The sequence below is a fragment of the Flaviaestuariibacter terrae genome (assembly GCF_054777635.1).
On record NZ_BAAHAL010000006.1, the window covers coordinates 114,037 to 169,191 of the forward strand.

53 protein-coding genes, 1 tRNA gene and 1 riboswitch (2 of these 55 cut by a window edge) are annotated in these 55,155 nt (G+C 58.8%); of the genes, 27 read left to right on the top strand and 27 right to left on the bottom strand.

The genetic code is table 11. The annotated features are described in order from the left end of the window. On the bottom strand, positions 1–1,499 hold the 5' portion of the coding sequence (locus tag ACYU7Z_RS01195) for a beta propeller repeat protein (protein ID WP_460566798.1). 1,084 nt of this gene lie to the left of the window's left edge; the window shows 1,499 of its 2,583 coding nt (coding positions 1–1,499); it begins with the start codon at positions 1,497–1,499; its stop codon lies off the left edge, out of view. A 13-nt stretch (positions 1,500–1,512) separates the two neighbouring features. Here ACYU7Z_RS01195 and ACYU7Z_RS01200 point away from each other — a divergent pair, with 13 nt between their 5' ends. Then, on the top strand, positions 1,513–2,289 hold the full coding sequence (locus ACYU7Z_RS01200) for a toxin-antitoxin system YwqK family antitoxin (RefSeq protein WP_460566800.1): 777 nt from the start codon (positions 1,513–1,515) through the stop codon (positions 2,287–2,289). Positions 2,290–2,411: 122 nt separating this feature from the next. Here the strand turns inward: ACYU7Z_RS01200 and ACYU7Z_RS01205 are convergent, their stop codons facing one another. Both ACYU7Z_RS01205 and ACYU7Z_RS01210 read right to left on the bottom strand, forming a co-directional pair. Next, complete coding sequence (locus ACYU7Z_RS01205; protein ID WP_460566802.1) at positions 2,412–3,230, bottom strand: alpha/beta hydrolase; 819 nt, start codon at positions 3,228–3,230, stop codon at positions 2,412–2,414. Positions 3,231–3,250: 20 nt separating this feature from the next. After that, the gene (locus ACYU7Z_RS01210) at positions 3,251–4,546 is read right to left on the bottom strand and encodes an aminopeptidase P N-terminal domain-containing protein (RefSeq protein ID WP_460566804.1); all 1,296 of its coding nucleotides are present in this window, start codon (positions 4,544–4,546) and stop codon (positions 3,251–3,253) included. Positions 4,547–4,676: 130 nt separating this feature from the next. Here ACYU7Z_RS01210 and ACYU7Z_RS01215 point away from each other — a divergent pair, with 130 nt between their 5' ends. Genes ACYU7Z_RS01215 through ACYU7Z_RS01225 form a run of 3 tightly spaced genes read left to right on the top strand, consistent with a single transcriptional unit; the run spans position 4,677 to position 6,923 of the window. Next, entirely contained in the window at positions 4,677–5,573 is an 897-nt protein-coding gene (locus tag ACYU7Z_RS01215; RefSeq protein ID WP_460566806.1) for an ABC transporter ATP-binding protein, read from the top strand. A gap of 19 nt (positions 5,574–5,592) precedes the next feature. Then, positions 5,593–6,399: an ABC transporter permease subunit gene (locus tag ACYU7Z_RS01220; RefSeq protein ID WP_460566808.1), complete on the top strand. Its 807-nt coding sequence runs from the start codon at positions 5,593–5,595 to the stop codon at positions 6,397–6,399. Next, positions 6,396–6,923, top strand: a complete 528-nt coding sequence (locus ACYU7Z_RS01225; RefSeq protein ID WP_460566810.1) for a hypothetical protein — start codon at positions 6,396–6,398, stop codon at positions 6,921–6,923. The genes ACYU7Z_RS01220 and ACYU7Z_RS01225 overlap by 4 nt, the downstream gene beginning before the upstream one ends. Before the next feature lie 185 nt (positions 6,924–7,108). Here the strand turns inward: ACYU7Z_RS01225 and ACYU7Z_RS01230 are convergent, their stop codons facing one another. Both ACYU7Z_RS01230 and ACYU7Z_RS01235 read right to left on the bottom strand, forming a co-directional pair. Further along, the gene (locus tag ACYU7Z_RS01230; RefSeq protein ID WP_460566812.1) at positions 7,109–9,490 is read right to left on the bottom strand and encodes a M1 family metallopeptidase; all 2,382 of its coding nucleotides are present in this window, start codon (positions 9,488–9,490) and stop codon (positions 7,109–7,111) included. A 24-nt stretch (positions 9,491–9,514) separates the two neighbouring features. Next, entirely contained in the window at positions 9,515–10,090 is a 576-nt protein-coding gene (locus ACYU7Z_RS01235) for a HupE/UreJ family protein (protein ID WP_460566814.1), read from the bottom strand. Between the two features lie 84 nt (positions 10,091–10,174). Between ACYU7Z_RS01235 and ACYU7Z_RS01240 the strand changes: the two genes are divergently transcribed. After that, positions 10,175–10,660 carry a DUF6702 family protein gene (locus ACYU7Z_RS01240; RefSeq protein ID WP_460566816.1) on the top strand — a complete coding sequence of 162 codons (486 nt, stop codon included), beginning with the start codon at positions 10,175–10,177 and terminating at the stop codon, positions 10,658–10,660. Here ACYU7Z_RS01240 and ACYU7Z_RS01245 read toward each other — a convergent pair. After that, on the bottom strand, positions 10,657–11,955 hold the full coding sequence (locus ACYU7Z_RS01245; protein ID WP_460566818.1) for a hemolysin family protein: 1,299 nt from the start codon (positions 11,953–11,955) through the stop codon (positions 10,657–10,659). The two genes, ACYU7Z_RS01240 and ACYU7Z_RS01245, sit on opposite strands and share 4 nt — an antisense overlap. 177 nt (positions 11,956–12,132) lie before the next feature. Between ACYU7Z_RS01245 and ACYU7Z_RS01250 the strand changes: the two genes are divergently transcribed. Beyond that, positions 12,133–14,103 carry an LTA synthase family protein gene (locus ACYU7Z_RS01250; protein ID WP_460566820.1) on the top strand — a complete coding sequence of 657 codons (1,971 nt, stop codon included), beginning with the start codon at positions 12,133–12,135 and terminating at the stop codon, positions 14,101–14,103. A 59-nt stretch (positions 14,104–14,162) separates the two neighbouring features. Here ACYU7Z_RS01250 and ACYU7Z_RS01255 read toward each other — a convergent pair whose 3' ends face one another. After that, positions 14,163–14,567, bottom strand: a complete 405-nt coding sequence (locus ACYU7Z_RS01255) for an endonuclease domain-containing protein (protein WP_460566822.1) — start codon at positions 14,565–14,567, stop codon at positions 14,163–14,165. A 161-nt stretch (positions 14,568–14,728) separates the two neighbouring features. Between ACYU7Z_RS01255 and ACYU7Z_RS01260 the strand changes: the two genes are divergently transcribed. From ACYU7Z_RS01260 to ACYU7Z_RS01285, 6 genes are all read left to right on the top strand, one after another. Next, on the top strand, positions 14,729–15,169 hold the full coding sequence (locus tag ACYU7Z_RS01260; RefSeq protein WP_460566824.1) for a nucleoside deaminase: 441 nt from the start codon (positions 14,729–14,731) through the stop codon (positions 15,167–15,169). 69 nt (positions 15,170–15,238) lie between these two features. After that, a complete protein-coding gene (locus ACYU7Z_RS01265; protein ID WP_460566826.1) occupies positions 15,239–16,924 on the top strand; it encodes a PAS domain-containing sensor histidine kinase in 1,686 nt (561 codons plus the stop codon). Positions 16,925–17,058: 134 nt separating this feature from the next. Continuing rightward, the gene (locus ACYU7Z_RS01270; protein ID WP_460566828.1) at positions 17,059–17,661 is read left to right on the top strand and encodes a superoxide dismutase; all 603 of its coding nucleotides are present in this window, start codon (positions 17,059–17,061) and stop codon (positions 17,659–17,661) included. Between the two features lie 119 nt (positions 17,662–17,780). Further along, positions 17,781–18,362 carry a Crp/Fnr family transcriptional regulator gene (locus ACYU7Z_RS01275; RefSeq protein WP_460566830.1) on the top strand — a complete coding sequence of 194 codons (582 nt, stop codon included), beginning with the start codon at positions 17,781–17,783 and terminating at the stop codon, positions 18,360–18,362. Between the two features lie 72 nt (positions 18,363–18,434). Beyond that, entirely contained in the window at positions 18,435–19,325 is an 891-nt protein-coding gene (locus tag ACYU7Z_RS01280) for an AraC family transcriptional regulator (protein WP_460566832.1), read from the top strand. Positions 19,326–19,330: 5 nt separating this feature from the next. Continuing rightward, positions 19,331–19,792 carry a DUF983 domain-containing protein gene (locus tag ACYU7Z_RS01285; RefSeq protein WP_460566834.1) on the top strand — a complete coding sequence of 154 codons (462 nt, stop codon included), beginning with the start codon at positions 19,331–19,333 and terminating at the stop codon, positions 19,790–19,792. 174 nt (positions 19,793–19,966) lie between these two features. Here the strand turns inward: ACYU7Z_RS01285 and yidD are convergent, their stop codons facing one another. From yidD to ACYU7Z_RS01320, 7 genes are all read right to left on the bottom strand, one after another. Further along, positions 19,967–20,197, bottom strand: coding sequence for a membrane protein insertion efficiency factor YidD (gene yidD, locus ACYU7Z_RS01290; RefSeq protein ID WP_460566836.1), 231 nt, complete (start codon positions 20,195–20,197; stop codon positions 19,967–19,969). After that, a complete protein-coding gene (gene rnpA / locus ACYU7Z_RS01295) occupies positions 20,181–20,576 on the bottom strand; it encodes a ribonuclease P protein component (protein ID WP_460566838.1) in 396 nt (131 codons plus the stop codon). The genes yidD and rnpA overlap by 17 nt, the downstream gene beginning before the upstream one ends. Before the next feature lie 138 nt (positions 20,577–20,714). After that, positions 20,715–20,870, bottom strand: coding sequence for a 50S ribosomal protein L34 (gene rpmH, locus ACYU7Z_RS01300; RefSeq protein WP_146788998.1), 156 nt, complete (start codon positions 20,868–20,870; stop codon positions 20,715–20,717). Positions 20,871–21,060: 190 nt separating this feature from the next. Further along, the gene (gene ypfJ, locus ACYU7Z_RS01305; RefSeq protein WP_460566841.1) at positions 21,061–21,909 is read right to left on the bottom strand and encodes a KPN_02809 family neutral zinc metallopeptidase; all 849 of its coding nucleotides are present in this window, start codon (positions 21,907–21,909) and stop codon (positions 21,061–21,063) included. A 178-nt stretch (positions 21,910–22,087) separates the two neighbouring features. Continuing rightward, positions 22,088–23,578, bottom strand: a complete 1,491-nt coding sequence (gene zwf / locus ACYU7Z_RS01310; RefSeq protein ID WP_460566843.1) for a glucose-6-phosphate dehydrogenase — start codon at positions 23,576–23,578, stop codon at positions 22,088–22,090. Between the two features lie 90 nt (positions 23,579–23,668). Continuing rightward, the gene (gene gndA / locus ACYU7Z_RS01315; RefSeq protein ID WP_460566845.1) at positions 23,669–25,075 is read right to left on the bottom strand and encodes an NADP(+)-dependent, decarboxylating phosphogluconate dehydrogenase; all 1,407 of its coding nucleotides are present in this window, start codon (positions 25,073–25,075) and stop codon (positions 23,669–23,671) included. 193 nt (positions 25,076–25,268) lie between these two features. After that, positions 25,269–25,730, bottom strand: a complete 462-nt coding sequence (locus ACYU7Z_RS01320) for a c-type cytochrome (protein ID WP_460566847.1) — start codon at positions 25,728–25,730, stop codon at positions 25,269–25,271. Between the two features lie 106 nt (positions 25,731–25,836). Between ACYU7Z_RS01320 and ACYU7Z_RS01325 the strand changes: the two genes are divergently transcribed. From ACYU7Z_RS01325 to ACYU7Z_RS01335, 3 genes are all read left to right on the top strand, one after another. Then, positions 25,837–26,181: a carboxymuconolactone decarboxylase family protein gene (locus ACYU7Z_RS01325; RefSeq protein WP_460566849.1), complete on the top strand. Its 345-nt coding sequence runs from the start codon at positions 25,837–25,839 to the stop codon at positions 26,179–26,181. A 111-nt stretch (positions 26,182–26,292) separates the two neighbouring features. Beyond that, positions 26,293–26,658 (top strand): four helix bundle protein, encoded by a 366-nt coding sequence (locus tag ACYU7Z_RS01330; protein WP_460566851.1) that lies wholly within the window; start codon positions 26,293–26,295, stop codon positions 26,656–26,658. A gap of 51 nt (positions 26,659–26,709) precedes the next feature. After that, complete coding sequence (locus ACYU7Z_RS01335; RefSeq protein WP_460566853.1) at positions 26,710–27,741, top strand: 2-oxoacid:ferredoxin oxidoreductase subunit beta; 1,032 nt, start codon at positions 26,710–26,712, stop codon at positions 27,739–27,741. A gap of 161 nt (positions 27,742–27,902) precedes the next feature. Here the strand turns inward: ACYU7Z_RS01335 and ACYU7Z_RS01340 are convergent, their stop codons facing one another. Further along, positions 27,903–28,934: a phenylalanine--tRNA ligase subunit alpha gene (locus ACYU7Z_RS01340; protein WP_460566855.1), complete on the bottom strand. Its 1,032-nt coding sequence runs from the start codon at positions 28,932–28,934 to the stop codon at positions 27,903–27,905. 58 nt (positions 28,935–28,992) lie between these two features. Continuing rightward, a complete protein-coding gene (locus ACYU7Z_RS01345; protein WP_460566858.1) occupies positions 28,993–31,140 on the bottom strand; it encodes a TonB-dependent receptor plug domain-containing protein in 2,148 nt (715 codons plus the stop codon). A gap of 63 nt (positions 31,141–31,203) precedes the next feature. Between ACYU7Z_RS01345 and ACYU7Z_RS01350 the strand changes: the two genes are divergently transcribed. Next, entirely contained in the window at positions 31,204–32,337 is a 1,134-nt protein-coding gene (locus ACYU7Z_RS01350; protein WP_460566860.1) for an arginase family protein, read from the top strand. A gap of 160 nt (positions 32,338–32,497) precedes the next feature. On the opposite strand, the gene mscL is transcribed toward ACYU7Z_RS01350, so the two are convergent. The 4 genes from mscL to ACYU7Z_RS01370 all read right to left on the bottom strand — a co-directional run bounded on the left by mscL (position 32,498) and on the right by ACYU7Z_RS01370 (position 37,935). Continuing rightward, the gene (mscL, locus tag ACYU7Z_RS01355; RefSeq protein ID WP_460566862.1) at positions 32,498–32,884 is read right to left on the bottom strand and encodes a large conductance mechanosensitive channel protein MscL; all 387 of its coding nucleotides are present in this window, start codon (positions 32,882–32,884) and stop codon (positions 32,498–32,500) included. 144 nt (positions 32,885–33,028) lie between these two features. Next, positions 33,029–35,062, bottom strand: coding sequence for a M13 family metallopeptidase (locus ACYU7Z_RS01360; protein WP_460566864.1), 2,034 nt, complete (start codon positions 35,060–35,062; stop codon positions 33,029–33,031). Between the two features lie 218 nt (positions 35,063–35,280). After that, the gene (locus ACYU7Z_RS01365; RefSeq protein WP_460566866.1) at positions 35,281–36,798 is read right to left on the bottom strand and encodes a trypsin-like peptidase domain-containing protein; all 1,518 of its coding nucleotides are present in this window, start codon (positions 36,796–36,798) and stop codon (positions 35,281–35,283) included. A gap of 138 nt (positions 36,799–36,936) precedes the next feature. Next, positions 36,937–37,935, bottom strand: a complete 999-nt coding sequence (locus tag ACYU7Z_RS01370) for an aldehyde dehydrogenase family protein (protein WP_460566868.1) — start codon at positions 37,933–37,935, stop codon at positions 36,937–36,939. 54 nt (positions 37,936–37,989) lie between these two features. Between ACYU7Z_RS01370 and ACYU7Z_RS01375 the strand changes: the two genes are divergently transcribed. The 4 genes from ACYU7Z_RS01375 to ACYU7Z_RS01390 all read left to right on the top strand — a co-directional run bounded on the left by ACYU7Z_RS01375 (position 37,990) and on the right by ACYU7Z_RS01390 (position 40,664). Continuing rightward, positions 37,990–38,337 (top strand): 4Fe-4S dicluster domain-containing protein, encoded by a 348-nt coding sequence (locus ACYU7Z_RS01375; RefSeq protein ID WP_460566870.1) that lies wholly within the window; start codon positions 37,990–37,992, stop codon positions 38,335–38,337. A 139-nt stretch (positions 38,338–38,476) separates the two neighbouring features. Then, complete coding sequence (locus ACYU7Z_RS01380) at positions 38,477–39,460, top strand: D-alanine--D-alanine ligase family protein (RefSeq protein ID WP_460566872.1); 984 nt, start codon at positions 38,477–38,479, stop codon at positions 39,458–39,460. A 38-nt stretch (positions 39,461–39,498) separates the two neighbouring features. Then, positions 39,499–40,338, top strand: coding sequence for a PASTA domain-containing protein (locus ACYU7Z_RS01385; RefSeq protein WP_460566874.1), 840 nt, complete (start codon positions 39,499–39,501; stop codon positions 40,336–40,338). A gap of 8 nt (positions 40,339–40,346) precedes the next feature. Beyond that, on the top strand, positions 40,347–40,664 hold the full coding sequence (locus ACYU7Z_RS01390) for a rhodanese-like domain-containing protein (protein WP_460566876.1): 318 nt from the start codon (positions 40,347–40,349) through the stop codon (positions 40,662–40,664). 140 nt (positions 40,665–40,804) lie between these two features. On the opposite strand, the gene ACYU7Z_RS01395 is transcribed toward ACYU7Z_RS01390, so the two are convergent. Beyond that, positions 40,805–43,042, bottom strand: coding sequence for a TonB-dependent receptor (locus ACYU7Z_RS01395; protein ID WP_460566878.1), 2,238 nt, complete (start codon positions 43,040–43,042; stop codon positions 40,805–40,807). Between the two features lie 55 nt (positions 43,043–43,097). Then, positions 43,098–43,204, bottom strand: a riboswitch (TPP riboswitch). Between the two features lie 84 nt (positions 43,205–43,288). On the opposite strand from ACYU7Z_RS01395, the gene ACYU7Z_RS01400 reads away from it, so the two are divergent. Both ACYU7Z_RS01400 and ACYU7Z_RS01405 read left to right on the top strand, forming a co-directional pair. Further along, positions 43,289–44,005, top strand: coding sequence for a head GIN domain-containing protein (locus ACYU7Z_RS01400; protein ID WP_460566880.1), 717 nt, complete (start codon positions 43,289–43,291; stop codon positions 44,003–44,005). Positions 44,006–44,167: 162 nt separating this feature from the next. After that, a tRNA-Met gene (locus tag ACYU7Z_RS01405) sits at positions 44,168–44,239 on the top strand. A gap of 301 nt (positions 44,240–44,540) precedes the next feature. Here ACYU7Z_RS01405 and ACYU7Z_RS01410 read toward each other — a convergent pair. Further along, a complete protein-coding gene (locus tag ACYU7Z_RS01410) occupies positions 44,541–45,314 on the bottom strand; it encodes a ZIP family metal transporter (protein ID WP_460566882.1) in 774 nt (257 codons plus the stop codon). 192 nt (positions 45,315–45,506) lie between these two features. On the opposite strand from ACYU7Z_RS01410, the gene ACYU7Z_RS01415 reads away from it, so the two are divergent. Then, a complete protein-coding gene (locus ACYU7Z_RS01415; protein ID WP_460566884.1) occupies positions 45,507–46,658 on the top strand; it encodes a zinc-dependent alcohol dehydrogenase in 1,152 nt (383 codons plus the stop codon). A gap of 110 nt (positions 46,659–46,768) precedes the next feature. After that, entirely contained in the window at positions 46,769–47,296 is a 528-nt protein-coding gene (locus ACYU7Z_RS01420; RefSeq protein ID WP_460566886.1) for a hypothetical protein, read from the top strand. A 239-nt stretch (positions 47,297–47,535) separates the two neighbouring features. Here ACYU7Z_RS01420 and ACYU7Z_RS01425 read toward each other — a convergent pair whose 3' ends face one another. The 3 genes from ACYU7Z_RS01425 to ACYU7Z_RS01435 form a co-directional block, all read right to left on the bottom strand. Next, on the bottom strand, positions 47,536–47,658 hold the full coding sequence (locus ACYU7Z_RS01425) for a hypothetical protein (RefSeq protein WP_460566888.1): 123 nt from the start codon (positions 47,656–47,658) through the stop codon (positions 47,536–47,538). Between the two features lie 11 nt (positions 47,659–47,669). Further along, entirely contained in the window at positions 47,670–48,722 is a 1,053-nt protein-coding gene (locus tag ACYU7Z_RS01430) for a tetratricopeptide repeat protein (RefSeq protein WP_460566890.1), read from the bottom strand. A gap of 72 nt (positions 48,723–48,794) precedes the next feature. Beyond that, positions 48,795–49,283 carry a GNAT family protein gene (locus ACYU7Z_RS01435; protein WP_460566891.1) on the bottom strand — a complete coding sequence of 163 codons (489 nt, stop codon included), beginning with the start codon at positions 49,281–49,283 and terminating at the stop codon, positions 48,795–48,797. A gap of 127 nt (positions 49,284–49,410) precedes the next feature. Between ACYU7Z_RS01435 and era the strand changes: the two genes are divergently transcribed. The 3 genes from era to ACYU7Z_RS01450 all read left to right on the top strand — a co-directional run bounded on the left by era (position 49,411) and on the right by ACYU7Z_RS01450 (position 51,980). Continuing rightward, positions 49,411–50,280 carry a GTPase Era gene (era, locus tag ACYU7Z_RS01440; RefSeq protein ID WP_460566893.1) on the top strand — a complete coding sequence of 290 codons (870 nt, stop codon included), beginning with the start codon at positions 49,411–49,413 and terminating at the stop codon, positions 50,278–50,280. Positions 50,281–50,356: 76 nt separating this feature from the next. Further along, the gene (der, locus tag ACYU7Z_RS01445) at positions 50,357–51,664 is read left to right on the top strand and encodes a ribosome biogenesis GTPase Der (RefSeq protein WP_460566895.1); all 1,308 of its coding nucleotides are present in this window, start codon (positions 50,357–50,359) and stop codon (positions 51,662–51,664) included. Positions 51,665–51,752: 88 nt separating this feature from the next. Further along, complete coding sequence (locus ACYU7Z_RS01450; RefSeq protein ID WP_460566897.1) at positions 51,753–51,980, top strand: hypothetical protein; 228 nt, start codon at positions 51,753–51,755, stop codon at positions 51,978–51,980. Between the two features lie 70 nt (positions 51,981–52,050). Here the strand turns inward: ACYU7Z_RS01450 and ACYU7Z_RS01455 are convergent, their stop codons facing one another. Both ACYU7Z_RS01455 and glmS read right to left on the bottom strand, forming a co-directional pair. Further along, entirely contained in the window at positions 52,051–54,261 is a 2,211-nt protein-coding gene (locus ACYU7Z_RS01455) for a DUF4954 family protein (protein WP_460566899.1), read from the bottom strand. Between the two features lie 121 nt (positions 54,262–54,382). Beyond that, positions 54,383–55,155 carry the 3' end of a glutamine--fructose-6-phosphate aminotransferase gene (gene glmS / locus ACYU7Z_RS01460; protein ID WP_460566901.1) on the bottom strand. Its footprint extends 1,063 nt past the window's final position, so 773 of the gene's 1,836 nt are visible here — the last part of the coding sequence; the start codon falls outside the window, past its right edge; the stop codon is at positions 54,383–54,385.

Genomic DNA, 55,155 nt, shown 5'->3' on the forward strand with positions numbered 1-55,155 from the left:
ACCGAGTAGAACTGGCCAACGGCGGGGGTGTTGGCGCTGAACCAGTGGGCGCCGTTGTCGTACGTGATGTTGAGCCCGCCGTCGTTGGCGTCGAAGATGTGCTCGCTGCGCCGCGGGTCGATCCAGAGGGTATGGTGGTCGCCATGTACATTGTCTTTGTCCATGACGCGGAACGTGCGGCCGCTATCCGTCGATTGCTGCAGCGTAAAGCCCGGGAGGTACACGTTGCGGTCGTTGTCGGGGGCCACGAAGATCCTGCCGAAGTAGTAGCCGTAGCTGCTGTACATACGCGGCAGGGGCTTGCTGTTCATCTTCCGCCAGCTTCGTCCCGCATCGTCGCTGCGGTACACTTCCGCGCCGACCGGGGTTGTTTCAAAACCGGTATTTACGTAGAGGAAGTCGTAGAGCGCGCGGGCGCCCAGCTTTCCGGTTGCCACCTGCTCCTTTACCTCGCGGGCCGTATAGCGCTTGATGAGGCCATTGCGCTTCAGGAAGGTATCGAGCTTGCGCTCATCGAGACGGGCAAAGTCCTCGGCCGAAATGTTCTTGAAATCGCGGAGGTAGTACCGCGTGGTGTCGCCCAGCGTCGTGTCCTTGCAGGCAGTCTGGTTGTCGACGACGACGTAGACCGTTGCCGGGTTCTTTGCGTACACAGACACACCCATCCGGCCTACGGCAGCACCCGTGGGCAGGCCTGATCCTTCGGTAGAAATACGGGTCCAGTGCTCGCCGCCGTCGCTGCTCTTGTAAAGGCCGCTGCCGGCGCCGGCCGCCTCGAAGTTCCAGGCACGCCGGGTACGGTACCAGGCCGTGGCATAAAGCTCCGCCGGGTTTTGCGGGTTGGCGTCGATATCGACGACCCCGGTGTTGGCGTCCACAAACAGTGTCTGCCGCCAGGAGGCGCCACCGTCGGTGGTTTTATACACGCCCCGCTCGGGGTTGGCGGAGTAGAGGTGCCCCAGCACGGCCACCCAGGCCGTGTTGTCGTCGCCGGGGTGAAGCTGGATCTTGCCGATATGCTGCGACTCGGGGAGACCGGCGTAGCGCCAGGTCTTGCCGCGGTCGGTGCTCCGGTACAGACCGGTGCCGGCATAGGAGGAGCGGCTGCTGTTGACCTCGCCGGTGCCCACCCAGATGGTGCCCGTACGCCAGTTGACGGCAACGGCACCGATCGTGAGCGTCTCGACGCTGTCGAAAACCGGCACAAAGCTCTGTCCGTTGTTGCGGCTGTACCACAGGCCGCCCGAAGCGTAGGCTACGTAGAATTCAGTGGGGTCGTCGGGATTAACGGCGAGGTCGCTGATGCGTCCGCTCATCACGCTGGGCCCGATATTGCGGAACCGCACACTGTCGAGCACCGAGGCGCGGCGCAGCACCGCCTTTCGCTCGAGCCCTTTCCAGCGCTCGGCCGCCGGTGTGGGCGCCGTTTGGGCCTTTGTGAAAAAAGTAACGGACAGGAGGCCGCCCGTAAGCAGGGTTTGGGGTAATTTTAGCTTCATAAGGAAAGGTTCTATGCTGATTTCAAACATACGGAACATCCGCTGGTTGCTGGCACTGCTGCTCTTTGTGGCGGCGCCCGCGTCGGCGCAATGGAAAAGCTACGTGCTCGGTGTCAAAGGCGACACGCTCAACCGGGTCGACAGGAAAGGCCTGCAACAGGGCCCCTGGGTTGTCCGGCAGGAGGCTGTTCGCGGCGAGCGCGGCTACGAGGAAGAGGGCGTTTACCAGGACGGCTTTAAGGTCGGGTACTGGCGGCGCTACAGCCTCGACGGCGACCTGCTGGCACTCGAACAATACCGCTGGGGCATGAAGGACGGCAAGCAGGTGTACTTCGACCTGGAGGGCAAGCCTACCCGGGAGGAAATGTGGCGCGCCGTCGACCCGAAGAGCCCCTACGACACAGTGCCCGTTCGCGACCTCAAGGATCCCAATAAAATAACCGGTTACCAGATAGTCAAGGTCGAACCCGTGGCCCGTAAGCACGGTACCTGGAAATTCTATAACGAGCGCGATGGCCGCCTCGAAGCCACCCAGGAATGGGTCATGGACAAGCTTAAAAAAGACGGGCTCGACGACGGACTTGCCCCCATCTCGGTGGCCGGCGGCGGCAGCTCCGACAGCACGACACGCCCCGTAACCAGCGTGCGCGAAGCAACCGATGCCACGCGCCCCAGCTATGCCAAGCCCGAAAAAAGTAAGGTGACCAAGCCACCGGCAGTCGTTGACTTTGAAAAAAAACACAAGGGCCGCAGAAAGTATGATGTGCGGACCGGGGAAACGGGTGGATAATTTTTAGTTTGCTAATGTGCTGGTCTGCTAATCTGCTAATGCCGGGTTATCAAATAATAAGAAAAGCTTCCCATCGGGAAGCTTTTCTTATTCGCAGACTAGCAGACTATCCAATTAGCAGACTATTTACCCGCTTTCTTGAAATAGTTCCGGAAAAACAGGAGCTGGTACTGCACGGCGTTGTTCCAATACGCCCAGTCGTGGCGACCGGGACGCTCGGTATAGTCGTGGGGGATTTTCAACTCCAGGAGGCGCTTGTGCAGGGCGCGGCTCATTTCAACGATGAAGTCTTCGCTGCCGCAATCGACGATGAGCGCGAGGGTATCCTTCGGTTTCTGGTCGAGCACACCAAAGATGGAGTACTCGTGGTAGCGTGCGTGGTTGCTGCTGTCGCCAAGGCGCTTGTCCACGCTGTACATCGGCGCCGTGATCAGTTCCACCTGCACCGCGCCGCTCATGCTGCCCGCCGCTCCGAAGGTCGACGTGTGGCGGTAGCCGAGGAAGAGCCCGCCGTGCCCGCCCATGCTGAGACCGCTGATGGCGCGCCCGCTGCGGTCGCGGATCGTGCGGTAGTGCGCATCGATCCAGGCAGGGATCTCGGTCGACACATAGGTTTCGAATTTCATCGAGCTGTCGATGGGGCTGTCGAAGTACCAGCTGCTGTTGGCGCCATCGGGACATACCACCAGTACGTCGTTGCGGTCAACATACGCTTTCAGGTCGGGCGCCTTCGTGACCCAATCGCTCCACCTGCCGGTGAGGCCATGGAGCAGGTAAACGGTCGGGTAGGCGACCTTGCTTTTGCGGTAGGAAGCGGGCTTGATCACCACGGCTTTGTACGCGCGGTGCATCGCGTCGCTGTAAATCGAAACGGTGTCTACATCGGCGGCCGCGGCAGACAGGGTGCCGGCGAGCGCAAGAAGGGTCAGGAGTTTTTTCATGTGTGTTTGTTCTTTCTGGTTCAACGCAGTGCGCTCTGCTTGGGAACTGCGGCAGTCAGGTTATCGGGAGCGGTGTCCGTAATTAGTATGTTGTCTTCGATGCGGATGCCGCCGATCTCCTGCCAGTGCGCGAGCTCATCCCAGGCAACCTCGTCGCGGAACTTCGTACGGTTTGCCGCATCGTCGAGCAGCGCCTTGATGAAATAGAGGCCCGGTTCGACGGTTATCAGGTGACCGGCCTCCAGCTGTATGTCTACACGGAGACGCGCCCCGAAATAGCTTTTCGGTGCCAGGTTCTCCGCCTGGCCCGTGTCGCGAACACGAAGACCCACGAGGTGACCAAGGCCGTGCGGGAAGAAGAGCGCGATCACTTCCTTTTCGAGCAGCGTCGAAAGGTCGCCTTTGAGGATGCCGAGGTCTTTCAGTCCTTCGGTAAACATTTTCGCGGCGGTGCCGTGCACATCGCGCCACCAGTTGCCGGGGCGGCACAGGTCGATGCAGGCTTCCTGCACCCTGAGCACAAGCGCGTAAAGATCCTTCTGGCGGCTCGTCGCGGCCGATGAAGCATAGGTACGGGTAATGTCGACGCAATAGTCCACCAGCTCGGCGCCGGCATCCACGAGCACGAGCTCGCCTTCGCCGATGATCTTCTGCGTGGGCAGCGCGTGTAGGATCGATGCGTTGCGGCCGCTACCCACGATCGAATCGTAGGGAAGTCCCTGCGCACCGGCGCGCGCAATGGCGCTTTCATAAACCACCTGCAACTCCCTTTCGCTGATACCGGGACGAAGCGCGGCTTCGATGGCTTTGTAGCCTTCGGCTGCGAACCCGGCAAGCTGGCGAACGAGCGCTACTTCGGCAGCATCCTTCACGCGGCGGGTTTGATCGAGTGCCGTGTTGAGCGCAAAAGCAGTGCCTTCGGGTTTATAGCTAGGGGTCTGGCCAAGCTCGTAAATCGATTTGAATTTCTGCGTACCGAGGTAGTTGGACAGGCGGCTGATGTCCTGGCCAGGATCGCTGACAAGAAGGTCGTGCTTGTCGCCTTCCCATACCGCCTGCTCGCGGGTAAACGGTGTCTGGAATTCGATCCAGCCGGTACCGGGTCCGTAGAGGAGCACCTCGCCTTCGCGACGACGACCCGTAAGCCAGTAGTAGGAGGGGTGGGGCAGGAACGGGTAGGTCTGGTCGAGACCTCCGGGCTTCGGTACCGGGTCGCCGGAATGAACCAGCACTGCCTCATCGGGCTGCAGGATCGCGTTCCATTTCTTCGCAAGGCGCGCCCGGCGGGCCGCTATATCGTTCGTGGTAAAATACATGGCAGCTTTATTTGCCGCTAAAGATAGGTTTCGTAAAAATTATGCGTGGGACTACTATTTGTACGGATTTATCATTTACTTTGTAATGCAAAGTGCTTTTTAATTCCTGCCTTTGTGCTAATCAAAGCTTATGGACGCTGTATTATCCCTATCCGGCATATCGAAATCCTACGGCCCGGTGCAGGCGTTGAAAAACGTATCCTTCACCGTACCCGAAGGCAGTGTGTTTGGCGTGCTTGGACCAAACGGCAGCGGTAAAACAACGCTGCTCAGCATCATCCTCGATGTGTTGAAAGCCGACAGGGGCGACTTCCTTTGGTTTGGCCAGCCGGGTTCGCCGGCGCAGCGGAAGCGCATCGGCTCCCTGCTCGAAACGCCCAACTTTTACCATTACCTGTCGGCTGTCGAAAACCTGAAAATCACGCATAGCATCAGTGGCCGTGGCAACCGCGACGACCTTGACCGCATCCTCAAAAAGGTGAGCCTGTACGAGCGGCGCAAGAGCCGCTTTAAATCCTACAGCCTCGGTATGAAGCAACGGCTTGCCATTGCGGCCGCACTGCTCGGCGATCCGAAGGTGCTGGTGCTCGATGAGCCAACCAACGGGCTTGACCCGGTGGGCATCGCCGAGATCCGCGAGCTTATCATCGAACTGCGCAACAACGGGCATACCGTTATCATCGCCAGCCACCTGCTCGACGAGGTGGAAAAGGTGTGCACGCACGTGGCCATCCTCAAGAAAGGAGAGCTGATCGTAACCGGCCCGGTGAACGATGTATTGCAGGACGAAGACGTGGTGGAGGCCGGCGCGGCCGATCTCGCGCAGCTCGCCGACCTGCTGCGGCATTTTACCAGGCAGGTGGCGATCGACAACGCGTCAAATACCGTTCGCTGCTCGCTTCCGAAGGGGAGTGCGCAACTGGAGGAGATCAACCGCTACTGCTTTGCGCAGGGCGTCGTGCTCAATCATCTCCTGCTGAAGCGAAAGCGCCTCGAAGCCCGCTTCTTCGAATTAACCAACAGCTGATCCAACCAACTACATTATTATGACCAACGTGATACGCACCGAATGGCTCAAGATGAGAAAGTACCCGGCCTTCTGGGCGATGCTGGGGATCATCGCGCTTTCTTACCCGGGCATGAACTACATGTTTTACTCGAGCGGCTACAAAGACCAGCTCGCCGACAAGCAGATGGGGCCGATCCTCTCGATGCTGCCGAACCCGTTTACCTTCCCCGATGCCTGGACAACGGTAGCCTATATTTCCTCGCTGTTCATTTTCCTGCCGGCGCTGATGGTGATCATGTTCATCAGCAACGAGTACAGCTTTAAGACGCACCGTCAGAATATCATCGACGGTTGGAGCCGCACCGATTTCCTCGTGGGAAAGCTGATCGACGTGCTGCTTGTCAGCGTGCTGGTTACAGTGCTGTATGCAGTGACTGCTTTTATCATCGGCAGCATTAATTCCGGCGCGGGCGTGCACCCCTGGGAAGGCTCACGGTTTATCGGGCTCTTCTTCCTGCAGGTGCTGGCGCAGCTGTCGCTGGCCTTGCTGCTGGCGTTGGTTGTGCGCAAGGCCTTTATTGCCCTCGGCCTCTTCATGTTCTATTACTTCCCGCTCGAGCCGTTCATCGTGGCGATCAGCAAGAAGCGGGGCTACAAGTGGGGCGAATACATGCCGCTGGAGATTTCGGATCGTCTTATTCCTTTCCCGCGCTGGTTTACCCGTGATGAAACCGAATGGAAGACGGCCGTGGCGCAAAGCAATGCCCATATCGGCTACACACTGCTGCTGATTGCCGTCTGCTGGTTACTTTGCTTCTGGATCAACAAAAAACGAGACCTATGAGCCGCTCCCTTTTCTTCCTGCTGGTAGCTGTATTGCTCCTGCCGCGCCCGGCAGCCGCGCAGGGACATTCCACCCGTATCAAGACGCAGGCCATGGAGATGGCCAATGCATTCATGAACAACGATGTGCCGACATTCATCCGCTTCATGCACCCCAACATCGTGGCCTTTGCCGGCGGCGCGGCGAGCATGAAGACGAAGATGGATTCGGCCTACCACATGATGAAGCAGTTCAATGTCGGCTTCAAGCGCTACTGGATCGGCAACCCGGGCCCGATCGTACAATACCGGAACCAGCTTCAGGCCGTGCTGCCGCAGCGTACAACGATGCTGACACCGATGGGCGAAATAACGATGGAATCGGCGCTGCTCGTGATCTCGAGCGACAACGGCAGGAACTGGTGGTTTATCGACACCAACGTCTACCACGCCGACAAGCTCAAAAGCATCCTGCCCGACCTGTCGCCGGAGCTGGTTATTCCTCCAAGAACGAAACCGAAGATCGTACCGCTGCAGCGGCAGTAATTGTGCGGTAGGCAGCTCCCATTCGTGATTGCGAAAGCTTGTGCAAGATTGGTAAATTCCCCTTACAAGGGCTGAATCATTACCTGGGCTGCGCCGCTTGCCCAGGCGCCAATGCCGTCTCCTCAGCGCGCAAAAAAAAAGCCCGGGCAATGTGCCCGGGCTTTTAATAAGTAGAAGCAACGATCTTAGAATCCTTTCTTTTCGTTGGCTTTCTGCATCGGATTCACACCGGTGCTTTGCCCGCGTGCGGCGCCCTGCTTCGCTTTGAACAGCTGGAAGCGGCTCGGCTCGGGGATCGGGTTGCCCCAGGAGTTGTTGCTCTCGTCGATGTCGGCGGTCTCGCGCATCGGGTCGAGCTTGATGCCGGTAACGCGCTTGTCCTTCATGAAGAACTTCGTCACCTTGCCTTCGTTGTAGCGCCAAACCTGCGCGGGAATGCGGTCGATCTCTTTCGTCCCGTCCTCGAAGGTCCACTCCACGATGATGGGCATCACGAGGCCACCCTTGTTGGAGAAGGTGAGCTCGTAGAAATGCTTGCCGGCAAACTTCGCTTTCGTGGCGTCGTCGAGCAGCTCCTGCGAAGCGGGCAAGGCCACGGAGTAGCGTGCTGTATCGACGGGTTCAAGGCCGCGGTCGTAGCGCCAGTAAAAATCGCGGAGCGAGGTGTCGGCGTCGGTCTGGAAGCGGATCTTCGCGTCTTCACGGTTGCGGATCTTCGACACGTCTTCAAAGGCGTTCACCTGCGGCTTCGGCACGGGTACCATCACAGCGGAGTCGCGCATCCGCGGGCCGTTCATGAGTGCGTCGGCCTTGGCGTATTTAACGCTGTCGAGCGAAATGTCGGTAACGTCGGTGCTGTAGAACCAGCCGCGCCAGAACCAGTCGAGGTCTTCGGCCGATGCGTCTTCCATGGTGCGGAAGAAGTCGGCAGGTGTCGGGTGCTTGAAGGCCCAGCGGCGGGCGTATTCCTTAAAGGCATAGTCGAAGAGCTCGCGGCCCATCACGGTTTCGCGGAGGATGTTGAGACCTGTCGACGGCTTCGAATATGCATTGGGTCCGAAGCCGATGATATTCTCCGAGTTGGTCATGATCGGCTCCAGCTGGTCTTTCGGGAGCTTCATGTAGTCGGTGATGGTCCAGGCCGGCCCGCGACGCGAGGGGAATTTATTGTCCCAGAGTTCCTCGGTGAGGTATTCCACGAAGGTGTTCAGGCCTTCATCCATCCAGGTCCACTGGCGCTCATCGGAGTTGATGATCATCGGGAAGAAGTTGTGGCCCACTTCGTGGATCACCACGCCCAGCATGCCGTTCTTGGTGTTCTCCGAGTAAGTGCCGTCCTTCTCGGTGCGGCCGAAGTTGAAGCAGATCATCGGGTACTCCATGCCATTGGCGGCTTCAACGCTCTGGGCAACGGGGTAGGGGTAGGGGATGGTAAACTTCGAGTAGGTTTTGATGGTGTGCGCAACCGCTTTCGAGGAGTATTTGCGATAGAGGTTGTAGGCTTCCTTCCCGTAAAGGCTCATGCACATCACCTTCTTGCCTTCCACGTTGGCGGCCATGGCGTCCCACACGAATTTGCGCGAGGAGCCCCAGGCAAAGTCGCGCACGTTGTCGGCCTTGAAGATCCAGGTCTTCGTGGCTTTCGCCTTTTGCTTCTCCGCAGCCTTCGCTTCGGCAAGTGTTACGATCTCGATGGGCTCGGTAGCGGTTTGCGCTTTTTGCCAGCGGGCATACTGCGCCGGCTTGAGCACCTGCTGCAGGTTCTGGCAAAGACCCGTGGCGCCGATGATATGGTCGGCCGGAACGGTCATCGCTACTTTGAAGTTGCCGAAGCCGAGGGCGAATTCACCGCGGCCCGTAAACTGGTGGTTCTGCCAGCCCTGGAAGTCGCTGTACACGCAAAGGCGGGGATACCACTGCGTCATGGTAAAGAGGTAGTTGCCGTCTTCGGCGAAGTACTCGTAGCCGCCGCGGCCGCCCATCGAGATGCGGTCGGGGATCTTGTAGTTCCAGTCGCAGTTGAAGATGAACTTCTGACCCGGCTTCAGCGGCACGGGCAGCTCAACACGCATCATCGTTTTGTTGACGGTGTACTTCAGGGCCTTGCCGGAAGCATCGGTCAGCTTGGCGATGTTGACGCCGTAGCCGTTGTCCCTGCGCTGGCGCTCCATGTTTTCGAGCTGCGCCACCGAGGCGTTGCGGGGCGTGGTCGAGGAGGTCTGGTAGCCGGCGTTCTTCGTCGTGCTGTGCTCGTTCTCATCGAGCTGGAGCCACAGGAAGCTGAGCACGTCGGGCGAGTTGTTGTAGTAGGTGACGGTTTCCGATCCGCGCAGCGTAAGACCCGGCTCATCGAGGGTCGCGCGGATGTCGTAGTCGCAGCGCTGCTGCCAGTACTTGGGTCCCGGTGCCCCCGAGGCGGTACGGTACTCGTTGGGCGTCGGCATCACGGTGCCGAGCTGCTCGAACTTGTTCGCATGGTTCGAACCCGGATTGTTCTGTGGGTTCTGGGCCAGGAGAAAGCCGCCGGCCAGTAGCTGCACGCCGCAAGCGAAGAGAAGCTTTTTCATGTCGTTCATGTGTTGTATAAGTGTTTAAGGGAAGCGCTCGAGCGCCATTTTCAAAGCTAGTCCAAATACGGCCGCCGACACGAACAGAACCCAGTCGCGCCGCGGCACGCGCAGCTGCTCCACTAAGAGCCAGCTAAGTAGTAATACAATCGCCACCACCAAGATCTGCCCCGCCTCAAGCCCCAGGTTGAACCCGAAAAGGCCCCAGCCAAGGCTTTGCCCTTCCACCAGCATAAAGCGAAGCGCGTTGGCGAATCCGAGTCCGTGGATCAGCCCGAAAAAGAGGGCCAGCGCATAATTCGCCTGCAGCCGCTGGCGGCTGAAATCGCGCCGCACCACATTGCTGGCGGCGGTGAGCACGATCGTGCAGGGGATCAGGAATTCCGTCCACGCCGAGCGCAGCTCGATCACGCGGAAGGTGCTCAGGGCGAGCGTGAGGGAGTGCCCGATGGTGAAGGCCGTTACCAGCACAAGCACCTGCTTCCAGTCGCGGAGCAGGTAGCTAACGGACAGCACCCACACAAAGAGCAGGTGGTCCAACGCATCGAGGCTCATGATGTGCTCCCAGCCGAGGCGGAAGTAAAAGCCGAAATCGCTCATGTAGTCAGAAAGCCTTTTAACGTTTTAGGGTCGGCCCGCACCAAAATAATCCAGAGTTTTGCAGGGAGCAAATAAAATCCGTCAATGGCGTCCCTGTCGTTTAAATGGCTTCTGCCCCTGCTGGCATCCTTCTTCCACCCGTTTTACGTGTCGGTCACCGAGATCACGCACAATGCGCGGGAAAAGCAACTCGAGATCAGCTGCAAGCTTTTCGCCGAAGACCTCGAAGACGTGCTGAAGAAGGCGACCCCTGGCCTCGACCTCGCCGATGCCGCGCAGCATTCCCGCAACGACAGGCTGGTGTCGGCCTACGTGCTCCGCAACCTGCAGCTGTCGGTTGATGGGAAGCCGCAGTCCATCCGCTACCTCGGATTCGAAAAAGAAAAGGAAAGCCTCTATTGCTACCTCGAGGTGGATGGCGTTGCCGCGCTGCACAAGGTTGATGTGCAGAATACGCTGCTCTATGATTTCAACGACAAGGAGTTCAACCTCATTCACGTCATCGTCAACGGGAAGCGCCAGAGCACGAAGCTCGATTACCCCAGCAAGACTGCCTCTTTCAGCTATTAGTCCTCGTCGTCCAGCTCAGGGTTCAGTTTCACCAGCACCTTGTCGATCCGGTGCCCGTCCATATCGATGATCTCAACGTGAAACCCGTTCCATTCGAGCGTGTCGCCGGTGTGCGGAATGCGCTCCAGCTCGTGGAGAATGCAGCCCGCCAGCGTGTCGAACTGGAACTCGTCGTCGAGCAGGTCGGTCTTGCTGAAGTAGGAGAGGAAGTCGTAAAAATTGATCTGCGCATCCACGAGGAAGGTTCCATCTTCACGCCCCACGATCTCGTAGTCTTCAACGTCGCCCGTTTCGGGCATATCGCCAATGATGGCTTCCATGATGTCGCTGAGGGTGATCATGCCGAGCACCGAGCCGTATTCATCCACGATGAATGCCGCATAATTCTTGGTCGACCGGAGCTTTTCCATCACCTGGTAGGCCGAGTTGTTGTTCGGTACAAAGAGCGCCGGCTTCATCCGCGCACGGAGGTTTTCGGGGCTGCTCAGGTCTTCGGCAACATAGAGGTCCTTGATCGACACGATGCCTTTCATATTGTCGATATCGCCTTCGCACACGGGGTAGATGGAGTGCGGCTCCTCGATGATGCGCTCGCGGATCAGCAGCTGCTCATCGGTGAGGTCAAACCAGGCCATGTCGCTGCGGTGCGTCATCAGCGAGGTGATGTTGCGGTCGCCGAGGTGGAAGATCCGCTCGATCATTTCGCGCTCCTCTTCCTCGATGGTGCCCGCCTCGGTGCCTTCGGTGATGATGGCCTTGATCTCTTCCTCGGTTACGGTATCGTCCGAAACAGTGCGGATCTTGAAGAGCTTGAAGAAGCCGTTGCTGGTCTTGTTGAGCAGCCAGACAAAGGGGTGGGTGATGCTGGCGAAGATCCGCATCGGCTTGGCCATCAGCTTGGCGATGGCTTCGGAGCGCTGCAGGCCGATCCGCTTCGGGATGAGCTCGCCGAAGACGATGGACAGGTAGGTAACCAGGATCACAACGATAGTGGTGGAAAGACCCTTGGCGTAGGGGCGGAGCGTGTCGGAGCGCTCGAACCAGGGTTGCAGGTAGGCGCCGAAGCGCTCCCCCGAGTACACACCGGTAAGGATCGCGATGACGGTGATGCCGATCTGGGCGGCGGAAAGAAAGATTTCGGGGTTCATCGACAGGTCGAGGGCCGCCCGGGCGCGTTTATCGCCCTTTTCGGCAGCCGTCTCCAACCGGGGCTTACGGGCGGAGACCAGCGCGATCTCCGACATTACAAAAAGTCCGTTCACGAGAATCAGTCCCAGCAATATGAATATTTCCATCTAAACGTCTGTTATTGAGCAGCGGTAAAGCTACCGGTTTTTGTACAAAGACGGGGCCATCCCGCCGCCCGTCCCTGCTCAGCCGCAATGAGCGGAGGAATAGCCCCTTTTGCCGTATTTCTGCGGAGCCGAGCGCTAAAAGCGGCAACTTTGCGCCCAATAGTCTGCCCTGCCAACATGCTCGCAAAAACCCGCCTGCCCAAGACCCTTTTATGGGTGATCAACCTGCTCCTTATTTACCTCGTGCTGTTTACCGGCATGCGGGTCATCATGCTGTTCCTGTTCCGCCCCGACTCGGAGCCGGTGCACGACCTGATCCCGTCGTTTTTCCTGGGTCTCCGCTACGACCTCCGCTGGATCTCGATGGTGCTGCTGCCCATTGTGCTGCTGAGCCTGTGGCCGCGTCTCTCGCCTTTTTACGCCCAGCGCAACAAAAAGCTGTGGACCTGGTACCTGGCGGCCATGACCTTCATCATCGTGTTTTTCTTTGCCGCCGACTTCGGCTGCTTTGCGTATAACCAGAACCGCCTCGGCGCATCCGCCCTCAACTTCGCCGAAGACGCGGGCATCTCGGCACGCATGCTCTGGCAATCCTATCCCATCATATGGATGCTGGGCGGGCTCGTGGTGGCCGTGCTGTTTCTCCGCTGGATCTTCTGGCGCACCCATTTCTACGTCGTGTCGCGCACCGACGGCATGGGCATTCCGTACCGCCGCAAATGGTTCCTCGCCGGCTCGCTGCTGCTAGGGTTCTTCCTGTACGGCAGCCCCAGCGCAACGCCGCTCCAATGGAAGGCGGCCTTCGGGCTCCACGATTCCTTCCGGGCCTTCCTCGCGCTGAACCCGCTGCAGAATTTCTTCACGACGCTCCGCTTCCGCAAGCCGCAATCGAACGAGGCGGCGGCCCGCGCGGCCTTCCCGGTGATGAAGGAATGGATGGGCCTTCCCAACAAAGGTTTCTACTACCAGCGGCCGCAGGAAGGACGTCCGGGCCGCCAGCCCAACGTGGTGGTCGTGCTCTGCGAGTCGTTCAGCATGTACAAGAGCAGCCTCAGCGGCAACCCGCTCAATACAACGCCCTTCGTGGCCTCGATGGCCAGCGAGGGGCTGTTCTTCGACCGCTGCTTCTCACCGCACTTCTCCACTGCGCGCGGGCTCTTTGCCACCCTCACGGGTATTCCCGACGTGCAGCTTTCGAAGTTCTCCACCCGCAACCCCGAGGCGCTCGACCAGCACACGATCGTCAACGACTTCGAGGGCTACGAGAAATTCTACTTCCTCGGCGGCGACCCGGGCTTCAACAATTTCAAAGGACTCGTGCAGAACATTGACGACGTGCACCTCGTAACCGAAGGGCAGTTCAAAAAAGCGCCGGTCAATGTCTGGGGCATCTCCGACAAGGACCTCTTCCTCGAGGCCGACCGCGTGCTGGCGCAGCAGCAAAAGCCGTTCTTCGCACTGATCCAGACCGCCGACAACCACCGGCCTTTCACCATTCCCGCTGGTGAGTCGGGATTTCAGCTACAGTCGCTGCCGAAAGATACCCTGCAGAAATACGGTTTCGAATCGGAGGCGGAGTTCAATGCCTTCCGGTATTCCGATTATTGCATCCGCAGCTTTATGGAAGCGGCCCGGAAGCAACCCTATTTCGACAACACGCTTTTCGTATTCGTGGGCGACCACGGCGTATCGGGTAATGCGGCCGCCGTGTATGGCCCCGACTGGGACCGGCTCCGCCTCACCGACGAGCACGTGCCGCTGCTGTTTTACGCGCCGAAGCTGCTGAAGGGCGAGCGTCGCCACGAGGTGGTATCGCAGATCGACCTGCTGCCCACGGCGGCCGGCATCGCGGGCATTCCCTATACGAACACGACCCTTGGCCGCGACCTGCGCGCGCCGAAGACACGCGACTATGCCTTCATCATTTACCACGACGGCTTCCAGATCGGGATGCTGACCGATTCGTTTTATTACACACGCAACCTACAGTTGCAGCGCGATGAGATAAGCGCGCTGCCGGGTGTGCCCGCGCCGACGGAACAGGAAAGAGAAGCCCTCCGAAAGCGCCTCGCGCCGGCCACAACGGGCTTTTACGAAACCGCGCGGTGGATGCTGTTGAATAACAAAAAGGCTTTCGTGCGGAGGTGACCTCTCCCCCGGCCCCTCTCCGGTGCGGAGAGGGGTGCATTCACAATTCGGATTGGAAGTCAGGAACCGGTTCGCTGCTGCAGCAGTTGCCGCATTTCTTCCAGCACCGATGCTGTCTCCAGCAAAATGCGTTCGTTGGTGAACCGGGTAATAAGGAATCCCATTTTTTCCAGGTCCTTTGTGCGGCGCGCGTCCTGGTTCGGGTGGCTACCCTCGGAATGAATACCGCCGTCAGCTTCAACAATGAGTTTCCCTTCAAAACACAGGAAGTCTACAACGTACGGACCAATCGGATGCTGCCTCCGGAATTTGAACCCGTCGAGCTGACGGTTTCGCAAACGTTTCCAGAGGCATTGTTCAGCTGCCGTGGGCGTTTTTCGGTTTGCCCGTGCGAATGACTTGGTGATCGGATAAAGCCTGGGTTCGACCTGTCGGTAGAACCGGCGCCTGGAGGGTGTTTTCATGCCCTGAAATAAGGAGCATTCTTCCATCTGGCCATGTGTTTCTCCTCCCGCAATACTGTTTTTTTACCGGTAATTTCTGTTGAAAAAAACGGAAATGGATCGGGTAGTTGTTCCCCTCTCCGCACCGGAGAGGGGCAGGGGTGAGGTTGTATCTTCGCTGCATGGACGACGAATATTTCATGCGGCAGGCCCTGGCGCAGGCACAGCGCGCTTTCGATGAAGACGAAGTGCCGGTAGGCGCCGTTGTGGTGCTGGGCGACAAGGTCATCGCGCGTGGCTACAACCAGGTGGAGCGGCTTAACGATTGTACTGCGCACGCCGAGATCATAGCGCTGACGTCGGCCTTTCACTACCTCGGCAGCAAATACCTTCCCGAGGCAACGCTGTTTGTCACCGTCGAGCCCTGCCTTATGTGCGCGGGAGCCCTTTACTGGAGCAAGATCGGCCGCATTGTTTTCGGCACTACGGATGAGAAGAACGGCCACCGCCGCATTACGGGAAGCACATCGCCCTTTCATCCGAAGACCATTGTCGAATACGGGATCCTCGCCGAAGAGTGCCGCGGGCTGATGAAGGAATTTTTCCTCCGGAAGCGGCTCTGACAAGGTGCCCCGGAATGTTGGCTAGCCCACGCAGCTTCAAAGGCCTACTTTTGCAGCTACCCTTAATCAATGAATGTACTCCCCAAGGTCGCAGCTCCCTTCCTGAAAGGCGGGGGCGAAATGGGCCGGCTCATACGAAATACAGACTGGGCGAACACATCGCTTGGTCGTCCGGAAGACTGGCCGGTCGGGTTGCAGACAACGGTCAGCATCCTCCTCAATTCGCAGTTCCCCATGTTCATCTGGTGGGGACCGGAACTCATCACCATTTACAACGATTCCTATATCCCGATCGCCGGCGAGAAGCATCCGAAGCTGTTGGGTCAGTCGGGCAAGGAAGGATGGTCAGAGATCTGGAATGACCTGGGTCCGCTTGTCGACAGTGTTTTCGGGGGCACGTCAACGTGGTCGGAAGATCAGTTGTTGCTGATCAACCGCAGGGGCTATGTGGAAGAAACCTACTTCACCTTTTCATACAGCCCCGTGCTCGATGGCGAAGGCCAGGTCGCGGGATTGTTCTGCGCCTGCATCGAGACCACCGAAAAAGTGCAGGCTTCGCGCCGTATCCAGGAAAGCGAGCGCAACCTGCGCAACACGATCCTTCAATCGCCGGTGGCCATGTGCATCCTGCGCGGTCCCGATCATATCGTGGAGATCGCCAACGACCGCATGTTCGCGCTCTGGGGACGTGGCGGCGACGAACTGTTGCGCCGTCCCATCTTCGAGGGCTTGCCCGAGGTACGGCACCAGGGCTTCGAAGAATTGCTGCAGGGCGTTCTGCGAACCGGTGAATCGTTTGTTGCCAGTGAGCGCTCTCTTCGGCTACCACGCGGCAGCGGTACTGAGACGGTATATGCCAACTTCGTTTACGAGCCCTTTCGCGAGGGCGATGGCTCCATATCCGGGATTATCGCCGTAGCCATCGACGTCACCGACCAGGTACTGGCGCGGCAGCGGATCGAGGAAGTGGTGGTGGAGCGAACGGGGCAGCTTGCCGAGGTGAACCGCGCGCTGAGCAAGAGCAACGAAGACCTGCTTCGTACCAATACGAACCTGGAGGAATTCGCCTATGCCGCCTCACACGATCTGAAGGAGCCGATCCGGAAGATCCACTTCTTTGCCGACCGCCTTCGAAGCGAGCTCGATGCAAAGCTGGATGAGGGACAGAAGAGCCTCTTCAGCCGGCTGGAGCAGGCGTCGCGCCGCATGGGCGCACTTATCGACGATCTTCTCGGTTATTCGCAGGTAACGCGGGGTGCGGCGCAGCAGGAGGAAGTTGACCTCAGCCAGCGTCTTGACCAGGTGTTGCACGACCTCGAGATCGAGCAAAAGAACGTGCGGATCGATGCCGGCCCGCTACCCGTCATCCGCGGCAACGGGCGCCAGTTCCAGCAATTGCTCCAGAACCTCGTTGCCAACGCCATCAAATACAGCCGCCCCGGGGTACCGCCCGAACTGCAGATCAGCAGCCGCATCATTTCCGGCGCCGGGCTGCGTGCACGCGTGCCTGCGGCCGAAGAAGGCCAGTGCTATCACCTCATCGAAGTGTCCGACAACGGGATCGGATTCGAGCCCAAAGACGCCGAGCGGATGTTCCAGGTATTTACCCGGCTGCACGGTCACGCCGAGCGCGGCACGGGTATCGGGCTTTCGATCGTTCGCAAGGTTGTCGACAACCACCAGGGCCATGTATGGGCGGAAGGAACGCCCGGCGCCGGCGCCAGCTTCTTCATCCTGCTGCCGATTAATAAGTAGCCAGCTCGGTCGTTGCGAAGTCGGAAGCAGGAGACAGGTAGCTGCTTTGTACTTCCGACTTCCCCATCTCCGGCTTACCAACTTTCTCTCTTACTGGTCCTGCCTTACATTTGTTTCACTAAAAAACAATTGTTATGGCATTTACCCTTCCTGCACTTCCCTATGCACACGATGCACTGGAGCCGCATATCGATACACAGACCATGCAGATTCACCATGGCAAGCACCACCAGGCCTACGTCGACAACCTGAACAAGGCCATCGCCGGCACAGAGCATGAGAACAAGAGCCTCGAGGAGCTTGTAAAGAACGCCGGATCCATTTCCCCGGCCGTGCGCAACAACGGCGGCGGTCACTGGAACCACTCGTTTTTCTGGACTGTGATCGGGCCTAACGCCGGCGGTCAGCCGACGGGCGCACTGGCAGAGGCCATCACCAAGGCTTTCGGATCCTTCGAAGCCTTCAAGGAAAAATTCAATACCGCCGGCGCTACCCGCTTCGGTTCGGGCTGGGCCTGGCTCATTAAAAAGGATGACGGCTCGCTCGATGTCGTTTCGACACCCAACCAGGACAACCCCCTGATGGAGATCGCCGAAGTAAAAGGCACACCGCTGCTGGGCTGCGACGTATGGGAGCACGCCTATTACCTCAAGTACCAGAACCGCCGCCCCGAGTACCTGAACGCGTTCTGGAACGTGGTGAACTGGAACAAGGTGAGCGAGCTGTACGCTAAGTAAGCGACTACTTATAGCCATATTTTGAAGAGCCTGCTACCTGCAGGCTCTTCTTCGTTGCGGTATTGACCGTATACCGCATGCGCCTGCCCTGAGTTGAGGCCTTGCGTTACATTTGGAGCATGTATGAACGCCTGCTCAACAATGTCCGCCAGCGGATCGACCTTGACCCGGACGAGGAGGCATTCTTCTGCTCGCTGCTCCAGCGCCGCAGCCTGCGCAAGCGCGAGCACCTTCTGCAGGAAGGCGACTTTTGCCGGCACGAGTACTTCGTGGACCGCGGCTGCCTCCGGGCCTATACCATCGATGCCAAAGGCGCCGAGCACGTACTCCAATTTGCCGTGGAGGATTGGTGGATCGGGGATATGAACTCCTTCATCAGCCAGAGCCCCGCCCGGCTCGCTATTGACGCACTGGAAGACAGCGAGGTGCTGAGCCTCGACAAAGCGTCCTGGGACACGCTCTTCGAGCGGGTGCCCAAGTTCGAGCGTTATTTCCGCATCCTGCTGCAGCGCGCGTTCATTACGCTGCAGGAGCGCGTGGTGTCGGGTATGAGCGATGACGCCGAAACGCGCTACCGGCAGTTCCGCGAACGCTACCCCCAACTCGAGCAGCGGGTGCCGCAGCGCCAGATCGCGTCCTACCTCGGCATCAAACCCGAATCGTTGAGCCGCATCCGGAAACAGCTCACAAAACAGCCCTGACCGGTAAAAAGTACCGGATTTACCTGATCCGGGTCACCTGCTGCCGGTACTAATCAGGGTACCTTTGCGCCCATGACGCAGGCCGCCATACCCGTTTACGACATCCGCAGCATCGATGATGCCGCGCGGCACGGGTTGCTGCTGGCGCGTCTTTCGGATTACGTGGGGCAGCACTACAGCCACCTGCACCGGCCGCACCGCCATTCGTTTTACCACCTGGTGCTGTTTACCAAAGGTTCGGGCACGCATACGATCGACTTCCGCCGCTTTGATGTCGAAGCGGGCAGTGCGTATTTCATGATACCGGGACAGGTTCATGGCTGGCAGTTCGATGGAGCGGTGGAGGGCTATGTGCTGCATTTCAACGACAGCTTTTTCAAGACCTTCCTGAAAGACGACCGGTTCCTGGAGCGGTTCCCGTTTTTTGCCGGCTATGCCGAACAGGGCGTCTGCCGGCTCGCGGGTGCTGCGTTGCAGGAAGCGGAAGGTTTGTTCAGCCAGATGCTGAAAGAGATCGCCTCGCCCGACGAGCAATCGTACGATCTGGTGCGTATCTGGCTGCTGCAGTATTTTATCCTCGTTAGCCGTCACTGCGCGCAGGAGCTGACGGCACCGGTGCCCACCCAGAAGAGCCTGCTCCTCCGCAACTTCCGCCGGCTTATCGACGAGCACTTCGCGGAGCTGCGCCTGCCGCGCCAATATGCGGAACTGCTGTATGTGACGCCCAACCATCTCAACGCGCTCTGCCGCGACCTGCTGGGGATGACAGCCGGCGACCTGATCCGCGACCGCGTGCTGCTGGAGGCCAAGCGCCTGCTCACCGGCACCGATCTTACCGTTGCGGCTGTTGCCGATGCGCTGCATTTCGAAGACGCCTCTTACTTCAACCGATTCTTTAAAAAATACACGGGCTGTACGCCCGAGCAATTTCGCAAGCAACCCGTTTATTCGGATAAAGCCTGATTCTTATGTGTGCCTACAAACAAGACGAAAAACCGCCGCTAATACCAAGCATCCTGAAAAACAAATGCACGCGCTGCCGCCGCGGCGACCTGTATAAATACAAGGGGGCATTCCGCATCAAGGGACTTATGACGATGAACGACAAGTGCCCTGTGTGCGGCCAGCCCCTCGATATGGAGCCCGGGTTTTACTATGGCACCATCATGATCTCCTACGCCATCGCGGTGCTGTTCAGCGTCGTCACCTTCGTGCTCTGGTGGCTGCTGATCGGTATGTCGCTCCACGACAGCCGCTTTTTCTGGTGGATCGGCGTCAATGCCGTGTTACTGGGACTTCTGCAGCCGCCACTCATGCGCATCTCGCGCACCGTGTGGCTGTCCTTCTTCGTACGCTACAGCCCCAACTGGTACAAGGGCGATATCGTGGACCGGTATAACTACAATAAGGAGCAGATGGGGAATTGGTAGCGTCCGCGGGAACAGCAGGACTCGTGAATCGTGAATCGTCAATCGTGAATGGCCCCGGGAAACGGGTGCCGCCCGTGCTGAATGTAACAGCCAAAATGAATCAGCGGATGCCATAAGCATCCGCTGATTGTTTCCGGGATTGACGATTGACGATTCACGATTGACGATTCACGATCAGGGCACCGGATCATACCCGCTTCCGCCCCAGGGATGGCAGCTGCCGACGCGCTTCAGGGTAAGCCAGAAGCCCTTGAATACTCCGTGTTTTTTGAACGCCTCGAGGCCATATTGCGAGCAGGTGGGCGTGTAGCGGCAGGAGGGACCGAGCCAGGGCGAGATCACCTTCTGGTAGATGCGGATCAGCCCGATAAAGGGCAGGGCGAGGATCTTAGTGAGCTGCTTCATGGCTTTTCTTTTGAAGGGTGCGCAGGCTTTTGCCAACCGCGGCCTGCAGGCTCTCGAGCGTGGGCAGCTCCTTGTCGATAAATACGAAAAAAAGCTCGCCCCGAAGCCCTTGCGCCGTTGCCCAATCGAGGAAATCGGGCTTCTGCAGGCGGTAGGCTTCGCGGAGCAGGCGCTTTACCCGGTTCCGGTCGACGGCGCGCTTGAAGTGCTTCTTGCTGCAGGTAAAGCCCGCCTGCAGAGCAGGCCCTTTGCCTCCGGCCGTCCAGCGGTACCAGGTCAGCACCGGGAACACCGAAAAGCGGCGTCCCTCGCGGAAAAGCGCGTCGATCGCCTTGCGGCTTTTGAGTTTTTCGGTGCGGGACAGGCCGTAGCGTTTCATTGAAGAGCGTGTCGATGGGTAGATAACGAATAGCGAAGGTAGGTCAGGCCCTTCTTCCGGTCGTTTCCGGCAGCCCATGAAAAAAGCCCCGGGTGCCGGGGCTTTCAAGTATGTGGGCAAGCCGGATCGGCTTATTGCTTATTTGAGTTTGCGCTCATCGCTAACGGTCAGCTTGTGGCGGCCCTTGGCGCGGCGGCTGGCCAGGACTTTGCGGCCATTGGCACTTTGCATACGCTTACGGAAGCCGTGAACGGTCTTACGACGGCGGCGATGAGGTTGGAATGTACGTTTCATATCAGTTTCTTTACCTTTTTTTGAAATGGGCCCGGGGAGAACCGGGCGAATTTTTTCGATCGCTGCCTACAGGTCACCACACCCGTCGGCTTTGTGAAAGGACCGCAAAGGTAGGAATTTAATCTCGGATCTCGGATCTCGGATGTAGGATTTATTTGTGAGCACTGTCTTAAAGATCAGAGATCGTTTTTTATAACTGGTTGGTTCCAAACGTATCTCCCTGGCTGATGTCGCCGGTATCGAAGCCTTTTTTGAACCAGCGCATCCGCTGCTCGGAGGTGCCGTGGGTAAAGCTTTCCGGAACCGCGTAGCCCTGGGCCTCCTTCTGGAGGCGGTCGTCGCCAATGGCGTTGGCCGCACGCAGCGCTTCCTCGATATCGCCGGCCTCCAGGTAGCCCTTGCCCTTCTGGTAGTGGGCAAATACGCCGGCATAGAAATCGGCCTGGAGCTCCATCCGCACGGAATACTGGTTGTATTCGGCCTCGCTGACGCGGTTACGCAGGCGGGCCATCTTCTCGGAAGTTCCCATCAGCGTCTGGATATGGTGCCCCACCTCGTGGGCCACGACATAGGCCATCGCAAAGTCACCGCCGCCGCCGAAGCGGTCACGGAGCTCATCATAGAAGGAAAGGTCCACGTAGAGTTTCTGGTCGGCCGGGCAGTAGAAGGGGCCCGTCTGCGCCGAGGCGGTACCGCAGCCGCTCTGGGTGCCGCCGCTGAAAAGTACCAGCGTAGGCGGCGTATAGGTTTCCCCGGCTTTGCGGAAAATATCGCCCCAGGTATCTTCGGTATCGGCCAGCACCACCTTGACAAAGCTTGCCAGCTGGTCCTGCTGTGCCCGCTGCTCGGTCGACACGGGCTGCTGCCCGCCCGGCACCGGGATCTGCTGACCGCCGCCGTTGTTGCTGCCGCCACCCAATAAAAAGTTGAGCACCAGGGCGATCACCCCGAGAATGCCACCGCCGGCCGCGATGGTGCCACCACCCATGCCCCGCCGGTCTTCTACATTACCGCTCTCGCGCCGTCCTTGCCATAACATAAGCCTGAATTTTCGGGATATAGACCTAAAAACGTGCCGGAGGAGGAGGGAGACGGGTTACAGTTTCGAGTTTCCGGTTTTACGTTTTGGGTTTTACGTTTTGAGTTTTATGTTTTGCGTTTCAGATGGGCGGCTTTCGGTTTGATCCCAAACCGAAAACCGAAAACTCAAAACCGGGTTATCCTTCCGGGAGCGTCGCCCAGTTGAAACCGTCGCGGGCGATGAGCGCTTCGGCGTCCTCGGGACCCCAGGAGCCGGGTCCGTAGTTGGGAAAATCGACCGGTGGCTTGGCTGCCCAGACCTCCATGATAGGGCGGATGACCCGCCAGGCGGCTTCCACCTGGTCGGCGCGCATGAACAGCGTCGGGTTGCCCTCGATGACGTCCTGCAGCAGGGTCTCGTAGGCTTCGGGCTGGCAATCCTCCTCGTCGCGGCTGGCGTAGCTGAATACCATGTCGACGGGGCGGAGCGACATCTGCGGCCCGGGCTGCTTGGCCTGGAAGCGCAGCCGGATGTCCATTTTGGGCGCGATCCCGATCACGAGGCGGTTCGGGCGCCAGGTGTGGGTGGCCTCATCGGGGAAAGCATAATCCGGCGCCGGCTTGAACTGTATCGAGATAAGCGTTTCCTTGGCCGTGAGGCTTTTCCCGGTGCGCACGTAAAACGGAACGTCCTTCCAGCGCCAGTTGTCCACGAAAAACTTGACGGCAGCGAAGGTCTCCACGTTCGACTCGGGGTTCACCGCTTTTTCCTCGCGGTAGCCGGGTACTTTCTTGCCTTTGTTCCAGCCCGGGCCATATTGCCCGCGTACGGCGTAGCGGTGCACCTCTTCGGGGCGCATATGCCGCAGGGCCTGCAGCACGTCGAGCTTCTTGTTGCGGATCTCGTCGGCCTTGAAGGAGATCGGGGCCTCCATCGCCACCATGCAAAGCATCTGCAGCACGTGGTTCTGCACCATATCGCGCAGCGCACCCGAGTTCTCGTAATAGGAGCCGCGGTTTTCGATGCTCACGGTTTCGGCCGCGGTGATCTGCACGTGCGAGATATAATTGGAGTTCCAGATGGGCTCGAAGAGGGCGTTGGCAAATCGGAGCGCCAGGATATTCTGAACGGTTTCCTTGCCCAGAAAGTGATCGATCCGGTAGATCTGCTCCTCGCGGAAAAGCTCGCCCAGCGTGGCGTTGAGCTGGCGGGCGCTTTCGAAGTCATGGCCGAAGGGCTTTTCAAAAACGATACGGCTGCGCGCCGGGTCGGAGCAGAGCTTGTGCTGGTGCAGGCGCTTCGCGATGATCGGGGCGAGCTGCGGCGCCACCGACAGGTAAAAGATGATCTGCGCTTCCTTGCCGTATTCCTGCTGAAATTCCCGCCAGTCGGCCGACATTTCTTTATAGGCTTTGTCGTTGTTGAGGTCGGCGCTTCGGAATTCGATGGCTTTGGAAAACTTCTGCCAGTGCTTCACGAGCAGCTCGGGGCGCCGAGAGAATTCCTTAACGCTTTTGCGCATTTCCTGCCGGTACGTGGTCTCGGCCATTTCCGTACGGCCCATACCTACGATCCGGAGCTCGGGCGGCAGGTAGCCATCGATATACAGATTAAAAAGTGCGGGAAACAGCTTGCGGTGGGCGAGGTCGCCGGTGCCGCCGAATATGTAGATGAGGGTGGGAACCATGAGATAGTTTGTAGTTTGGAGTTTGTGGTTTGTAGTTGTAGTCACTGCGGCAGATAACCACAAACTTCAAACTACAGACTACAAACTGTTTTATTGATCTTTTTGCCATTCTGTATGAAACACGCCTTCCTTGTCGATCCGGCGGTAGGTGTGGGCGCCGAAGTAATCGCGCTGGGCCTGGATAAGATTGCTCGGCATACGCTCGCTGCGGTAGGCATCGAAGTAGCTGAGGGCGCTGGCGAGCCCCGATACCGGTATGCCGGCGCGGGTGGCCTTTACCAGCACGGCGCGGGCCGCATCGGCCTTCGGAGTAATGAATGTGGCAACGTGCGGATGCAGGAGCAGGCCCGCGGCGTCGGGGTTGTCGATATAAACCTGTTCGAAGAGCGGCAGCAGCCCCGAGCGGATGATGCAGCCAGCCTTCCATACCTGGATCACAGCGCCGAGCGGGATCCGCATTTGATAGGCTTTCGAAGCTTCGGCCAGGAGGCTCATGCCCTGGTGGTAGGCGATCACGAAGGCAAAAGCCAGCGCCGCCTCCAGCTCGGGCTCGTCGATCTCTACCGGCGACGATGTGAGCGGGTACTGCTTCGCCGCCAGCTTGCGCTGGTCTTTGTATACCGACAGGTCGCGCATGGCCACCGCGGCGTCGATGGTGGGGATGGAAACGGGGATGTCCATCGCGTCCTGCGAGGTCCATTTGCCGGTGCCCTTCGAGCCGGCTGCGTCGAGGATCTTGTCGACGAGCGCTACGGTGTCGCCTTCGTCCACCACGCGGAAAATCTCGGAGCTGATCTCCACCAGGTAGGAGCGGAGCAGACCGCTGTTCCAGCGTCCGAAGAGCTCCGACAGACGGCCGTTGTTATAGCCCCCGCCGCGGCGGAGCAGGTCGTAGCCTTCGCTGATAAGTTGCATGAGGGCGTACTCGATACCGTTGTGCACCATCTTCACATAGTGGCCGGCGGCCTCGCGGCCCATATAGGCCACGCAGGGCTTTCCATCGGCCTTGGCGGCTACCGATTCGAGGATGGCCTTTAGGTAGATATAGGCTTCCTCGTCGCCGCCGGGCATCATGCTGGGGCCGAGGCGCGCGCCGAGCTCGCCACCCGATACGCCCATGCCGAAGAAGTGGAGGCCCTGCGGCTGCAGGCGCTGGATACGGGCGCGGGTATCTTTGTAATAGGAGTTGCCGCCGTCGATGAGGATGTCGCCCGATTCGAGGTGGGGCAGCAGGTTGGCGATGACGTCGTCCACCGGCTTGCCGGCCGGCACGAGCATCATCAGCTTGCGTGGCTTTTTCAGGGATGCCGCAAAGACCGCGATGTCGGTGATGCCTTTAACGGTAGTGCCCGCAGGCGCGGCTTCCTCGAGTGCGCGGGCGCGTTCTTCTTTGAGGTCGAAGCCGATAACCGAATAGCCTTGCTCGGCGATATTGAGCAGCAGGTTGGAGCCCATGACCCCGATGCCGATCATGCCGAAATCGAATGTTCCTTCCATAGAACGCCTAAGGTAAGAACGGGACAAACGGAATGGTTCTCCAGGTTCTCAGGGTTCTTAAGGTTGTTGACGTTCTTAAGGTTGACAAAGGAGTGCAGTGGTCACTTGCCCATTCAATCCCTAACCCGCAAAACCCTCAAAACCTTCACAACCTTCAGAACCTTCAGAACCTTCAAAACCTTCAAAACCCTTTTTACTGCCTGACTTTCACGCTATCGGTGCCGCTTTGGGGGCGGGGCTGCTGCGTGCGCTGCTCGCGCGGCGGCGGGATCGTTGCCGGTTCTACCTTGCCGCCGTGGCAGGTAAAGCAGGTTACCATGAGCTTCGTTTCGAGCTTTTTGGGATTGCCGGCTTCCTCGAAATACTTGCTGTTGATGCTGTTGGTCATCTTCATCATGTTGCGGGCCACGAGCTTGTGCTTGTTGGCGTCGGAGGCAAAGTCCCAGGTTTTGGTGGAATCGATGCGAACATGGCAGAAGTTGCAGCGCTGGCCGAGGGCTGCGGAAAAATGGTGCATCACCGAGTCCATCTGCTCCTTGCTGACGTTCTTGGGGAGGATCTTGAGGTTTTTATACTTGGGCTCGTCGTGGCGGATGGTGAAGGAAAGCGCCAGGATGCCGGCGAATACGGCCAGGGCCAGTGTTGTTTTTTTCATCGTTTGTGCTTCGGAGCGCCCAATTTAAGAAAAAACCGCGGAGCCTTCCTTAACAAAAACAGCTGCCGGTATTTGGCTACCTTTGCGGCTTCAACAGCAAGAGAAAATGGGTAAACTGGCCGACGAATTCAACGACTACCGGGCGAAGATGAACGAGGTGATCCTGAGCAAGAACAACCTCGTGATGAAGCGCCTCTGGAACCTCGATACGAACACCTACGAGAAAGGCGCCCTCGACGTGAAAACAAAGGAGCTGCTCGGCCTCGTAGCCAGCATGGTGCTCCGCTGCGACGACTGCATCAAGTACCATGTGGGCAAGTGCCACGAGAACGGCGTCAGCACCGAGGAACTGTACGAGGTCTTTGCCGTAGCCAATATCGTGGGCGGAACGATCGTGATCCCGCATACGCGGCGGGCGGCGGAGTACTGGGAGGAGCTGGTTGGAAGTTAAAAAAACAGTTTTTTTGCTGTTTAAAGCATCATGGCTTTGAAAATGGAACAGCGGAGTTTTGCTGGGCATTCAAATGCTCAATAGTCAATACTCAATGTTCAATTTTCAAGTATGGAGCGAGCACGGATCTACGACCTGGAAGAAAGACTGATCAACTACGCGTGCATGATGATTGACGTGATCCGGGCATTGCCCAATGACCGGGTAGGAAATAATGTAGCAGGTCAGCTCACGCGATCTTCCCAATCGCCGGCTTTTAACTATGGCGAAGCACAGGCTGCGGAGTCCAATGCGGATTTTGTACATAAGCTCGGAATTGTGCTGAAGGAGCTGAAAGAATGCCGGGTCGCGCTCAAGATCGTGGTGAAAGCGCAACTGATCGTAAGCCTGTCGCTCACGGCGCATCTGAAGGAAACGAACGAGCTGGTGTCGATTTTCGCGAAAAGCATCGCCACAGCCCGAAGAAAGGGGCGATAAGAAAAGCCCTTGAATATTGAGTATTGAACATTGACTATTGAACATTTTAATATGGAAACGACAACAGTAGATCGCCCCCAACTTTCCCCCAAGGACTTCGCCACCGACCAGGAGGTGCGCTGGTGCCCGGGCTGCGGCGACTATTCCATCCTGGCGCAGGTGCAGAAGGTGATGCCGACGATCGGTGTGCCGAAAGAAGATATCGTGATCATCTCCGGTATCGGCTGCTCGTCCCGCTTTCCCTACTACATGAACACTTACGGCATGCACTCGATCCACGGCCGCGCCACCGCCATCGCCTCCGGGCTGAAGGCCGCGCGCCCCGAGCTCAGCGTGTGGATCGTAACCGGCGACGGCGACGGGCTCTCCATCGGCCTCAACCACACGATGCACCTCATGCGCCGCAACTTCGATGTGAACGTGCTGCTGTTCAATAACCAGATCTACGGATTGACGAAGGGCCAATATTCGCCCACCTCCGAGGAGAACAAAGTGACCAAGTCGACGCCGATGGGCTCGATCGACCACCCCTTCAACCCGCTGGCGGTGGTGCTTGGCGGCGACGCGAGCTTTGTGGCCCGCTCCATGGACCGCGACCCGAAGCACCTGCAGGCGATGCTCCAGCGCGCCCACGGTCACCACGGCACGTCCTTCCTCGAGATCTACCAGAACTGCAACATCTTCAACGACGGCGCCTTCGAAATTTTTACCGAAAAAGGCACGAAGGCCGAAGAGGCGCTCTTCCTGGAAAATGGCAAGCCGCTGATTTTCGGAGCCTCGCAGAACAAGGGCGTCCGGCTCAACGGTCTCCGCCCCGAGGTGGTAACCCTGGGCGAAGGCGTTTCTGCCGACGATCTCTGGATCCATGACGAAGGCGACCTGCTCAAGGCACAATTGCTCACCCGCATGTTCGACGATCCCCGCGCCGACCGCCACCTGCCGCGTCCCTTCGGCGTGTTTTACGAAACCGAGCGTCCCACCTACGAAGACATGATGGCCCTCCAGCTCGAAGACGCCAAAGCCCGCAAAGGCGCCGACCTCGACAAGCTCCTCCGCGGCAACGAGGTGTGGGATATCGTGTAACAACCACTTAATTTTTTCAAGCCGGGCGTTGTCCGGCTTTTTTGTGGGCCTTGTAGAAAGCAGCACTATGTAGAAGTAGCATGGTACCATAAAAAAGCGTTCGCCAACCGGCGAACGCTTTTTATTAGCAGACTAGCAGATTAGCAGACTACTTCATTAACCTATACCGCCCCGGTAAATTGCCGGAGGAAGCGCACATCATTCTGTGAATAGAGACGAAGGTCGTTGACGTTGTAGCGGATCTGCGTGATGCGCTCCACGCCCATGCCGAAGGCATAGCCCGTGTATTTGTTGGAGTCGATGCCGCAGTTTTCGAGCACCTTCGGGTGCACCATGCCGCAGCCCATGATCTCCACCCAGCCCGTGTGCTTGCAAAGGCCGCAACCCGATCCGCCGCAGATGGTGCAGGTCACATCCATCTCGGCCGAAGGCTCGGTGAACGGGAAGTAGGAGGGACGGAAACGCACTTTGATATCCGGGCCAAACATCTCCTTCACAAAGAAATAAAGCGTCTGTTTCAGGTCGGCAAAGGAAACGTGCTCGTCGATATACAATCCTTCCACCTGGTGGAAGAAGCAGTGCGCACGCGCCGAGATGGTCTCGTTGCGGTACACGCGGCCCGGGCAGATAATGCGGATCGGGAGCTTGCCCTTTTCCATCTCGCGGATCTGCACGTTGGACGTGTGCGTCCGCAGCAGCCAGTCCGGGTTCTGGTGGATGTAGAACGTATCCTGCATATCACGCGCAGGATGGTTCTCGTGCAGGTTGAGCGCGGTAAAGTTGTGCCAGTCATCCTCGATCTCGGGGCCATCGGCCACGGCGAAGCCAAGACGCTGGAAGATGTTGATGATACGCTGGCGCACGAGGCTCAGGGGGTGGCGCGTACCGGCTTGCAGCGGGTCACCGGGCAGGCTCAGGTCCTGGCCGGAATCTTCCGTCGCAGCTCCGTTTTCCAGGCCTTCGCGGGCGCCTTCAAACCGGCTCTCGGCAAACAGCTTGAAGTCGTTGAGCAACTGCCCGAACTCCTTTTTCTGCTCCGCGGGCACATGGCGCATTTCGCCCATGAGGCCTTTCACAATGCCTTTGCTGCCGAGAAACCGGATGCGGAAAGCTTCCAGTGACTGGCTGTTTCCCAGGTCGGCACTTTCGATCTCTTGCTTATACTCGTTGATCTGTTGGAGGATAGCGTCCATGGCCGCGAAGATAAGCCCATCCCCGGGCCTTCCCAAAGAGTAGGAGGAAATGCCGGTTTTACCACCTGATACGAACCGACAGGTTGACCACCCGGCCGTCGATCGGCGCCCAGAGCTCGCGGAACAGCGGGCTCTGCGGCGTTCCGCCGGCCACGAGGGATTCCTCGCGGCTTTGGCGGTAGTCAAACAGGTTCTCGCAGTTCAGCACGAAAGATATTTTGCGCCAATCGTAGCGGATCATGGCCGCAGACAGGAAGTACGCGGGCGTACGGCTGCCGTCTTCGCGGTACTGCTGCCCGATATGCGATGCTTCGATACCCAGCCGGAAGTTGTCGGTGAACTCGTAGGCCAGGAGCGCGGCGAATTTGTCGCGCGCGATGAGCGGCTGCTGCGGTTGTCGCGGAAAGTAGCGGCGTACGGCATCCGTGAATGTATAACCCAGGTAAGCTTCCAGCTCGTCGATGCGCAGCTGCACGTAGGTTTCGGTGCCCTGCGTCCGCAAGGGCTCTTTTTCGGGCCAGTTGTGGAGGCGCAATCCACCGGGAACCGACTCCAGCTCCGCTACGCGGCTTACGGAGGTGATGAAGAAGGATTGGTTGATGGTCAGGTCCGCCTCATCGATCCGTTGGTGGAAGTTGACGTCGAAGTTGGCGCCGTGTGCCCGCTCTGCCGTGCTGCCCCCGTCGCGGAGCAGCGGGTAGTTGCGTTCGTCGAGGTCGTTGCTGAAGGCGGAGGGGACTCGGTAGCCATAGCCGCCGCCGAGGCGCGCTGTCCATACCGGGGAAATACGGTACAGCAGCGACAGGCGCGGCAGCGGAAAAGCCTGCACGGTGCTATTGTAATCAAAGCGGAACCCCGACTCGAGCGTCAGCTTCGGGTGCAGCCGCCAGTCGTTCTGTACAAAAACGCCGAAGGTCGTATAGCTTTCGCCCGGAAGCCTGAGCCCCGGCGCGCGAAAGGCCTGCCCCTGCACATTGATCCCGGATACAAGGTCGTGTTTGCTGTAGTGCCGGAACGAAGAAAGCTCGGTGTAATACGAGAACTGCCTCGCCGTAAAATCCTGCGTGAAGGTATTGGCGGCAATGCTCCGGTCGAGCCAGCTTCCGATCGCTTTCAGCGTGATGCGGCGGTCGCTGTTCGGGCGCGCTTCCCATTGCAGGTCGGCGCTGTGCCGTGTGATGCGGTTGCGGATGAAGAAAGCGTGCTGCGCATCGCCCCTGCCTTCGAGCTGGAGGATGTCGCCGCCACTGCGCACTTCGAAGTTGCCGTTGTAGCCGATCGACAGCGTTTGCGTGGCAGAAGGGTAGAAGTACAGCACCGGGTGCAGCACGATGCTTCGCGAGCGCGCCAGGTCGGTATAGCCGTCGCCATCGACGTCCCTTACCGTTTGCCGGTTGACGCCTGCGAAAAGGGTAAAGCCCTGGCGCCCGCGGCGCTGCGACAGGTAAAGGTTCACATTCGATTCGCCGAGCGAGCTTTGATTGAGCAGGATCGTTTTCTCCATCGCGCCTTCCACCGGCCGCCGCGTAACCACGTTGACCATGCCCGCGATGGCGCCGCCCCCGTAGAGTGTCGACGAAGAGCCTTTCACGATCTCGATCTGCTTCAGGTCGAGCGGGGGTAGCTGCAGCACGGAGAAGTTGCCCGCGAACGCGCCAAACAGCGGCATCCCGTCGCGGAGTAATTGCGTGTATTGACCGGGCAGGCCCTGGATCCGCATTTCTACGTTTCCCGAAACTGCCGACGCCTGCTGGATCTGAACGCCGGCTATATCGCCGATAAGCGAGGCAATGTTGCCCGGCTTGATCCCGGTTTCTTCGTCAACTTCCTCGCTGCCCAGTACCTCCACCCGCGTCGGCAGGTTTTCGATGCGGCTGTTGGTGCGGAAGGAAGTAACCACGACGGCCGCTTCTTCTTTTTCGGAGGGCAGCAGGAAGATCCGGACGGGGCCCGCCGTGCTGTCGGTAACGCGGTAGGTGAGCGATGCAAAGCCAACGGCGCTGAAGGTAATGGTAACGGGCCCGGGCACGCGGACCTCGAGATGGCCCGAATCATCGGCCGGCTTTGCCTGCAGTCCTTTGCCCTCGGCCGATGCATAGGGGATGACGCTGCTGTCGCGCCGGCTTCGTATGTCGAAGCGGATCGTGCGCTGGGCCTGGAGGAGCGTGCAAATCAGGACGGCGATTACTGTGCAGATACCTTTCATGTCGGTGCCGTTTGGCCGGTAAAACTAGCGACCCATTGCTTAAGTTTGCCGCAAATTCAAACGATGTCGGATTACCTCAGCCTAGTGGATTTCCTGGAACCGGTCAATACCGCCCTCCTGTCGGAGGATGCCGGCTACCGCGAGGGGCAGGTCGGTAAAGTGATCGCCTTGTACGAGGAGCAGTTTCCCGATCTCGATGCCGCACAGGTGGTGCTGGTGGGCTGCGGCGAGCAGCGCGGGAGCGGCCACCGCGGTCTCAGCATTGCGCCGGATGCCGTGCGGAAGGCTTTTTACGACCTGTACTACTGGCATACCGATGTGCAACTGGCCGATATCGGAAATGTAAAGGCGGGCAACAGCCAGGCCGACTCGCAGGCCGCGCTGAAGATCGTGATCAAGGAGCTTATGGGCATCGGCAAGCGCGTTGTGGTGCTGGGCGGCTCGCACGACCTGACGCTGGCGCAGTACTATGCCTTTGCCGACGATGCAAAGACCGTTGAGGCGGTTGGTGTCGACGCCATCGTCGATATCCATATCGACTCGCCGAAACGCGCCGACAACTTCCTGATGGAGCTGCTCACCGCCGAGCCCAACCACCTGAAGCACTATAACCACCTGGCCTTCCAGAGCTATTACGTCCATCCGCGGATGCTCGAAACGATGGACAAGCTCCGGTTCGATTGTTTCCGCGTCGGCACCGTGAAGGAGCACATCGAGGAGATGGAGCCGGTGATCCGTAATTGCCACTTTATGAGCTTCGATATGTCGGCTTTCGCCAGCGCATTTGCGCCCGCCAGCACGCTTTCGCCCAACGGCCTGAACGGCGAGGAAGCCTGCACGCTGATGCAATATGCCGGCATGAGCCCGCACCTGGAAAGCCTCGGCATCTACGGCTTTCTTCCCGAGCGCGACCGCGACGGCCTGACGGCGCAGCAGATCGCCCATATGCTTTGGTATTTCGTGGACGGCTGCAGCCGCGGGAACCGCGAGGTGTCGCTCAGCGAGCGCGATTCGTTCAACGAGTTTCATACCCTCTTCGCCGAAGTCGATACCGTATTTCTACAAAGCAAGCGTACCGGTCGCTGGTGGATGCAGCTTCCCGACGAGCAATTCATCGCCTGCTCCTACAAAGACTACCAGCAGGCCAGCAACAACGATATTCCCGAGCGCTGGCTCAGGGCGCAGGAACGACCCTAGGCGGAGCCAATGAATAATATTTAATAGCCATTGAATATTGAATAACGGGAAGGGCTTGCTGATTTCCTACAAATGAAAAATAAATAAGGGCATTCTCCTTTGTGGAGATGCCCCTTATTCAATACACATTATTCAATAGCTACTATTCAATGCGAAGCGCTTAGCGCTTCAGCGAATCCCGGATTTCCATCAGCAGTTTCTCCTGCAGCGAGTACTCCGGTGCATTCGGCTTGTCGACGGCAGGAACGTCCTTGCGGCGCTTCATGCGGTTGATGGCCTTGATCATCAGGAACAGGGAGAGTGCGATAAGGAGGAACTTCAGGACGGCGGCGATGAACTTGCCGTATTTCACGGCGCCCCAGGATAGCTTGTCTAGGTCGTTGAGGCCGGCGCGGTCGAGGATAGGCGTCATGATCAGCGGGGTGATGACGTCTTCCACCAACGACGAAATGATCGCCCCGAAGGCGGCGCCGATGATCACGGCTACAGCCAGCTCCACTACGTTGCCCTTGAGTGCGAATTCCTTGAACTCTTTTACAAAGCCCATATGTTTTGGTTTTAGTGTTCGCAAATGTTTGCTTCCTCTAAAATAATACAACTACCGCGGTTATGCGAACTTTTCCACCGGGCGCGGGAAAGTAAAAAGAAAAGGCCTCCGCGGGGGAGGCCTTTGTATTTCTACGGGGAAAGATTACCAGATCCGTGTCCGGGCTTCCGGGGCTCTGTACATCGGGTCAGAAGGCTGGATGTTGAAGGCTTCGTACCAGGCATCCATATTCACGATGGGACCGTTGGCGCGGTGCTCGCCGGGCGAATGCGGATCGGTGAGGATCAGCTGCGCGAGCGACTCGTCGGTGGAGTTGCTGCGCCATACCTGGGCCCAGCTGAGGAAGAAGCGCTGCTGCGGCGTGAAGCCGTCGATCTTCTTGCCTTCGCGGAACTGCTTCGTTTTGGTAAAGGCTTCGTAAGCGATGTTGAGGCCGCCAAGGTCGGCGAGGTTCTCACCAAGCGTCAGGCGTCCGTTCACATGCAGCGTGTCGAGCACGGTGAATCCGTTATACTGGTTCACCACCTCGTCGGCGCGCTTCTTGAACATGTCGGCATCGGCCTTCGTCCACCAGTCGCTCAGGTTGCCGCTGGCTGCGTACTGCCGGCCGGAGTCGTCGAAGCCGTGGGTCATCTCGTGGCCGATCACGGCACCAATGCCACCGTAGTTCACGGCATCGTCGGCGCCGAAGTCGAAGAAGGGAAACTGGAGAATGCCGGCGGGGAAGGCGATCTCGTTATTCACCGGGCTGTAATAGGCATTGATCGTCGGAGGCGTCATGCCCCACTCGGTGCGGTCAACGGGCTTGCCGTAGCGACCGACCATATCGTTGTAGCGCCACTGGGCCGAGCGGCGGATATTGCCGAGGAGATCGTTGCGGGCGATGGTAATCGAGCTGTAATCTTTCCACTTGTCGGGATACGCGATCTTCTTGGTGAAGGCATTGAGCTTCTCCAAGGCGCGCACTTTCGTTTCCTCGCTCATCCACGACAGGTTGCGGATACGTCCGGCGAATGTTTCCTGAAGGTTGTTCACGAGGTCGAGCATCCGCTGCTTGGCTTCGGGCTTGAAGTAGCGGGCCACGTACAGCTGGCCGAGCTGGTCGCCGAGCTGCTGGTCGATAAGACCGCTGACGAACTGCCAGCGCGGCGTCATTTCCTTCTGGCCTGTCAGTGCCGAGCGCATACGGAAGTCCTGCTGGCGGAAGTTCGAGCTGAGGTAGGCTGCCGTGTTGTTCAGTACGTTCCACTTCAGGTAGGTCTTCCAGTCGTCGAGCGAAATGCCGCTGAGCAGCACGTCTACGGCGCGGAGGAAGTTGGGGTTGCTTACGATCACGGAGTCGGGACCAGAGAGCTTCATCTTGTTCATCAGCATGCCCCAGTCAATGCCCTGCGTAAGTTGGGACATGTCTTTCAGCGCATACTTGTTGTAGGTCTTGTAGGGGTCACGCATTTCCACGCGCGCCATTTGGGCTTTGGCAAGCGCGGTTTCGATCCGCATCACGGCGTCGCCCTTCTGGTCGGCCTCACGCGCGCCATAGCCGATGAGGGTGAACATCGTCATCAGGTGCTGGCGGTAGTTCGAGCGGATGTTCAGGCTACGCGCGTCGTTTTTCAGGTAATAGTCGCGGTCGGGGAGGGTCAGGCCGCCCTGGCCGATCATCGGGATGTACTGGTCCACCTTCTTGCGGTCCTGCGAGATGCTGAAGCTGAAGAGCGCTCCGCCCATGCCCTGCGTACGTTCCCAGGCAAGCTCGTTGAGGAAGTCGGGGATGGAGGTAAGGGCATCGATACGCTGCAGGTCGGCTTTGATGGGCGTGTAGCCCAGCTGCTCGATCTGCACGGTGTCCATGCCGCTCAGGTAAAACTCGCCTACCTGCTGCAGCTTCGGATCGCTGCTTTGTTTGGCGGCGTCTTCCAGCAGCAGGCGCATGCGGCGGCTGCTTTCCTCGCGCAGCTCGTCGAAGGAGCCCCAGCGGGTCTTCGATGCGGGCACAGGGTTCTTTTTAAGCCAGGAGCCGTTGGCATAGCGGTAAAAGTTCTGGCCCGGCTTGACGCTCAGGTCCATGTTGGCGGGATCGATGTACTTGATCTTCTTGGGTTTCTTGTCTCCCGGCGGAGTAAAGGCAAGCAGGCCGGCAGCGGCCACCCCGAGGGTTAAAAAGGCCAGGCGTTTCATGTCATGTGCAATTTAGGGAGCCGAATTTACGGCCGCGCTTGCTTAGAAAAACCCCTAATTTCTGCGGCGCTGCCGCAGAAAGAACAGGAGAACAAGGAACAAGGAATCCTGAACAAGGAACCAGGGACGAGCAGCGGCTAAGGCTCAACAAAAAAAGGAAGCCCGTTTCCAGACTTCCCTTCGATATTCATTATTCCTTGTTCCTTGTTCTGCTGTTCCTACTGATCGAGCGTCATCGGGTACGTATACGAGCCGTCGTAGCCCGGGTAGATACCTTCAATGCGGATCCGCGGGTCGGAAAGGGTGGCGATCACCTGGCCGAGCTGCTCCACGCTGGCCACGTCCTGGCCGTTGACGCTGGTGATCACGAAGCCGGGCTGCATCCGCGTATTGCTGATGGGGCCGCCCTCGGTGATCTTCTGCACCACCACGCCGCCGGCGATGCCGTACTGGCGGGCCTTCGTTTTATCGAGCGTGGCGAGGTCGGCGCCAAGGCGGTTGCCGATATTCTGCGTTACCACATCGCCTTTCTTCTTGAGGGTTACCTCAGTGCTGTATTCCTTGCTGTTGCGGACATAGGTAACGGATACCTTGTCGCCGGGCCGGAAGGAGGCGATCTGCGCGCTCATCTGGATGCCGGTATTTACCGATGCTCCGTTGACCCGCGTGATGACATCACCCTTGCGGATGCCGGCTGCAAAGGCGCCGCCGTCGTTGGCCACACCCGATACGAGCACGCCGTCCTGGTTCACCTGCAGGCCCTGGGCCTTCATCTGCTCTTCGGTCATGTCATCGGTAGCGATATAGGTGATGCCGAGGTAGCCGCGCTGTACGTCGCCGTAGCGCACGATGTCGTCAACGATCTTCTTGACGATCTGCACCGGTATGGCAAAGGAGTAGCCGGCGTAGGTGCCCGTCGGGGCGAGGATCGCCGAGTTGATACCGATAAGCTCACCGTTGGTGTTCACAAGGGCGCCACCGCTGTTGCCCTGGTTGACCGCTGCGTCCGTCTGGATGAAGGATTCCACGGGCGTTTCACTCTGGCGGCGGTTGATATTGATGGAGCGGCCGGTGGCCGATACGATGCCGGCGGTCACAGTTGTTTCGAGGGTCAGGGGGTAGCCGATGGCAAGTACCCACTGGCCAAGCTGTACGTTGTTGGAGTTGCCGTAGACGAGGAAGGGAAACTTGCTGCCGTCGATCTTCAGCACGGCCAGGTCGGAGCTCGGGTCGCGGCCGATGAGGCGGGCCTTATAGGTCTTGCGGTTGTGCAGGGTCACCATGATCTCGTCGGCAACGCCGTCGGAGCCGTTGGAGATAACGTGGTTGTTGGTAACGATATAGCCGTCTTCCGAGATGATAACACCGGAGCCCGAGGCGCGCTGCTCAGGGATGACGTTGGGGCCGGAGCCAAAGAGGTCGTCGAACCAGTCGTCGAAGAACGACCCGCTCTGGCGGTTCTTCGGGATGTTGTTGGAAATGGTCTTCGCCGGGATCTTGGTCTTGATGTGCACCACCGCCGGCACTGCGGCATTGGCGGCTTTTGTAAGGTCGATGGGCTCGGCCGCTCCGCCGGGTCCGCCGTTGAAGAAGCCGGCGTAGTTGGCGGGAAGGCCTTTTTCCGAAGAGCCGATCGCATAGCGGTCCGGCGCGAAGAACTTCTGGTACGCGAAGATGCTGCCGAAGGTGGTCGCAGCACTAATCGCAACGATCATCAATACTTGCTTCCATTTCATAGTGTGCTATTGAATAGGGTTATGGGATACTGTCAAAATGTATGCCTCTGCACAACAAAATAACAGCGCGGTTCGATCTTTCGGATGCCTCCTGTTCAGTTTAACAAACATTTACTAAGACCTTCGTAGTTCTCCGGATTACAGCGAGCGCAGGAATTGCAGCGTGTCGACACCGTCGGCGAAGGTATCGAGTGCGGGGCATTGCGCGCCGCCGAAAGCCGTGTGACCTTCCCCCACGATACACTGGATGTCTTCCTGCGCCCGGAGCGCGTTTTCGGCCTCCTGGCGGTCTTTGTAGAAGCGGTAATGGACCTGGCTGATGGGGGCGAAGGGGCTTTCGTTTTCCAGCAGCAGCACGGTGCCGTTGGTCATGTAAAAATGGTTGTTGATGATATGTACGGCCAGGTTGTAATCGTAGTTGTTTCGGAACTTATTATGCTGCTCGAGGCCCTTGTATTTGTCGAGTGCCGTTAACAATGGTTTAAAGTCATATCCCTCCGGAACCCAGAGCTGGGTTACATTTCGGCAGCCCAACCCGAAATATTGGCAAATGTCGTCTGCCAGTTTTTCCAGGTCGCCCGCCGTTTCGTGGCCCGTCAGTATGGCCACCGAGGTACGGTTGCGGCGGATGATATGGGGATACCTGCCGAAGTAGTGCTCGAAATAGCGGGCGGTATTGTTGCTTCCGGTGGTGATGTAGGCGTCGCAGCCCGTCAGCCGCTCGCTGAGCACGAGGTAAGCGGCAGCGGCCGGTGCCCAGGAGATGGCCTTTTCAACGAGGTGGCTGAGCAGCACGCTGTCTTTCGAGGAAAGCTTGATCATCGCGCGGTGGCCGGCCAGGAAGGTGCAGAGCACATCGTGAAAGCCCACCAGCGGGATATTACCGGCCAGCACGAGGCCGACCTTCTTCGGATCTTCGGTAACCTCCGGGATCTTGTACCGCTCCGCGAGGGCGGTCAGTGCTTCGCGGCGAAGGAAGGCCGTGCGGATGTTGGCCGCCGACAGGTTGACAAACTCCTCGGTAAACCAGTTGTTTTCGCGGTAGGCCTTGCGCTTTGCCTCCTCCCATTCCGGATCGTTGCCGCCGAGATAGTCGCCAAGCCGCACCAGCAGGTCAATCCGTTCTTGCAAATTCATGAGCACCCTTTATTTTTGTCGCACAAAAGTAACGCTCAACCCCAAACCGACTTTATGGCCATCAAGATAACCGACGAATGTATTAACTGCGGCGCCTGCGAGCCCGAGTGTCCGAATAACGCGATCTATGAAGGTGGTGTCGACTGGTCGATCGCCGACGGCACCTCTGTGAAAGGCACCTACGTGCTCATCGATGGCAGCACCGTCGACGCAGGCCAGCGCAACGCGCCCATCGCCAACGACACTTATTATATCGTTCCCAGCAAATGCACCGAGTGCCAGGGCTTCCACGAGGAGCCGCAGTGCGCCGCGGTTTGCCCCGTCGACTGCTGCGTACCCGACGAGATGTACCAGGAAACGGTGGAAGGGCTGCTCGAGAAGAAAGAGCGCCTGCATCTCTGAGAATATCGAACAAGGAACAAGGAACTACGAATAACGAAGGGAAGTCAGAAATGGCTTCCCTTTTTATTAGAAAATTTTTACCTAATTTCTTAATTCCTTGTTCCTTGTTCCTTGTTCTGCGGTTCCATAGCTTTACGCCATGAAGAAGAAGATCGCGCTGATAACGGGCGGCTACTCGGGCGAAGCCGTTATTTCCTACAAATCGGCCCGCACCATCTATGAGCACCTCGACAAGGCCAAATACGATGTCTATACGATCGACATAAATCCGGCAGGCTGGTACTACGAGCACGAGGACGGGCAGAAGACGCTGGTGAACCGCGAGCATTTCACCCTTACGCTCGGCACCGAGCTCGTGCAGTTCGATGCCGTATTCGTAGGCCTTCATGGCACGCCCGGCGAAGACGGCAAGCTCCAGGGCTATTTCGATATGATCGGTCTTCCGTACACGTCCTGCAATGCGGCGACATCGGCGCTCACCTTCAACAAGCGCTATACGGTGGCGGTGGCCGCGATGGCGGGCATCAACGTTGCCCGGTCGGTACACCTGTTCAGGCATACACCCTACAATACCGGCGACATCCTCGACCGCCTCAAGCTTCCCGTTTTCGTGAAGCCCAATAACGGCGGGTCGAGCATCGGGATGAGCAAGGTGTCGGAAGGCGCCGATCTCGCCCCGGCCCTCGAAAAGGCGTTTGCCGAAGACGACCAGGTGCTGGTGGAGGAGATGATCAGCGGCCGCGAGTTTACCGTGGGTGTCTACCGGGCCGGCGGCGCCATCCATGTGCTGCCCATCACCGAGATCATCGCGCACAACGAGTTTTTCGATTTCGAGGCCAAATACGAAGGCAAGTCTTCGGAGGTAACGCCCGCCGACATCGATGCGGGCTGGAAGTCGGCACTGGAGTCTGCCGCGCAGCGGATCTACGAAGTGTTCAACTGCAGCGGCGTTGTGCGGATCGACTTTATCTACAACAACGAGGCGGGCCCCTTCATGCTCGAGATCAACACGGTGCCGGGCCAGAGCGAGGCCTCGGTGATCCCGCAGCAGGTGCGCGCCGCGGGACTGTCGCTGACCGAGTTTTACGGAAGCCTGCTGGAGCAGTGCCTCGCCCGCTCCTAAGCGATTCCTTATCTTGCACCCTCAAATCCGCCACGTACTTGAAAAATTTCATTCACCGCAATGTCACCGGCCGGCCCCTTTGGATCAACGTGTTGTGGGCACTTGCCCTGGTGCTGCTGCTGTTGCTGATTTTCATATTGTCGCTTAACAGCATCACGCGTCACGGTGTTGCGCGCAACGTGCCGGCGGTCACCGGCAAAACACTCGGCGAGGCGGAAAAGCTGCTCGACGCGGGTGGCTTCGACTACGTGATCCAGGATTCGGTGTACTACGATTCACTGGCTCCTTCCGCCGTGATCAAGCAGGTGCCCGAGGCAGATGCCGTTGTCAAGGTAAGCCGCACCGTGTACCTCACCGTCAACCGCGTGATTCCGCCGGATGTCGACATGCCCAACCTCCGTGGCTACAACCTCCGCAACGCCGAAATGCTGCTCCGCAACCTCGGGCTCAAGCTGGGAGATACCACATCGCGGCCCGACTTCGCCAAGGGCACCGTGCTCGACCAGACGGTGAACGGAAGCCCGATCGCCCCCGGCAGCAAGATTCGCGTTGGAAGCCGCATCGACCTCGTTGTCGGCAGCGGTGTGGGCCAGGAAGCGCGCGAAGTGCCGCAGTTCGTGGGTATGACCTACGAGCAGGCGCGGGCGCTTATCGAGAGCGAGGGCTACATCCTCGGTTCTGTAGTGGCCCCGGGCGTCCGCGATTCGCTGGCCGCCTTCGTGGTGCGCCAAAGCCCCGAGGTACACGACAGCAGGGGCCGCAGCTTCCGCATCCGCCCCGGGCAGATGGTGGATCTCTGGCTCGACGTCAACCCGCCGGCAAGAACCGATACAACACAGGCCGTGGCGCCGCCGCCGGCCCAACAACAACCGCAATAAAACGCTCCATGAATAACATCAGCATCGACGAACTCAACGCCAAGATGGAACGCGGCGAAAAATTTATCCTGATCGACGTGCGCGAGCCGCACGAATACGCCGAGTGCCGCATCGCCGGCAGCCGCCTCTACCCGCTGGGAAAGATCCAGACCATGCAGGTAGACGAGCTCGAAGACTTCAAGGAAGACGAAGTGATCCTGCAGTGCCGCAGCGGCCACCGCTCGATGATGGCGGCCATGGTCCTCGACCAGCTCGGTTTCAAGAACACCAACAACCTCGTCGGCGGCATCCTTGCCTGGCAGGAGAAGTACCCGGTGGATAAGTAAGACCGAATATCGAATATCGATCAGATAATATCGGATAGCGAACTGAGCCCTCCCCACACAAGGAGGGCTCCCCGTTTCCGGAAAGCCCCCTCGATATCTGATATTCGATATTCGTTATTCGATATTCGTTACCCGATATTCTACAGCCGCACATTCACCCCCGTCAGCACGTTGGTTCCCGCCATCGGGTAGTAGAAGTTTTCGCGGATCAGCGAGTTGTCGTACTTGTAGGAATACGTATATCCGTTCGACTCGTACTTGCGGTTCCAGACGTTGTTGACGCGGACGAAGAATTCGATACCGCGAAGGCCTTTGCGGACCGGCGTCGTGTAGCGGAGCTCGGCATCCTGCACGAAATAGCCGCGGATCTGCTTCGAGGCGCTCGTTGTATTATCCAGGTATTGCTTGCTGACGCCTTTGCTTACGAGCGAGAAGTCGAGGCCTTTTGCCGCGGTGACCACGATCGTGGCGGCGCTGGTGAGCCAGGGCGAAAAGGCAATCTGCGTGTTGACAAAACGCAGCGTGTCGTAGCCGGTAAAGTCGAAGTTGACGTCGTAGCGCGGCACGTAGTCGTTAAAAGCTTTCAGGATGTTGCGGCTCACCGTAACGTTGCCCTGCAGCGCCAGCCACTTGTTGACACGCCCGCCGCCCCAGGCCTCCAGGCCAAGACGGTAGCTGTCCGGAACGTTCACGCGGATCGCGTCGCCGACGTCGTTAAGCTTGCCGGTGAGCACGAGCTGGTCTTTGTAGCGCATGTAGTAGCCGTTCATTCCATACTGCGCACGCCCGCCGCGGTGCTCGATGCCGGCTTCAATGTCGTGCAGCTTTTCCGGGCGCGGGTCGGCGATGCCGGCGCCGGTTTCGAAGTCGGTCCGGTTCGGCTCTTTCTGCCCCACTGCGTACGACGCATAGGCACTGAAGCCACGGCCTTCATAACGCAGGCCTGCCTTTGGGTTAAAAAAGTTCCAGCGGCGGTTCACGAGCAGCCCGGGAAACTTCCGCGTTCCGGTTACCGTGTGCTGTACGCTGCGGTATTGCAGGTCGACCATCGCGTACAGGTTCTTCGCGATCGTATAGCCGGCCTTTCCATAGATGTTGCCATCGTCTTTGCGGGCCGGGAAGTGGTACCACTGGTAGTCTTTGTCGATACCCTGCGCCGCCCAGATAACGTTGCCGTAGTGCTGGCCGTCAAACCGGGTCCAGGCGCCGCCGAAGGTGAGTTCCAGGTCGCGGCGCTTCCATTCGGCCGAGAAGGTGGCGCCGTACAGGTCGTTTTTCAGCCACAGCTGGCGCACAAGATCGGTACGCGTGAGGGTTGCGCCGCCGGCACTGTAGTCGGGCAGGCCGTAGCTGCTGTACTTCTGGCCGTATTTATACTCCTCGTAATAGCCTTCGCCATGCGTGAAGAAGAAGGCCGCGCCGAGGGCGATGCCGCTCTTGAGACGGTGGTTGAGGAACAGCTGGTAATGGTCCTGGCGGAAATTGTCGGTCTGGTTCGGGTAAAGGTAACCGTTATAGCGGCGCGGGTTGGAGCCAAACAGGTTGGCCGAATCGGCGGGCGTGAAATAGAGCGAGCCGATGTTGTTGTAATAATGGGCGAGCAGGCTGTCCTGGTTGAAGAACAGCTTGTATTCGGGGATGCCGTTCCAGGCCTGGTAGGTCTTTTCCTTTCCCGAAAACACGTTGACGCGGATGCTGCTGCGTGCACCGAGCCAGGCGGCGGAGAGAAAGTACGACTGCAGGTTGCTGCTGCCGCGATCGATGAACCCGTCGCTGGAGATCCGCGACAGGCGGGCGTCTACGGTGAAGTGGTCGTTGAGCAGGCCGGTGCCCACCTTCACGGTGTTGCGCCAGCTGTTGAACGAGCCGTAGCTGTTGAACAGCTCCGCGTACGCCGTCTTGCGCACTTCGTTGGTGCTCAGGTTAAGCGTTGCCCCGAAGGCGCCGGCGCCGTTGGACGAAGTGCCCACGCCGCGCTGCACCTGAATCGAGCCGAGCGAGGATGCAAAGTCGGGGAGGTCGACGAAGTAAACACCCTGCGACTCGGGGTCGTTGTAGGGGATGCCGTTGAGCGTGACGTTGATCCGCGTGAGGTCGGTGCCGCGGATCCGGAGCCCGGTGTAGCCAATACCGGTACCTGCGTCGGAGCTAACCACGGTAGATGGTGTCTGGTTGAGGAGGAAGGGAAGATCCTGTCCCATGTTTTGCCGCTCGATGGCTGCGCGGCTCAGATCGGTCCTGGTAAACGGTGCCTTTTCCGAAGCGCGCGTGCTCCGTACTTCGACGGGAACGAGCTCGAGGGTGTCGGCGATTTTGGTTTGTGCACCGGCGCCAGATGCGGCGGCGAGGAGGAGAAGCGAGAATGCAGTCCTTTTCATTGTAAAAGTGGTTTTAAATGAAAGGGAAATGCGGGTGCGAAAAGGAGGAGGGAACAAAAAAGTGTTCAGCCTTCCCTGCGCAGGCATTACCCTGATCAGGTTCGACGGGTATAATCTCAGCTTAAACCGTGTTGAGCGGTCGCAGCACCCCGAGGATGTCGGCGCAAAGGTACAGGACCGGTTTGATGGCGCTGTAACATTTTTCCTCCCTTGGGCGTACTACAGGAAACAGATAACCTCCCCGATATGAAAAAGATACTGGCAATCATCCTCCTCGCCCTGGCCACCGGGGCCTCCGCGCAAAAAACCATCCACGACGACATGGCGCAGGTGCGCAGCGTTCCGGCCTTCCACGGCATCCGTGTACAGGCGGGCATCGACCTGTACCTCAGCGAAGGCACCGAGGCGGTTGCCGTCAGCGCACGGACGATCGAGTTTCGCGACCGGATCCGCACCAGCGTCGAGAACGGGATCCTCCGCATCTGGTTTGAATCGAACGATGGCAAGGGCATGGTCTGGGGCAACAGCCGGAACCTCAAGGCCTATGTTTCGGCAACGGTTATCGACCTGCTGAGCGCTTCGGGCGGCTCCGACGTGTATGTGGAAGGCACACTCCACAGCCCCAGCCTCAAGCTCGACCTGTCGGGTGGTGCCGACTTCAAAGGGTCGGTAGCGGTAGCCGGCGCCCTCACGGTCCAGATCTCCGGCGGCTCCGATGCCGATATCAGCGGCACGGGTGGTTCGCTGACGGTCAGCGCTTCCGGCGGCTCCGATTTCAAGGGCAAGGACCTGGCCGTCGACACCTGCACGGCCGACGCTTCGGGCGGCTCCGACGTCGACGTGACGGTAAACCGCGAGATCCGGGCTTCCGCTTCGGGCGGCTCCGACATCTACTACCGCGGCTCCGCCAACCTGGTGGAAAGCCATAAGTCGGGCGGCTCCGATGTACGCAAGCGGGGGTAGCGAAAGTTTGTAGTTTGGGGTTTGTGGTTTGGCGTTGTTCCGGCGACAGCTTTTTACGTACCAGACCGGGCTGAAAAGCGTTTTGAAAAGTTTGTTCGGATCCTTCTAAAAAAAAGAAGGATCTTTTTTTGGCTGCTATGAAATGGGCTCCTATATTTGCAACGCGAAGTAGAGCAGCGGTAGCTCGTCGGGCTCATAACCCGAAGGTCACAGGTTCGATCCCTGTCTTCGCAACTAACGAAAGGCCTCCACACGGAGGCTTTTTTTTGTGCACTCTTTTAAGCTTATCTCCGGGCTGGCGGACAGAGGTTCGATTCCGTGTCTCGCATTCAGGAAAAGCCGTTCAACAGAGTCTTTCTGATAGCATGCACTCAGTTTACGTTCTATGCCCGCCGCGCTTCATAAGGTTAAATGGTATGAACTCCGAACTGGAAGGGCGGCTTTCCTTATATAATGAGCTGGCTGCTGCAAAGACGCAGCACTCCGAACTGCTGGTCGAACAATAATGCGGCAGGGGGCACTTCACGTCGCTTATTTAGCTATCCATTTTACTCAGGAAGAATGCCGCCAGGAACCCGAGGACAGTGACGATGCCGATAAAGTCGTGCGCTTCCTCGTAGGCTTCGGGGATCATCGTGCTGCTCAGCATCGCAAGGATGGCGCCCGCGGCCATGGCAACGAGGGCTGCTGTCCACGAAGGAGACAGCTGGCTGAAGAAGGAGTAGCCCGCCAGCGCGGCGAGTCCCGAAAGGACCGTAATGACGGCCCAGATACTGAAAATGTACCGCGCGCTCCGCCCTGCTTTTTTCATGCCGGTGGAGCTCGAAAGCGATTCGGGAATATTACTCAGGAAAATGGCAATGACGGCCGCCATACTCACCGATCCTCCGTGGATCATGGTCAGGCCGATGGCGACCGACTCCGGGATCCCGTCAATCAGCGCGCCGATGGCGATCGCGGTGCCGCTGCCCGGGTGCTGCTCCTCGCTGGGCTGCAGCTTGCCCGAGCGCTTCCGGTGCCGCGCGCCGTGTCGGTTCAGCGCCCAGTTGGCGCCGGAATACAGGAGCGCCCCGCCCAGGAAGCCCGCTGCAGCCGCTACAAAGCCACCGTTGCGGTAGGCTTCATCCATCAGCTCGAAAGCGAGCGCCGAGATCAGCACCCCACTGCCAAATGCCATGATGAGCCCAACAGTGCGAACCGGCACATGACGGAAGTAGCCGATCCCGGCACCGAGGAGAAGGGCCGAGCCGGAGAGCAGGCCCCAAAGCGTTGCGGAAAGCCAGGGTGGAAAGAATAGGAGTGGAGACATCGCTTATTGTAGAACTACGGTCATTCAATTTCGGTGCCGCGTAACCGGGGGCGCTTGCTGAAAGCCGCTCCGGATGGGCTTTGGTCGCGGTTGGATCCTTTGAATTCCGGCGTCAACCGGCATGGTTTTTAAGCGAAAAGGGAAGCCGCCGCCCCGCAAAAAGGAATTGTTTCATCCAAACAAAATTTGCCCATGCTAGCAATGAATTTTCGCGGCCCCTTCCGTGTTCGCGCTGATCGTAACAAGCCCATGCCGGAGATCCTGCACCCGCAGGATGCTATCGTTCGCGTCACCCGGTCCTGTATCTGCGGCTCCGACCTGCACCTCTACCACGGGCTCGTTCCCGACACCCGCGTTGGCATGACCTTCGGGCATGAATTTACCGGTGTTGTGGAAGAAGTAGGTCCCGAGGTCACCAACATCAAGGTCGGCGACCGCGTCCTGGTTCCCTTCAACATCGCCTGCGGGTCCTGCCCGTTCTGCAAGCAGGAGCTTTTTGGAAACTGCCATGAGTCGAACACCCAGGCCACGGCAGTGGGCGGCATTTTCGGCTATTCCCACACCGCCGGCGGCTACGACGGCGGGCAGGCGGAGTATGTGCGCGTACCCTACGCCAACGTGGGCCCCACGATCATTCCCGAGGGCATGGACCTCGACGACGCCGTGCTGCTCACCGACGTGGTGCCCACGGGCTACCAGGCCGCCGAAATGGCCGGTATCAAGCCCGGCGACACGGTGGTGGTTTTCGGCGCGGGTCCCATCGGGATCCTTGCTGCGAAGTGCTCCTGGCTCTTCGGCGCCGGCCGCGTGATCGTTATCGACCACCTCGAGTACCGCCTCGACTTCGTACGGCGCTACGCGCAATGCGAGGCCTATAATTTCGAATCCATCGGCGATCCGGTGCTCTTCCTGAAAAAGACAACCGATTACTTCGGTGCCGACGTTTGTATCGATGCCGTGGGTTGCGAGGCGGCAGGCAGCTTGCTGCAAACAATCACCGGGCGCAAGGGCCTGCTCCAGGCGGGCTCGGCGACAGCGCTGCAGTGGGCGATCAACTCGGTGAAGAAGGGCGGTATCATTTCCATCGTTGGCGTTTATGGCCCCACGTTCAACATGGTGCCCATCGGCAACGTGGTCAACAAAGGCCTCACGATCCGCGCCAACCAGGCCTCGGTGAAGCGCCTGCTGCCGCGCCTCATTGAGCACGTGATGGCCGGCCGCCTCAACCCGAAGGAGATCATCACGCACCGCGTGCCGCTCGAGGAGGTGGCCGATGCCTACCATATCTTCTCGGCCAAGCGCGACGGCTGCATAAAGCCGATCCTCATTCCCTCCGCCGCCTAGGGATCGGTAATGAGTAATGAGTAATGAGTAATGAGTAATGAGAAATCAATAATGAGTAAGAGTAGACATCCAAACTCCAAACTCCAAACCCCAAACTCCAAACTTTGACCATGGAACACGTACATAAACCAGCAGACGACATCGAAAGCCTGCGCGGGAAATACAAGCATATCAACGGCTGGGGCATCGATGCCGACCCGACCAACGAGCCCACGCACCCGATGAAGCATTATACGGGCGACGACCGCGAGCGGAGTCATTACGACCGGCCTACCTTGCAGCCGCTATCCGTAGAAGTACTGAAGTCGAACGAGCGGCCCGCCGTGTCGGCGGTGTTCGGCACCTCGACGCCTCCCTCGGGTCTCAGCGGTGCCATCCGCCGCTATGCCTTCAAATACAGCGAAGGATCGTTCGGCCACTGGCTGCCGCTGATCCTGGCCGACCGCGTCAACGTGATCGAGGGCTACCTCGACGACTTCAGCAAGGGACATATCCCGAATATCTTCGCCGAGCACGGCTGGAAGGCCGAGTGGAAACATGCGCCCTGGCACCTTGTGCGGAAGGTGGCCAGCACGGTAGCCGTCGCGGCCACTGTGGTCTGGCTGCTTTCAGACAAGAAAAAGAAAAGCCTCGTGTAAACAGAAGAAGACCAATAGCAATGGCGCCGGATGGCGCCATTGCTATGTTCGAAAAAACCGGCTCAGGCAAGCATCCCGGCGATAAGGTTGGGCAGCCCGATGGCCACTGCTACCCCGAAGGCCAGGTCGAGCCAGAAGAACGATCCTATGGCCCCAAGATAGATAAGCCCGATGATGGGATAGCCCGCAACCTAGCTCGGCGCGCTCATTGCGATGCCCGCGGCCCTTCCCATATTTACCTATGACCATGGAACGCCGATCGAATACGGGGACGCGGAAAAGACGGCAAAAGAGCGCGCCAGCTCGTGCACGATAACGCCGGGGAAGCTGAGGATGGTAATGAGGATGCCGGGAATAAACATGAGAAGCTTTTTTAGTTGCGGAAAATCTCTTTGCCGGAAACAACATCCGACACATAGCTGAAGGAGGAGGCGCTCGCGCTGTCAGCCTTTGCTTTTTCGATCAGCGCATCGCGCTCGCGCAGCTTGCCGGTAAAATGGTACACCAGCGAGAGGCTGGCGAGGCAATAGCCGTCGCTGGGGTCAATGCGAAGTCCTTCCTGGACGGTGGCGAGGGCGGCCGCGTCTTTCTTCTGCTTCAGCAGCACACGCGCCAGCACCCCATAAGCGCTCGCTGATTCGCGGTTAAGGTCCAGCAGGCGCTCGGCAAAAACGAGCGCAGAATCGGTTTGGCCTTCCTCGCGCTTCACGGCCACCATGGACTGCAGCGCGGAGCTATAGCCCGGCTCATCGGAAAGCAGCTGCCGAAGCGTGCTGTCGGCCGCGGGGTACCGCTTTTCGCGGCCCTGCACGGTCGCGAGGAGCAGCCGGCCCATCGGGTCGGAAGCATTGCGCTCGAGAAAGCCGAGCACCTGTGCTTCGGAAAGTGTTTCCGAGGGATCGGCAACACCCTGGAGGAAGGCCCTGAGGCTGTCGGACGGGAGGTAGTGCGCGGCGAGCTCGATGGTTTCCGTCGTTTGGGCAAAAAGCCCGTCGTTGTCGATTTTCTTGTTTTCCAGCGCGAGGTATGCGCGCTTCATGGCTTCTATGTCGTCGTTGTGGTAGGCCGCGATCAACAGGCGGCACTGCGCGTCGATGAAACCCGGCTCGCGGCGGACGGCCTGCTCGAGTTCGCGCTGGGCCGTTTTGTAGCGGTGCGCGTTCATTGCGACCATCGCCCGTTTCTCGTGGATAGCGGTGCTGAGGGTACCGGGAAGCTTATACAGGCTGAACAGGAGCAGTAGCACGATGAAGGCTCCGAAAAGGCGCAGCCAGCGCGGCACGGGGTAGCGGATCGCTTTTTCGCGGCACTCTCCGCAAAGCGGGTTGCGGCCTTCATAGCTTCCTATGGGGATCTCGCACAAAAGGCATTGCAAGGCGGCGGGACGTTCATCGGAGGAAGCCTCCGGGTTGAGGAGCTCAGACATACAGTAGTTTGGTGACGGCAAACCTAGCTCTTTTTGTCCAAACTCAGCGCTGGCGCCGGGTTCCGCCGGCGGTCACGCAGCCCCGCCCTTCCATTCGAGCTGCAGCAGGGGATAGGGCATACCTATTCCGTCGGTGGTCGTGCGGCCGGCGACCCCGAAGCCGGCAGCCCGGTAAAAGCGGCAGGCTTGCTCGTTCTGCTCGTTTACATCGACGCGCCGGAGCCCGAGCTCCTGCAGGGCAAAATGCAGCAGCTCCCGCCCAAGGCCGCGCCCGCGCTCGTCGGGACGCACAAAGAGCATCTCGATCTTTTCCGACCCGACGCCCAGGATCCCGCTGATCCGCCCGCCGGCGTCGCGCATGCAGTACAGGTCGAGCAGCTCGAGGTATTGCGGGGTCAGGGCGCAGAAGAGGAGCATGTCTTCCTCGTTGAGGAAGTAGTGCGTTGCCCGCACGGAGTGCTCCCACACGTCGAGGAGCTCCTGGTAATCGTCGTGGCCGGGGCGCTGGATTCCGGCAGGCCCGGAGGCCGGGGCACCGGTAGGGTTGTTTGGCTGGATCATGGCGCAAAGTTCCCCCGCCGCCCGGGGCGGCCGCCGGCAGGCTGTTTCAACTGCCCAAACGGGGCTGTCAACTGCTCCGGGAACGTTATCGGAGGCCGTCCGCCGCTTCAGCCTTACCTTTGCGGCGATGAAAGCTGGTTTTGTCAACATATTCGGTAAGCCCAACGCGGGCAAAAGCACGCTGCTGAACGCCCTTATCGGCGAAAAGCTGGCCATCGTGTCGCCGAAGGTGCAGACGACCCGCCACCGCATCAAGGGTTTCCTCACGACCGATACGTACCAGATCATCTTCTCCGACACCCCGGGCATTATCGGCGAAACACGCTACAAGCTCCATGAGCGGATGATGGGCGCCGTAAAAAGCGCACTGGAAGACGCGGATGTGGGCGTGCTGCTGGTGGACGTTCACGACAACCTCGAGGAAAACGACGCCATCTTCACCGCGCTCCGCCTGCGTGTGCCCTGTGTGCTGGTGCTCAACAAGGTGGACAAGGTGAAAAAGGAAAGGCTCGACGAGGTGCTGGCCTTCTTCAAGGACAAGCCCTACGCCAAGCGGATCGTGACGCTGTCGGCGCTGACGCACAACGGTGTGCCGGCGCTCCTGGAAGCTATCACCGAGCTGCTGCCCGAAGGCGAGCCCTTTTATGCCGAAGACGAGATGACCGACCTGCCCGAGAAATTCTTCGTGGCGGAAATGGTGCGCGAAAAGATCTTCCAGTACCTGCAGGACGAGATCCCCTACGAGGCGACGGTGCTGGTGCAGGAATTCAAGCACAAAAGCTCGCTCATCAAGATCGGCGCCATCATCGTGGTGCAGCGCGAGTCGCAGAAGGCCATCATCCTCGGCGAAGGCGGCAAGATGATCAAGCGCATCGGCTCCGAGGCCCGGCAGGAGATCGAGAAGTTCCTCCAGTCGAAGGTCTTCCTCGAGCTCTTCGTAAAGGTGCGGCCGAAGTGGCGCGAGAATGATTTGTTATTAAGAGAATACGGATATTAAATCGCTGATTTAGGATCTCGGATGGCTGATGTACGATCAGATCCGACATCAGACATCAGCCATCAGACATTGAATTATGGGTTTTACAGTAGCAATCGTGGGACGCCCCAACGTGGGCAAGAGTACCTTCTTCAACCGCCTGCTCGAGCAGCGCAAGGCCATCGTGGAGGATACGCCCGGCGTTACCCGCGACCGGCAATACGGCGTTGCGGATTGGAACGGCAAAAGTTTTAACGTGATCGATACGGGCGGGTTTGTTCCCGACTCGCAGGATGTGTTCGAGCGCGAGATCCGCAAGCAGGTGGGCATCGCGGTCGACGAGGCCAACGCCATCCTCTTCGTGGTGGATGCGGCAACCGGTGTTACCGATCTCGACGAGTCGATGGCCGACCTGCTGCGCCGCAGCACGAAGCCCGTGTTCATGGTCGTGAACAAGGTCGATAACAACACGCGCATGCTCGAGGCATCGGAGTTTTACAGCATGGGCTTCGAGCACATGCACTTCATCTCCGCCATCAGCGGCTCCGGCACCGGCGACCTGCTCGACGAGGTCACCGCCATCATCCCCGACGAGCCCGAGGAAGCTCAGGAATCGGGTGTGCCGAAGTTTGCCATCATCGGGCAGCCCAACGTGGGTAAGTCGTCGCTGCTCAACGCGCTGGTTGGCGCGGAGCGCACCATCGTCAGCGATATCGCCGGCACCACGCGCGACACCATCCACACCCGCTACAACCTGTTCCAGAAAGACTTTGTACTGATCGATACGGCAGGTATCCGCCGCAAGACGAAGGTGCACGAAGACCTCGAGTTCTACTCGGTCATCCGCGCCATCAAAGCGGTCGACGAAGCCGACGTTTGCCTGTTGCTGCTCGACGCCGAGAAAGGCATCACCGCACAGGACCTTAACATCTACAGCCTCGCCGCCCGCAAGGGCAAGGGTATCGTGGTACTGGTCAACAAGTGGGACCTCGTAGCGAAAGAAACCAACACGGCCCGTGATTACGAGAAAGTGCTGAAGCAGCGCCTCGCGCCGTTCAACGACGTTCCCATCATCTTCATCTCGGCGAAAGACAAGGTCCGCATCTTCCAGGCCATCGAGGCCGCGCTGCAGGTGTATGAAAACCGCCAGCGCAAGGTGGCCACCTCGAAACTGAACGACGTGATGCTGAAGGCCATCGAAGCCTTCCACCCGCCGGTCATCCGCGGGCATGCGCTTAAGATCAAGTATGTAACGCAACTGCCCACGGTTGTTCCGTCTTTCGCGTTCTTCTGCAACTTCCCCGAAGAAGTGAAGACGCCGTACAAGAATTACCTGGAGAACCAGCTGCGCGAAAACTTCGATTACAAAGGCGTGCCGGTGCGGATCTTCTTCCGGAAAAAATAACTGTGGAAAAAAACCGATAGGGTGATTTGTTTTTTCGGCATGGACGGCTACCTTTGCGCCCATTAGTTAACTAAAACCACTAAGTATCATGAAAAAAGTATTTGGCGTTCTCGCTATCGCTGCTACCCTCGTAGCTTGCAACAGCAACTCGGAAAACAGCGCAACCACCGACACTACCAAGACGACTACCACCGTTACCACTCCTGACACGGCTGTAACTACGCCCGTTGTTGCGGACACGGCTGCTGCTCACGTTGACACGACGATGCACACCGACACTACCAAGTCGACGACTACGACTACGACCAAGCACTAATCTTTGGTTGTTGACCATAGTAAAAGAGCCCTTCATCGAAGGGCTCTTTTCTTTTTCGTTACAGGGCTGGTTAGGAGCCGACCACGTTGCCTTCCAATATGCGGCCCACGCTGCGGCGCAGTTCGGCCAGTTCTTCCTGCTGCAGGCGGATAAAGCTGTTCTCGTCGAGGGGACCCACCACTTCATTCATTTCCTCTTCACTGTCGTACACCATTTTCCGGAACGGGTTGTCGTAGTCTTTCGCACGTGCTTTAAAGATGCCTTCGACCATCCACTCCTTCACGGCCAGCGTGCGCTCCATCAGCTTGCGGAACTGCGGCTCGCTGAAGCTGCTGCTATCGGTGCCGGTCAGCTCGAAGTAAGCCGCCAGCGCATGATGGCGCTTTTGTTCGGCGTACAGGGCGCTGTTTAGTTCGTAAACCGAATGCACATCGCTCCAGCTGGCAAAGTCTCCGCCCTTGATGCCGTCGATGAGCGCTTGCACCGATTTGTCGGGCATAAGCTGGCCGCCGGCGTTGTGCCAGGCTGCACGGCGCGGATCTTCCGGCAGCGTCGCCTTCAGGTCGGCAAAAGAGCCGAAGCCTTCCTGTTCCCATTGCCGGAGCAACTGCATACCGGCGTAAAAATGAATAAGGTCGTGGAAGCAGCGCCAGGCCTCGTGTACCTTCGTGAGGATCGTCGGCCGCGCATTGTTCTCGAAGCCATAGGCGCGGATACCTGCCTTCGCATCGAGCTTTCCGTCGCGTAGCAGCGCGCGTCCTTCGGCCTCCAGGTCGCGCTCGGAAAGGCCGCCGGCATCGCCGCCGCGGGCATGAAGCGCCGCAAAGCGCTCCATCAGCTGCAGCCCGGTGAAGATCTCGTTGACGCTGTCGGGAGCAAGGAAGTCGTATTCGATATACTGGCTCTTGCGGGTGCGCTTGTCGCGGTCGACGTACTTGTGCGCGTTGCGGGCGAGGGCGTACATATTGTACAGGAACCAATAGCCTGGCATGATCTGGAGCCGGTTGTTCGCTTCGTCGTTCGACACAAGACAGAAGGGGATGGGGATGTTGAGCTCGCTGCTGTAGTCGCCCTTCGCAATGAGCGTGAAGCAGGCAAACTTCGAGTTGTGCTTCAGGCTGACACAGAGGCCCGGCCAGAACCCGCGCCCGGCAACAATCTCGCCATCGGCGGCGCGGCTGTTGTGGTTGGAGCCTACGGTGGCGCCGGCGGCCATATTGCTTTGCCCCATCACGAGGGCCGCGCAGAGAAACGAGTTGTTGTGGTGTTGCTCGTGGGCCGGGAAGATGAGCGAGTTAAGCACCTCGCAACAGGAGATGGTGGCGTTGTTGCCCAGGTACGAGTTGATCAGGCGCGCGCCGTATTTGAGCTGCGAGTGCGAGGCGGTGACGAAGCGAACGGCCTTTACGCCGTAAAAGATCCGGCAGCCATAGCCAACAATTCCATTCACCAGCTCGCAGCCTTCACCGATCTGCGACATCGCATCTGGGGCCGAGTTGATCGTAAGGTTCTTCAGCTTGTTGGCGCCTTTTACATACGCATCGGAGCCAAACCACACATCCTTGACGATGCTGGTGTTCTTGACCACCGTGCGGTCGCCCACCTTGCCGTAGTAGCCGCGGCGGGCGTCGTAGCGCAGTTGTGTCAGCTCCTTGAGCCGTTCCATCAGCACGGCGTCGGCGCGGTACTTGGCCCAGAGCCAGGCATCTCCCGGAAGCATGCCGTTGAAGGGAATGATCTTTCGCCCCGCGTTCTCGTTGCATACCTCCAGCCACACGCGGATGCTTTCTTCCTCGCCTTCCTTCAGGATGCCGTTGCCGAACTTGGCCGACTGCGTCGTATGCAGCTCGTCGATGTTGAGCAGCAGCACCTCATTGCCGATGATATAGTGCGACAGAAACTTGACGTTATCGACCACGACGTTGTCGCCGAAGTCGCAGGAGATAATGGTACTGTTATAGAGTCCTACGGGATGCGTCACATTATGGTGCCGCAGCGCCACGCGCTCCAGCTTGCCGATGCGCACAAGGCCGAAAAATTTGCAGTTGCGCACGAGGTCGGCATTGAATGCGTCGGACACCTGGATCTTGTTCCAGTCGTCGGAGGTATTGTTATGACGCACGAGCGTTTCGATCTCCTGGGCTGTCAGGTTGCGGTACTCGATGCCACTGCGGTTCTGCAGGTTGCGCAGGTAGTATTCGTCGGCGCCATCGGGCAGATAGGCAGGGTCCACGAAGCCGTAGCCGATCGAGGGAAGCGCGATCTTGCGGATGTCATTCATGCTACGAAATTACCGTGTGCCCCGCGAATAACGAATAGCGGGCGTCAAACAAAGAAAAAGGCCTCTCCCGGGGGAAAGGCCTTGTTTATCGGGTAGCATCTTGCGGTGTCTTTGCTTCGGATTATTCCACCGTAACCGACTTGGCGAGGTTGCGCGGCTTGTCGACGTCGAAGCCCTTGGCCACACCGATGTGGTAGGCCAGCAGCTGCAGCGGGATGCAGTTGAGCATCGGGGCCAGGATCTCATCGGTCTCGGGCACCACGATCACGTCTTCGGCGAGCGAGAGGCTCTGCGTATCGCCTTCGTTGATGATAGCGATCACGCGGCCCTTGCGTGCTTTGATCTCCTGCATGTTGGAGATCACCTTCTCGTGGTAGGAGTCTTTGGTGGCGATGAACACAACCGGGAGGCTCGGGTCGACGAGCGCGATGGGACCGTGCTTCATCTCGGCAGCGGGGTAGCCCTCTGCGTGGATGTAGGAGATCTCTTTCAGCTTCAGCGCGCCTTCGAGGGCAACGGGGAAGTTGTAGCCACGGCCCAGGTAGAGGCAGTTGGATACGTCCTTGTATTTTTCACCGAGCGCTTTGATGGCGTCGTTCTGCTCGAGGATCTTGGCCACTTTTTCGGGGATGGCGTCAAGCTCGCGCACCAGCTGCAGGAAGCGCTCGTGCGTGATGGTGCCTTTTTCGAGGGCAACCTTGAGCGCTACCATCGTCAGTACGGCAAGCTGGCCGGTGAAGGCTTTGGTGGAGGCCACACCGATCTCCGGACCGGCATGCGTGTAGGCACCGGTATCGCTGAGACGCGCGATCGAAGAGCCGACCACGTTCACGATACCCATGATGATCGCGCCCTGCTTCTTGGCGTTTTCGATGGCCACCAGCGTATCCGCCG

Coding starts and splice junctions, on each gene's coding strand:
- ACYU7Z_RS01200 (WP_460566800.1), top strand. CDS start 1,513: ATGCTGATTTCAAACATACGGAACATCCGCTGGTTGCTGGCACTGCTG.
- ACYU7Z_RS01205 (WP_460566802.1), bottom strand. CDS start 3,230: ATGAAAAAACTCCTGACCCTTCTTGCGCTCGCCGGCACCCTGTCTGCC.
- ACYU7Z_RS01210 (WP_460566804.1), bottom strand. CDS start 4,546: ATGTATTTTACCACGAACGATATAGCGGCCCGCCGGGCGCGCCTTGCG.
- ACYU7Z_RS01215 (WP_460566806.1), top strand. CDS start 4,677: ATGGACGCTGTATTATCCCTATCCGGCATATCGAAATCCTACGGCCCG.
- ACYU7Z_RS01220 (WP_460566808.1), top strand. CDS start 5,593: ATGACCAACGTGATACGCACCGAATGGCTCAAGATGAGAAAGTACCCG.
- ACYU7Z_RS01225 (WP_460566810.1), top strand. CDS start 6,396: ATGAGCCGCTCCCTTTTCTTCCTGCTGGTAGCTGTATTGCTCCTGCCG.
- ACYU7Z_RS01230 (WP_460566812.1), bottom strand. CDS start 9,490: ATGAAAAAGCTTCTCTTCGCTTGCGGCGTGCAGCTACTGGCCGGCGGC.
- ACYU7Z_RS01235 (WP_460566814.1), bottom strand. CDS start 10,090: ATGAGCGATTTCGGCTTTTACTTCCGCCTCGGCTGGGAGCACATCATG.
- ACYU7Z_RS01240 (WP_460566816.1), top strand. CDS start 10,175: ATGGCGTCCCTGTCGTTTAAATGGCTTCTGCCCCTGCTGGCATCCTTC.
- ACYU7Z_RS01245 (WP_460566818.1), bottom strand. CDS start 11,955: ATGGAAATATTCATATTGCTGGGACTGATTCTCGTGAACGGACTTTTT.
- ACYU7Z_RS01250 (WP_460566820.1), top strand. CDS start 12,133: ATGCTCGCAAAAACCCGCCTGCCCAAGACCCTTTTATGGGTGATCAAC.
- ACYU7Z_RS01255 (WP_460566822.1), bottom strand. CDS start 14,567: ATGAAAACACCCTCCAGGCGCCGGTTCTACCGACAGGTCGAACCCAGG.
- ACYU7Z_RS01260 (WP_460566824.1), top strand. CDS start 14,729: ATGGACGACGAATATTTCATGCGGCAGGCCCTGGCGCAGGCACAGCGC.
- ACYU7Z_RS01265 (WP_460566826.1), top strand. CDS start 15,239: ATGAATGTACTCCCCAAGGTCGCAGCTCCCTTCCTGAAAGGCGGGGGC.
- ACYU7Z_RS01270 (WP_460566828.1), top strand. CDS start 17,059: ATGGCATTTACCCTTCCTGCACTTCCCTATGCACACGATGCACTGGAG.
- ACYU7Z_RS01275 (WP_460566830.1), top strand. CDS start 17,781: ATGTATGAACGCCTGCTCAACAATGTCCGCCAGCGGATCGACCTTGAC.
- ACYU7Z_RS01280 (WP_460566832.1), top strand. CDS start 18,435: ATGACGCAGGCCGCCATACCCGTTTACGACATCCGCAGCATCGATGAT.
- ACYU7Z_RS01285 (WP_460566834.1), top strand. CDS start 19,331: ATGTGTGCCTACAAACAAGACGAAAAACCGCCGCTAATACCAAGCATC.
- yidD (WP_460566836.1), bottom strand. CDS start 20,197: ATGAAGCAGCTCACTAAGATCCTCGCCCTGCCCTTTATCGGGCTGATC.
- rnpA (WP_460566838.1), bottom strand. CDS start 20,576: ATGAAACGCTACGGCCTGTCCCGCACCGAAAAACTCAAAAGCCGCAAG.
- rpmH (WP_146788998.1), bottom strand. CDS start 20,870: ATGAAACGTACATTCCAACCTCATCGCCGCCGTCGTAAGACCGTTCAC.
- ypfJ (WP_460566841.1), bottom strand. CDS start 21,909: ATGTTATGGCAAGGACGGCGCGAGAGCGGTAATGTAGAAGACCGGCGG.
- zwf (WP_460566843.1), bottom strand. CDS start 23,578: ATGGTTCCCACCCTCATCTACATATTCGGCGGCACCGGCGACCTCGCC.
- gndA (WP_460566845.1), bottom strand. CDS start 25,075: ATGGAAGGAACATTCGATTTCGGCATGATCGGCATCGGGGTCATGGGC.
- ACYU7Z_RS01320 (WP_460566847.1), bottom strand. CDS start 25,730: ATGAAAAAAACAACACTGGCCCTGGCCGTATTCGCCGGCATCCTGGCG.
- ACYU7Z_RS01325 (WP_460566849.1), top strand. CDS start 25,837: ATGGGTAAACTGGCCGACGAATTCAACGACTACCGGGCGAAGATGAAC.
- ACYU7Z_RS01330 (WP_460566851.1), top strand. CDS start 26,293: ATGGAGCGAGCACGGATCTACGACCTGGAAGAAAGACTGATCAACTAC.
- ACYU7Z_RS01335 (WP_460566853.1), top strand. CDS start 26,710: ATGGAAACGACAACAGTAGATCGCCCCCAACTTTCCCCCAAGGACTTC.
- ACYU7Z_RS01340 (WP_460566855.1), bottom strand. CDS start 28,934: ATGGACGCTATCCTCCAACAGATCAACGAGTATAAGCAAGAGATCGAA.
- ACYU7Z_RS01345 (WP_460566858.1), bottom strand. CDS start 31,140: ATGAAAGGTATCTGCACAGTAATCGCCGTCCTGATTTGCACGCTCCTC.
- ACYU7Z_RS01350 (WP_460566860.1), top strand. CDS start 31,204: ATGTCGGATTACCTCAGCCTAGTGGATTTCCTGGAACCGGTCAATACC.
- mscL (WP_460566862.1), bottom strand. CDS start 32,884: ATGGGCTTTGTAAAAGAGTTCAAGGAATTCGCACTCAAGGGCAACGTA.
- ACYU7Z_RS01360 (WP_460566864.1), bottom strand. CDS start 35,062: ATGAAACGCCTGGCCTTTTTAACCCTCGGGGTGGCCGCTGCCGGCCTG.
- ACYU7Z_RS01365 (WP_460566866.1), bottom strand. CDS start 36,798: ATGAAATGGAAGCAAGTATTGATGATCGTTGCGATTAGTGCTGCGACC.
- ACYU7Z_RS01370 (WP_460566868.1), bottom strand. CDS start 37,935: ATGAATTTGCAAGAACGGATTGACCTGCTGGTGCGGCTTGGCGACTAT.
- ACYU7Z_RS01375 (WP_460566870.1), top strand. CDS start 37,990: ATGGCCATCAAGATAACCGACGAATGTATTAACTGCGGCGCCTGCGAG.
- ACYU7Z_RS01380 (WP_460566872.1), top strand. CDS start 38,477: ATGAAGAAGAAGATCGCGCTGATAACGGGCGGCTACTCGGGCGAAGCC.
- ACYU7Z_RS01390 (WP_460566876.1), top strand. CDS start 40,347: ATGAATAACATCAGCATCGACGAACTCAACGCCAAGATGGAACGCGGC.
- ACYU7Z_RS01395 (WP_460566878.1), bottom strand. CDS start 43,042: ATGAAAAGGACTGCATTCTCGCTTCTCCTCCTCGCCGCCGCATCTGGC.
- ACYU7Z_RS01400 (WP_460566880.1), top strand. CDS start 43,289: ATGAAAAAGATACTGGCAATCATCCTCCTCGCCCTGGCCACCGGGGCC.
- ACYU7Z_RS01410 (WP_460566882.1), bottom strand. CDS start 45,314: ATGTCTCCACTCCTATTCTTTCCACCCTGGCTTTCCGCAACGCTTTGG.
- ACYU7Z_RS01415 (WP_460566884.1), top strand. CDS start 45,507: ATGCTAGCAATGAATTTTCGCGGCCCCTTCCGTGTTCGCGCTGATCGT.
- ACYU7Z_RS01420 (WP_460566886.1), top strand. CDS start 46,769: ATGGAACACGTACATAAACCAGCAGACGACATCGAAAGCCTGCGCGGG.
- ACYU7Z_RS01425 (WP_460566888.1), bottom strand. CDS start 47,658: ATGTTTATTCCCGGCATCCTCATTACCATCCTCAGCTTCCCCGGCGTT.
- ACYU7Z_RS01430 (WP_460566890.1), bottom strand. CDS start 48,722: ATGTCTGAGCTCCTCAACCCGGAGGCTTCCTCCGATGAACGTCCCGCC.
- ACYU7Z_RS01435 (WP_460566891.1), bottom strand. CDS start 49,283: ATGATCCAGCCAAACAACCCTACCGGTGCCCCGGCCTCCGGGCCTGCC.
- era (WP_460566893.1), top strand. CDS start 49,411: ATGAAAGCTGGTTTTGTCAACATATTCGGTAAGCCCAACGCGGGCAAA.
- der (WP_460566895.1), top strand. CDS start 50,357: ATGGGTTTTACAGTAGCAATCGTGGGACGCCCCAACGTGGGCAAGAGT.
- ACYU7Z_RS01450 (WP_460566897.1), top strand. CDS start 51,753: ATGAAAAAAGTATTTGGCGTTCTCGCTATCGCTGCTACCCTCGTAGCT.
- ACYU7Z_RS01455 (WP_460566899.1), bottom strand. CDS start 54,261: ATGAATGACATCCGCAAGATCGCGCTTCCCTCGATCGGCTACGGCTTC.